Source organism: Butyrivibrio sp. ob235 (assembly GCF_900109475.1).
GTDB lineage: Bacteria > Bacillota > Clostridia > Lachnospirales > Lachnospiraceae > Butyrivibrio.
The window spans coordinates 57,672-115,342 of sequence record NZ_FOBE01000006.1; the positions used below are offsets into that span (position 1 = coordinate 57,672).

The following is a 57,671-nucleotide window of genomic DNA, read 5'->3' on the forward strand; positions in this document are numbered from 1 at the left end:
TTGGATCAAGATTGATTGTTACTCCGCCGCTTGAAATTTCATCAAGACTGCTGTTGACAAAGACCTTCATTCCGTTACCTATTGAAAGTATTGTTATAACAGAGGATATACCGATAAAGATACCAAGCATGGTAAGGAAGGTTCTTCCTTTATTCTGTTTTATACTGGAAAATGCGCTTTTTATGTATTCCAATTCTTACCCTCATCCGTCAGCTTCGCTGACACCTTCCCCCAAGGGAAGGCATCTATCAATTCCTTGCAAGTGCGTCTATCGGCTTAAGTTTTGCTGCTTTTCTTGCCGGATAGATGCCGAAAAAGATTCCTATCATCATAGAAAAGAGCGTTGCTCCTATTACAATTTTGAAGTCTATTACAGGTTCAAGATCAAGAAGTATGCATCCTACATAAGCACCCGCTATTCCAACGATGACGCCCACGATTCCGCCCATCAGGGAGATGATAGCGGATTCAGCCAGGAACTGGATCAGAATAGCCTTTGTTCTTGCACCGATTGATTTTCTTATACCTATCTCTCTTGTTCTCTCAGTCACAGTAACAAGCATGATATTCATAACACCTATACCGCCGACCAGAAGGGATATGGCCGCAACCAGTGAAATAAATGCTGTTATCGCTCCCATAATAGAGTCTACCTGGCCTGATACATCTGACATACTCATGTAATAAACCGCGTCCTGTCCGCGAAGTCCAAGTCTGTTCTCAACAAAGCGAACAATACTTTTAACAATAGTACCGGGCTGAGTATTATCCCAATATATCTCGACAGTATGGAATTCAGAGATGTCCTTACCAAAAGCTCTGGCATAGGTTGTTAGCGGCATCTCAATCATAGCTGTATAGGAGTCGGTTTCCATATCAATCATCTTGGAAATCATCTCACTCCAGTTTTCTCTTATCCCGATAACCTCCAGCTCGATAGAACTGCCACCAACGGTTAATTCAAAAGTTTTACCAAGTGCATCGGCTGTTCCGAAAAGATGCACCGCATCATTTTTCATCATGACGCAGACTCTTGCTCCCTGATCCACCTGATCATCGGTAAAGTAGGTTCCCGTCTCAAGCTTGGTCAGTGTGGATTTCTGATAATCAGATCCGGCAGCAGTGATAAGCGTATCATAAGCTCCTCTTGGTCCTGAAGAAACGCCGTATTCATTGTCATAAAATGTCGCACTGACCCCGGGGAAGTTGTCCTTGATTTCTCTTATATCGTCGTTATTAAATCCCCTGTCCGCAACCGACATATCAAGATATATATCCGCAACGTTTCCGCCTATAGCATCAACCTCGTTTCCTACATATCTTGCCATTCCGTTTCCTATGGTAAGCGCCGCGATGACCGAAGCAATTCCGATTATGATTCCCAGCATCGTAAGAGCTGTTCGCATCTTATTGCCAAGAATATTTTTTATGGCACTTTCTAAATATTCAAAAAATGTATCCATTACTCGCTCATCTCGATGACTTTGGTTCCTTCGACAAGGGTTGTGGGATCGGTGGTAACGATGGTATCACCCTCGCTGACACCTTCCTTTATCTCTGCATCTGTACTGGTGGTAAGTCCCAGAGTAACAGGCTGTCTCTTAAGAATTCCGTTATCAATAACAAATACGAAATCACCCTCAGAATCAGTTCCGATGTACTCATAAGGAAGGACAAGAACGCCCTCTGCCTTCTCGGTGTGAATCTTATTAGTTGCTTCTACTCCGAGAATAATGCTGTCATCGGGATTCTTTATCTTAATTTTGCCATCAACAACAGGAACTCCGCTTGCGTTATTCTTAGCTGTTCCGGAAATCTGTGTCACTTCGCCTTCGTACTCATTGCCGTTAATCGTGACATCCACCTTCTGTCCCTTCTTGATCTTACTAAGATCTGACTTTGAAATCTGGATATCAACTCTGACATCATCGGTACTTTCGATAGTCATGATTTTGGTTCCGGGAGCAACTGTTGAACCCTCGTTTGCACCAATCTCTGTTACTACTCCTGAAAAATCAGCTTTAATTCCGCCCTCTGCCTCTTCAATGTCAGTGATGGTATTTGTACTCTCTAGCTCCGCAAGCTCTCTCTGAGCTGCAAGTGAGCTCTTTTCACCTGAAGTAAGAGCACTCATCTCAGCGGATGACTGCTCGGAAAGATCCTGCTTTTCTTCATTCAGGGCAGTTATCTGTCTGTTCCACTCCTGAATCTCCGGATCGTTTGACAGCGCATACTGGACATCGGAAATGGCATCCTGAATCTCTAGTGCCATCTGGCTCTCGCCGTCCTCTGTTCTTCTCTCATTAGGTGCTTCGTTTTTCTGTGCAGCATCATAGCTGTCTGAAACCCTGTTCTGATCAACGTCCTGGCTTACCTTCTGAAGGTCTGTCAGAGTCTGATTCATTCTGGAAGTCTTCTCTGTAATCTTGTCATTGATTGCATCTATCTCATTTGTAATCTCGTCAAGACGATTGTTTATATCGTGAATGCTTCTTCCTTCAAGAACATCAGTCGCCTTATTGTTCTTTTCGATGCTTCCGCTGTAGCTGCCGTTTGCCTGCTGAAGATTGAGCTCAGCCTGCTTCTTTGTCTTTTCAAGATCAGCTTCATCATAGGTATAAATAACATCGCCCTTATTGACCCTGTCACCTTCCGACAAACTAAGTGTTCCGATCGGTGCCTGAAGCTTCGCGTAATAGCTCTTTGTCTCGTCAGATGCAACATTTCCGCTGATTGAAACGATGACTTCGATGTCTCCCTTTCCGACTGTAGCAGTTGTGACCGGCGTAGGAGCATTTTTTGCCTTTATATTATTGAAAACCACCCAGCCGACAATCAGCACTATAAGTCCCAGAACGATAAACTTCACAAAGCCCTTCCTCTTACCGGGAGTATAGCTTGGCGTGTCTTCTTTCACAGCATAAGTCTTGGTTTCCTGCGAAACTTCTGCCTTTACATCCTTTGCCGCATCTACCTTAGCTTCTCCATTTACTTCCTGTGTGTCCTTTGAATTCTTCTTTTTCCCCAAAACCAAATTCATAATTACTTGTCTCCTCGTAGTCTAAAAACAAAGCCTTTCATGTTACAAAGTAAAATTCTCGTTTATCTCATCCTTTGCGATTTTTCCGTCGCTTATGGTTATAATCCTCTTAGCCTGTGCCGCAATTCCCGGGTCATGGGTGATAAGTATCACCGTTCTGCCCTCGGCATACAGATTTTTAATAGTAGCAATAATCTCTCTGCTGGAACCACTGTCAAGGTTACCTGTAGGCTCATCCGCAAGAAGTATCGGCGGCGCCTGCGCTATCGCCCTTGCTATAGCAACTCTCTGCTGCTGACCTCCTGAAAGCTCCGCAGGTTTGTGCGTCATACGCTTCCCAAGGCCAACATGTTCCAAAGCTGCTACAGACAACTCGCGTCTTTTTCTCTTGGAAACACCTCTGTACATAAGCGGCAGCTCAACATTTTCAAGCGCAGTAAGTGACTGAATCAGATTAAATCCCTGGAAGATAAATCCTATCTCCCTGTTTCTGACATCTGACTGTTCATCGTCACTCATATGGGAAACATCCATTCCATGGAGCAGATATCTCCCACTTGTAGGTGTATCAAGACACCCAAGCATATTCATCAGTGTAGATTTTCCGGAACCGGATTGACCGATTATGGCCACGAATTCCCCTTCTTCTATTGTAAGGCTCACATGATCAAGAGCCCTGACTTCATTCTCCCCGGGATTATAAATCTTGCATATATCCCGTACCTCAACTAACGCAGGCATTACTCCTCCCCTTTGCTTAATTGGACTGTTCAAAAAACTTTTTACATAGCAAGGTTAAAATAAACCATCTACCATAGTATATAACGAAACAACTTCTATTGTATCTTCATTTATTAAAAAATAAATGATCTTTTTTCCTGATTTCAAGGGTAAATTTATCATATATATAAATACAGACCGAAATGTACACTTATTTCGGTCTGTTTTACACTTAAAAATATTTTCCCAAAATATGAGAAATAATTACTTAGCAAGAAGCATCATGATATCATTACTTCTCTGAACGAACTTAGTCATGGACTCAGCGTCGAGAGGTGCATTCTGGATGCGGGCAAGGTCATAGAGCTGCTCGCAGATTGTGCTTACGTTCTCACCGTCCTCGTTGTCCATAACATATTTAACAAGAGGATGGTTAGCATTGAGGATAAGAGTCTGGCCGCCCATACCAAAGTCGCCCATCATCATTCCGTTTGCTGCATACATCTTCATCATATCCTGCATACGGCGGGTATCCTCAGATACAGTGAGCATTGAAGAAATCTTCTTATCCTTGAGCTTTTCAACCTTAACAACAAGCTGTTCGTTCTTAAGAGCCTTCTTCATCTTCTCGCCGATGTTCTTCTCGATCTCCTCGAATTCTTTCTCAGCCTTCTTGGATGTTCTGCTCTTAAAGGTATCTGTAAGATCAGCATCGATTCTCTGGAATCTGATGTCCTGATTCTTGGACTCAAGCTGCTGAATAAAAGGCACATCTATGTTGTGATTTAAGATGAATGCATCCATCTTCTGAGCCTTGAACATGTTGATGTACTGGCTCTGCTGCTGTTCGTCTGTTACATAGTAAATGGTGCGGGGTTCCTTTTCCTCGTCTTTCTTGTCATCGGCCTTGTCAGCTCCGTCTCCGCTTACTGTATTGCCATTCTCATCTACTACTTCAGCTTCTACTGTATTACCGTTCTCATCCTTAGCTTCCTCAGCTGCGGCAGCCTCCTCAGCCTCCTTGTTGATCTGGAGTGCTTCGGGAAGTGTGAGATATTTTCCATCAAGGTTCTTGAAGAGGATGTAGTCATTCATCTTCTCGCAGAACTTGTCGTCCTTGAGGCAGCCATACTTGATGAAAGGAGAAATGTCCTCCCAGTACTTATCATAGTTTTCCTTATCTGTCTTGCAGAGACCTGCAAGCTTCTCAGCTACCTTCTTGGAGATGTAGTCTGAAATCTTCTTTACAAAACCGTCGTTCTGAAGTGCACTTCTTGAAACATTAAGAGGCAGATCAGGGCAATCGATAACACCCTTAAGGAGCATCAAGTACTCAGGGATTACTTCCTTGATATTGTCAGCGATGAATACCTGGTTATTGTAAAGCTTGATTACGCCCTCAGCTGACTCGAACTCCATGTTGATCTTAGGGAAGTAGAGGATACCCTTTAAGTTGAAAGGATAGTCCATGTTAAGGTGAATCCAGAAAAGAGGCTCCTTGTAATCGCGGAACACCTTTCTGTAGAATTCCTTGTACTCATCATCGGTGCAATCCTTGGGAGTCTTTCCCCAGAGAGGATGTGTATCATTAAGGAGCTGAGGTCTCCTCTTGATCTTGAGTTTCTTCTCCTCTTCCTTTTTCTCCTCTGAAGTCTCGCCATCTTTAGCTTCTTCCTTCTTCTCAGGCTCGATGACTTCGATTACAACATCATCATCGCGCTTCTCGGATTCCTTGATGGTCTCTGTGCCTTCCTCGTTCTCTCTTGAAAGGTAAATCTCATAAGGCATGAATGAGCAGTATTTCTCGATTACTTCTCGAGCCTTGTACTCATTGCAGAACTCAAGGCAGTCATCTGAAAGGTGAAGAGTAATAACTGTACCTACGTCCTCCTTATCTCCATCCTTCATCTCGAAGTCTGAACCGCCGTCGCAGGTCCAGTGTACTGAAGCCGCATCTTCCTTATATGAACGAGTATCGATCTCAACATAATCAGATACCATGAAGGTTGAGTAGAAACCAAGTCCAAAGTGTCCGATAATCTGGTCTGCATTTGCCTTATCCTTGTACTTGTTAAGGAAGTCTGTAGCACCTGAAAAAGCTACCTGGTTGATGTACTCTTCAACCTCTTCAGCTGTCATACCGATACCGTTATCAATAATCTTTATTGTCTTATCCTTATCGTTAAGAACAACGTCAACACGGGGTTTAAAGCCATCGGGAAGTGTATACTCTCCCATCATGTCCATCTTCTTGATCTTTGTGATCGCGTCACATGCGTTGGAAATAACCTCACGATAGAATATGTCGTGATCTGAATATAACCACTTCTTGATAATAGGGAACATATTCTCTGAGTTGATTGAAAGATTACCTTTTTTCTCCATTGTAGTGCCTCCATTACTATCGCGAAGCGGGATGAAAACCGGCCCCTCCGCGTTTTTTATTAAAATATTATTGCGGCGTGTTCTACTAAATATAGAATACCCACAAATATGAGTTTAAGACTGTGAGAGACAAAAGTCAATAAAAAATTAGCACTCAATTGAAGTGAGTGCTAATAAACGGTTAATTCACGAATTGAAGGTGTATATTGCATAATATACTGCTACGGAAGTATAATTATTATATACTTCTACAGAAGTACTTTTGTGGTTTTAGGAGATTATTTTTATGGAGATGACTATATATCACGGTTCTGTGCAAGTTGTAAATAAGCCTGTTTTCGGCTATGGGAGAGATGACAATGACTATGGCAGAGGCTTTTACTGTGCAGAAGATCCTGAGCTCGCCAGGGAATGGGCAGCAATAACTGATAAAGGAGGATTCTTAAACACATATCGTCTCAATACTGAAGGTCTTAAGATCCTGCGATTGCTGAGTCCTGATTTTCATATTTTAAACTGGCTCGCCATTTTGCTTGCCAATAGAAAAATAAGATATTCAAGTCCTATAGAAAAAAGAGGCGCGGAATATATACTTGATAATTATCTTCCCAATACAAAATCTGCTGATGTTATCATCGGCTATAGGGCTGATGACTCCTACTTTTCTTTCTCGAGAGCATTCCTCAGTAATACCATAACGCTAGAGCCGCTCTCATATGCCATGAAATATGGTGATCTTGGCAAGCAGGTTGTGCTAATGAGCAAAAGAGCATTCGACAGCATCACCTTTTGGGAAGCCGCACCTGTCAACGGACTTATATACGCGCCAAAGCGTATAAAGCGCGATGCTGACGCCAGAGAATCATATCAGAAATTGTTGGGAAAGGAACAAACTGAAGGTATCTATTTAAATGAAATTATACAGAAAGGAATAAGCGATGAACAGCTGCGCATACTCTGAGTTATATTTACATGATGCCATGAGTAATCTTGGCGAGCTTGTAGAATACTTGGTTGAAGCAACTCCCGATATCAAGCCTGACGATTTTTTTCAGATGATGATTATCAGCGGCTTTGCTGAACGTTTTGAAAAGGGCGATCCCATGGTTGTCAGCGGAATGTCCGGCACTGAGCTTCATCACAGAGTTTTGGAGACCTGCGGATTCTCTGACAGAACCTGGCCTGAGCCTCTTATTCGCTTCGATACCGGGGTGGATTACTGGTGCGGATACATTCTTGCCTACTATCAATGGAAGAAAAATATCAGTTTTGCCAGAATATTTGAATCCCTAAATTACGAGAAGCTGGCAAAACTATATAACACAGGCCATACCACCTCAGACGACCACGCATTGCTTTTGATAGAAAATGTCTCATTTTCCGTTGCAAGCAAAACAGTAACACGAATCCAGGCATACAGAAAACTCATAGGTTTGTCCCAAAAAGCTCTGGCGGATGCTTCCGGTGTGAACCTGCGAACCCTTCAGCAATACGAGATACGCGATAAGGATATAAATAAAGCCTCAGCAGAAAAGGTCCTCTCTATGGCAAGAGTATTGAAGTGTAGACCTGAGGACTTAATGGAAAAGTGAATTTCTACCAGGTTATCAACTGAATATTCATTTCTATCATTTAATTACTAAAAAAAGTTCCCGGATATAAGTTTTTAGGCTTACATCCGGGAACAACCTGTAATTTTAGTATTTATAGTATTTTTTTATCTTACACTTCTTCACTTTTGTTTTCATATTTTTATTATCATAAAAAGTTCCGGTAATCTTCGTATTTTTTAATGTGAATTTTTTACCTGAATAATTGCTTACATCTCCGCCAAAATTACATTTTATAATCTTTACATTTTTAGCACTCGCCATCTTGGGTTTAGATGGGTCTTTTATAGTTTGAAATGCAAAGTACCAATTAGATGTTCCCTGCTTTACACAAGTTACTTTGGTGTTTTTAATAGTAATATTCTTACATACTTCATCTGCTGGAATTTTTCCATTTACTGCATTGGGCTCTATATTTATGCCGCAACTTGGTTGAGCACCCTTGGCCTTCAAAATCTTGCAATTATCTATAGTTACATTATCTGCATCAACTATAGCTATATTGTTTCTTCTGTTATTTGAAATCGTACAATTGGTAATGGATACTCCATCACATCCATAAAGACTATCCTCAAGGTTCATGGATCCAAGATAAATACCATCTCCCCAGTTGTTACAAATTGTCATATCAGAGATGGTAACATTCTTACAATCTATTACTCCGATGCCATGTCCATCAGCTCCGGACTTTCCATTAGATGATCTATCTCCAGTGATCTTCCCGCCAGATATTTTGAATCCATCTGCTTTAACACTTATAACGCAGTATTCACCGATAGTAGTCGGTTTCACCTTTAGTTCCGTTCCTTGGGCAAGTTGGAATGATATGTTTGGCTTAGTAATATTAATTCCAACACCATAGCCGTCGAAATCCAAAATATTTATGTCATATGTTCCGGAGTCAAAAACAATAGTCCCACCACCGGATCCAATTGTTTCGGAGATAAAGTTATTAATATCAGCCGTATCAGACTTGTTATCATCAGGCTTGATTCCATAATCAGAAAGCTTATAAGTGTTTTCCGCCTTAACCTCTCCTGCAGGTATAGATACCGCAAGCATAGGAACCGCAACAACTGCCGCCATTACCAAAGATACAAATTTCGTTCTAACCCTCATAAGAAACCTCCTTAGGAAATAACGTTGTTATTATAATATTAACAGAGGCGCAAATAATGCGCCTCTTAAATAATTATGAAATTTAATATACGTTTCATTCAGAAAAATGTTTGCGATAGATATCGAAAAAATCGCTGCCACTGCCATCGGATGTTTCTGCTATATGAATTTTATCGTACAAGCCCTGGTTAAGTATCTTTGAAAGATCCGATGCAAAAGCATCATACTGCTGTCCAAATACTTCCCGCTTTCTCTCCTCAACAATCCTTACCTTGTTGGCCTCTGTTTCTTCCCTGTTGAAGGTACTTATACATTTCAATATAACGTATGAATCCTGAGCTTCAATTACCCCGCTTATCTCTCCGTTATCAAGGTTAAACGCTGCAGTCTCAATTTCGGAATCCACATCACCCTTACCTATGGAAACAGTTCCCTCCTCAGCCTCATTATATTTTTCCATGAGTACACTGAAGTCGGTTCCCTCTCCCAGTTCTCTTTGTATCTGAAGTGCGGTGTTTCTGACCGCTTCCTTCTCAGCGCCCTCGAGCGGAATTTTATCTCCCTTGGAATCATGCTTCCAGGTATTAAGCACTATCTGCTCAACCGTAATGGTTCTGGCTTCGTCGTCACTTATCTCGGGATTGATGTCTCTTATAATGTAGTTATAGAGCTTATCCGCGGTGGCATACTCTGTGTACATCGCCGTCAAAGTCGCTTCGTCTATATCTCCCATCATCTTCTTTTCATCATCGCTGAGTAAAGATAAATACTCGGAAGCGGCCACTGCTGCAGTACTGATTTCGGATTCCGTGAGTTCAATCCCTTTCTCCACAGCAAGAAGATTCATCGCTTTTACCTGGGATATTGCGACAAGGCACTTGTCCTTAACATAGCTCTCCATGCTGCCATCGCCTATGTTCACATTCCAGATTTCACTGCCAAAGCCTTTTTCATAAGTCTTCTGAGAATTATAAAGGTACACCAAAAACTCAGACTCCAGGCAGGATTTGTCCTCTATTCTGAAGAGCTCATTTTCCTTAAAACCTGTGGTAAATACAACTCTGGTATTATCAAGGGCAGCGCATCCTGTCAGTGAAAAGGTCATAGCCGCAGCCATCGCAATTGCCACAGCAGTTTTCCGGATTCTGTATATTCTGTTTTTCATAAAGTTTCTGTTATCTCCGGTCACGACTTTTCGCATCATTTAAGTTTATTAAGAATACTCCTTGCCACTTTAAGTCCGTTAGCACTAGCCTGCTGAAGGCCTCTGGTTATTCCTGCTCCGTCACCGATTGCACGAAGGTGACTGATGCTGGTCTCAAAGTCCTTGTTCACGATTACCTTGTTGGAGTAGAACTTAACCTCAACACCGTAAAGAAGTGTCTCTTCGGAGGCAATTCCGGGAGTAACCTTATCAAGCGCCTGAATCATCTCATCAAGGTCAACCATGATTCTATGCGGGAAAACAAGAGAAAGGTCTCCGGGAACCGCATCCTTAAGTGTGGGAATCAGGTTGTTTCTTGCAAGTCTCTCATCGGTTGTTCTTCTGCCTCTTCTGAAATCTCCGTAAGTCTGAACAAGAATTTTGCCGTCGCAAAGCATATTTGCAAGCTCCGCAATTTTCCTTCCGTATTCAATAGGAGTCTTGAAGGGCTTGGTGAAATTCTTGGAAACAAGCAGAGCAAAGTTGGTATTGTCTGTCTTGTAATCACTGCTCTTATAAGCATGTCCGTTTACTACCGCAAGTCCGCCCTCATAATACTCAGTCGCAACCTCTCCGGAAGGATTGGTACAGAAGGTTCTGACTTTGTCATCAAAGGTAGGTGTGTGAAAGATGAGCTTAGCCTCATACAGATTTTCATTCAAAAATTGCATAACCTCATCTCTGACTTCGACGCGGACGCCCACATCAACCGTTCCGGGCTTGGTCTCAATGCCGATCTTATCGCACACTGAATGAAACCAGTCAGCGCCCTCACGTCCAACTGCCGATACGATTTCCTTTGCATTTACAACTGTGCCGTCATGAGTCTTTACACCGGTAGCAATGCCGTCTTCCACAAGGATCTCTTCAACCATTGTATTGAACACAAGCTCCACGCCTTTTTCCTCAAGGTGCTCCTGGAGCTTCTTATAAATCTTATAGCCTTCCTCGGTGCCGAGATGTCTGATGGGACACTCTACGAGTTTAAGGTTGGCATTGATCGCCTTCCTTCTGATCTCGCGAATCTCCTCAGCCTTATCTATGCCGTATACACTCTTATCTGCACCGAATTTCAGATATATGTCATCAGATTCCTTGATGAGAGCCGTTGCCTCGTCATAACCAAGAATGTCGGGAAGCGTTCCACCTACATCAGGTGAAAGAGATAATTTTCCATCGGAAAAAGCACCTGCTCCGGCGAAGCCTGTGGTTATAGAGCAGGGTTTGCATCCCATACACTTTCCTGTTTTTCTTTTGGGGCACTCTCTTTTTTCAATGGATCTGCCCTTTTCAATAATCATTACTTTTAAATCCGGGCGCTTTTCAATGAGCTCGTAAGCGCAGAAAATTCCGCCGGGCCCCGCACCAATTATGAGTACGTCTACTTCTTTGTTTGTCATAAAAAACCTTTCTAAAATACATTCCCCTCATCCGTCAGCTAACGCTGACACCTTCCTCCAGTGGGGGAAGGCATAGGGATAAGAATGGCTGCCACAAAACTGTAGCAGCCATTAGTCCGTTTGATCACATGTTTTTTAAAAAGTTACCGTCTGAAAATTATTTGGTAGCTTTTTTAGCCGGAGCCTTTTTAGCTGTAGTTTTCTTTGCAGCAGGCTTCTTTGTTGCTGCTTTCTTTGCAGGAGCCTTCTTGGCAGGAGTCTTCTTTGCAGGAGCCTTCTTACCAAAGTCCTTTAAGAGCTCTGCCTTTCTGAGGTCGCCCTCAGCACTGATTTTTCCTGAAAGATGCGCATTAACAAAATCTGTCTTGCCGTCAAGAATGTCCATAAGATCAGCAGCTGATGTATACACAAGAATGTCACGATCAAAATACTCATAAGGCTCAACATTCAACTTACCGTTATCGATCTCAACATAGAAAGCGCCTTCGCCCTCACCGGAAATATTGAACTGGTAAGCAGCATGCTCGTTAACATTGCTGACATCAACATCCTTAAGTGCATCTTTTACCTTTGCTACTACTTCTTCGTAAGTCATTTTCTCCTCCACTTCATAAAAAACTTTTTCAAAACATTGTTATTATATCACAAAATTACCTACTGTTGCTACGATACTGCACAGGGGTCATTCCGTACTTTTTCTTGAAGAGCCTGTTAAAGTGCTCAACGTTCTGATAACCTGCCGCTTCAGCGACTCTCTCAACCTTCATGTTTCCGTTCTTTAAAAGAATGCTTGCCTTTTTAAGACGAATCTTTTTAACGTTCTCTCCGAAGGTCATGCCGGATTTTTCCTTGATATATTTTGAAAGATACGGCTTTGATAAATAAAACTCTTTTGAAAGATCATCAAGTGTCACTGTCAGGTAATTCTCCTGGATGTAATTGAGAATTGCACTGATTCTCTCATCCTTCGCATCTGTGCTTGCCTTTACTTCGTCAAGCTGGTTGACGGCAATTGTAAGAGCGCTCACGGATGATCTGATGATATCCTCGTCAATGCCAACTCCCCAGAATTTCTTTCCGTTGCTTGTGATACCGACATAGGTTACAGCCTTGGATGAAGAACCGCGGCTAAGCGCATGCTCCTCATAAACAGAAAGCTCATAGCTGATGTTGAAGTACTGTTTGAAAGCATTACTTACAGCATCAAGACGTCCGTTTCCGTTAGCCTCAACTATATGCTCTTTTCCTGCATGAGCAAGTGTAACCTCTGCAAGGATACCGTTTGTCTGCTTGAAGTGACAGTCTGCAACTCTGAATACAGAATCGTTGTGAACATATTTGTCTTCAAATATCTGATAGATTCTTCCGGGTGCAAGCTCAGCATGCTCTCTGTCGGAAACATCCTTTATTGTGTAGCTGATGTCTGCCTGCATCTCTCTCGGAACCATCATGCCGTAGTTGTTCTTTAATATGTAGCTTACGCCGCCCTTTCCGGACTGAGAGTTAATTCTGATAACATCGCCGTCATACTCTCTTCCAAGATCCTTGGGATCAATAGGAAGATAAGGAACGGTCCAGATTCCTTTGTCTTTTCCTGCTTCATGCCATGAAAAGCCCTTGCTGATAGCATCCTGATGAGATCCTGAAAATGCTGTAAATACTAGCTGTCCTGCATAAGGCTGTCTCTCGAAAATGCGCATTCTTGTAAGACGCTCATAAGTCTCGCCGATCTCATTTATGTTGCTGAAGTCAAGCTTCGGATCAACGCCGTGCGAATACATGTTAAGAGCAAGTGTAACGATATCAACATTACCTGTTCTCTCACCGTTTCCAAAAAGTGTTCCTTCTATTCTGTCAGCACCTGCAAGACATCCAAGCTCAGCATCACTGATTCCCGAACCTCTGTCATTGTGCGGGTGAAGAGAAAGCGTTACCGCATCGCGGTACTTAAGATTTCTGTGAATATACTCAACCTGAGTTGCAAATACGTGAGGCATAGCAATCTCTACGGTTGTAGGAATATTGATGATAACCTTATTTTCCTTCTTGGGCTTCCATACATCGAGCACTGCATTGCAGACTTCGACCGCATAGTCAACCTCTGTTCCGGGGAAACTCTCGGGTGAATACTCAAATGAGAAGTTACCCTTTGTCTCCTTTGCAAGCTTGTCAAGAAGCTTTGCACCATCTACAGCTATCTGCTTAACATCTTCTTTATTCTTTTTGAAAACCTGCTCTCTCTGAGCTACGGATGTGGAATTGTAAAGATGGATGATCGCTCTGGGCGCACCCTTTACAGCCTCAAAGGTTCTCTTGATGATGTGCTCTCTCGCCTGCGTAAGAACCTGAACGGTTACATCATCCGGAATCATGTTCTTTTCAATAAGAGTTCTCGCAAACTCAAACTCTGTCTCGGACGCTGCGGGAAATCCTATCTCAATCTCCTTAAAACCAAGATTTACAAGCATTGTGAAAAACTCAAGTTTCTCATCAAGGCTCATGGGCTCTATAAGTGCCTGGTTACCGTCGCGAAGGTCAACGCTGCACCAGACCGGCGGCTTGTCAACGTAATCTTTTTTCACCCAATCATAGGTAGCCTTGGGTGGCATGAAATACTGTCTCTGATACTTCTCGTAGTTCTTCATAATGCTCCTCCTGGTTATAAAATATTCAGTATTTTCAGTCGATTTATTACAATCACTCTACCTGTTTGTAGTGGAATTAATCGGATTCTATATTGTTATCGACACAAAAATAAAAATCATCAACTAATATTGATGATTTTTATTTTAGCACTTGTTTGAAATTTTAATAGTGACGGATTTAATCAGTTTTCTTGATTTATTTTAATGTAACACTCCGATTATTAAATATCTGCTTTCCAAAGACCATGGAGATTGCAGTACTCATAAGCAGCAACGGCCTTCTCGCCATCTGCAAGAACAAACTCAGCAACAGGCTTGTCGGAAGGAGTGAGGTTTTTCTGCATGTAGCCTTTATCGGTCTCAAGCCAGATGTACTGAATATAATGGGCGTCCATCATAGGATGCTCAACTTCTCCAACCTTAACGGTTACCTTATTTCCACCAACTTCGACTACCGGAACGTGCTTCTCATGAGCGCCGTCAGAAGTTCCGGGAACGAGAGCTGTCATAGGATCACCGCAGCAAACTGGCGTGCACGCAGCATCATTGATTTTAATCACCATACTACCGCATTTTTCGCACTTGAAAATGTTCATAAAAACCTCCTTTTATATCATGTATTTTTGAAACATTAATAATTCTCAGCTTTTATCTGGAAATAAGCCTGAGGATGGTTACATACAGGACATACCTCCGGAGCGGAAGGACCGATTACGATATGACCGCAGTTTCCGCACTGCCAAATACAATCGCCATCGCGAGAGAAAACAAGCTTGTCTTCAATATTCTTAAGAAGCTTCTTGTAACGCTCTTCGTGCTCTTTTTCTATTGCTGCTACGCCCTCGAAGAGTTCTGCTATCTCATCAAAGCCTTCTTCTCTGGCTGTCTTAGCGAAAGACGGATACATCTCCTGCCATTCATAGGCTTCGCCTTCTGCAGCTTCCCTCAGATTTTCAATAGTGCTCCCGATTCCTGTCAGTATCTTGTACCAGATTTCAGCATGCTCCTTTTCGTTTGCAGCTGTCTCCGCAAAGATATTGGAAATCTGAACAAAGCCATCCTTCTTAGCCTTCGAAGCAAAGAATGTATATTTGTTTCTTGCTTCAGATTCTCCTGCAAAAGCCGCCTGAAGATTTTTCTCTGTCTGAGTTCCCTTTAAATCATCAGCTCTGCATCTCCACTTGTTGTTTTCTGCCATTTTATCCATCTCCTTCCCAATATTATTTGATTCCTACATTTCTAATAATAGCATAATCTACCGCTATAATTTATTAGATTTTTATAAAAATATTTGTCGCAATATCGTAAAATAATCAAATCTAGATTATATGCGTCAAAATGTTTTCTTGACATGATTTTGTTATATCATTTCCCACTATACAGTATCTTCCACGCTCTGTATCTGGAGAAATTGAACTTCCTTATCTCCTTATAATCCTTCTCGTAGTAGCCGCGCTTATCACTAAGTCCGGTCTCGTACAGTTTCAGCAACTCTTCGTTTCCGACATAGGCCGGAACAGCATCCTCGGATATTTCTTCAGTAAGGTATCTTGTCATTGAGCTCTCGTATCTTCCCACTGAGTCTGTGCCGCCTGAGTTTTTCATGTATGCAAGGTCATACTTTGCAACATGGTAATCAGGGTTAGCAAAAACGAACACAATATACATCGCAGTCATCGCTATCATGCAGCACTTAAATACCGGGAAGTTGTCATTATACAGTCCGATAATCAAGAACAACAGGCAAATCGCAAGCACTGCAAGAAACCATAATACAAACACTCTGAGGAAAGTAAGGTGGTAAGCTTCTATATACATAAACATTCTGAATGCACTTGAAGCTATCATTATATAAGTACAAACACCAATCAGAGTCAGAATCGCCTTAAGGACATTATTTTCTGAAAAGAGCTTCTTACACACAGTGACAATTGCAAGGTTGAGCACACTTACTGCAAGCAGCTGATAGAAGCCCTCGTGTGCATATTCTGCAAAAGTATATTTTGCGGGAAGTGTCATATTTCCCATGAAGAGGAACACAATCTGTATCACACTGAAAAGCAGATATACAATCGCAAGAAGGCTTGAAAAGGTGATGGCCACGATTGCGTTATATCCGCAATTCTTATTCTCTACAGTAACGCCCTTCTTGATAAGCACCTTAGCAACTGTATAAAAGAGCCAGAGAGTCCAGGCAAGCATCCAGAGTATTCCGATCACATCCCAGAAATTATCAGGAAGCTTGAAAAGCCCAAACACTTTACCAAGAACATCAGAGAAAATTGCATCCGCGGAAGCAAGAAGTGCAAGCACAATTGAAAGAAGCGGAACTGCAACACAGATTCCGGCAAGTACTGCTATCAGGTTCTGCTTATTCTTTGAGCTAACCTTAGCTCCGCCCACCCTGAAACACTCAACGCAGTCCAACACCGGATCAGGCAGATTAGTTAAAGGTGACACAACCACTAACAATATTCCGATAAGATTACTGATAATATCCCACTGCTTAGTATCAGCGTACAAATGTGTCATAAAGCTGAACATCAAAAGGAATATGGCAAATCCATCAACAAATAAAAGGGACTCATTTGCAGTGGTGCACTTTGAAATTGATAAGAGCATTAACGAAATTATGTAAAATAAGTTAAGAGCGCTTTTCCCGTCTCTGTCTTTAAAAAGTGACAAACCGTCGCTTTTTCTGGCAAATGCAATAAGTATAAGTGTGCCTGCCATAAAAAACGGATATGTAATTCCTGAAGTATTTCCATAAAGGCAGAAGGTATGCAGAATTGAAAAAATTACAGCCAACGCTCCATACTTTTTAAAAGAAACTGCATCTCCCTTAGCCTTAGTCTGAACGGCATCCTGCACATAACATGCAGCTCCCACAGCGGTCTCGGCCAGGCATGCCTGCTCCACACCATTCTCCTGTGATAATCCCCCATTTATTGGTCTTTCCATGGTGATTCCTCCTTTTTGTGAAATGCCATAATAGCAAATCACATTTTATTTGCGGTCATTAAATTCAAGTATCTTCATCCGGGATGAATTCGAGAATATCTCCCGGCTGACAATCCAGCTCTCTGCATATCGCATCAAGCGTCTGAAGCCGCACTGCTTTTGCTTTGTTGTTTTTCAGTATTGATAGGTTAGCCAGAGTTATATCAACCTTCCCGGCCAGCTCTGTGAGGCCTATCTTCCGCTTCGCCATCATCACATCCAAATTTATAACGATTGCCATCTCTTCCTCCATCCTTAGATCGTCAGATCGTTCTCTTCCTTGTAGCTGACTGCCCTGTCAAAAACCTTTGCCAGAACCTTGCTGAGTATTCCCGCAAAAAGAAATACCGCTGCAGTCACTAAGGAAGCAGGTGTGAAGTAGATAAAATTCCTGAGGATTTTTACCAACGCAATCGCAAATGCATAATTCCCCATTCTCGACAGGCTTTCAACATTCTCCCTGATAAAACAATTGTCCTCGATAACCGTTTTCATCATCTTTCTGAGTTCAAAAAGAATGAGTAGTGCCAGCCCACCGGCAAGCATTATGGAAATTATTGCAAAGATGTAATGGTCCATAATTTCTGCATATTCAGTTGTATCTCCGAGAACCGTCATGGTGATCTCCACTGCCTTTTTTAGTCCGAACGGCACTGCAATCTCCATGATAATTCCAACAACAAGACTGATATCCAAAAACTTCTTAAAATAAACATTTAAGCGGTCGCTCATTATTACCGGTCTCACTCCTTTTCATGCGCATATAAATAATCTTAAGATATTTTCGTTATATCACAGTCGTTTTTGAGAGTCAATAATTTTTTATCGTTTTACGATAAATAGAATTTCACCACAGAAACAAACCAAGCCTATAAAAATGGATAAAAAAAACTGCGCATGACCCGCTAAAAGAGCCATGCGCAGCGTAACTGCCAAATATTTTATACAGCTTTTTGTCCTTTATTTGTTCCCTGTCTTTTTCTCATTCTTTGCAATAATGGGAAGCACAACTCCGAGTGCGGTAAGCACAAGAGGAGTGATTACATTAAGTGCAAAGGTAAAAGGATCTGTATCATACATACCGAGAATGCAGCTTGCTGCAGTCACGATAAAGCACCATGCTCCGAAGAAAAGTGCAACACCCTGGTTCTTGACGAATCTATACTCAGCGGGGAACTTATCACCTGCTTTTCTAAGTGCCATATACGCAAAGAACACCCAGAGATAACGAAGAGGCATACATACGGAATTGAGCTTTGTAAGCTGCTTAAGTACTGCTGCCGCACCGGGTACAAATGACTGAATAAGAATGATTGATCCTGAAAGAACTGCAACCATCTTGATTCCGTTTACATACGCACCGGCATCATTTTTCTTAAGAAGACCTGAAGGGATGAACTCTCTTGCGTCCTCGTTATCGAGAAGCATACGAAGAGGTGCATCAATACTGATAACAAGAGTTGAGAGCTGGCCTATCATGTTGCATACAGCATAGATGATAAGAAGAAGATCACCTACATGATAGTAATTGCCAAGCTTCTGGAATGCCCAGTAGCTTCCGTTTGAATTGTAAGCATTAAAACTCTCTGCAGATGCGTTGATCTCAGCAGGGTCGAACATCATACCCATTGAAATAGTTCCGAGAATAGCGCATACAACTACCATGATAGCAAGTGTGATCATGGATCTGGGGAACCCTTTGCTGGGATTCTCAACCTTGTTTACATAAGGAGAAATCTTCTCGCATCCGCCAACAGCAAATACAAGGATTGAAAGTGATGTGAAGTATTTAACATCAAACTGAGGGATAAGATTTTTCATCCCAAAGTCCATTGACACAAAGCCAGCATTCGGATTGATTGCCGGAGCTGCAAACATCATAAGGATATAAAGAATAGACATCACAAACATACTTGTTCCAGCAATTGTTGCAAGCTTCTTAAGAGGATTAAGACCTCTTGATGCAACAAAGCAGAAAAGAAGAAGAATTGCAAAGGTCACAAGCTGAACAGCAAGTGTCGGGAATGTGTCGTATGTCTCACCGTTTCGGAAAATAGCCCAGCTAAGAGCCTTAAGACCGCCGGATGACTTTGACGCAATATAAGTGATATGGCATGCCCAGTAGGTCCAACCCGCGTAATAAGCAACCTTGGGACCTGTTGTACTGAGTATCCATGAGCTTACTCCTCCGCCTGATGTTTTGAAAGCGGAGCCAAGCTCACCGACCATAAGTGCATAGGGAACAAAATAAAGTGCAAACATTAGTATCCAGCTGAAGATAACCTGAATACCATTGAAGTAAACGAAACCATTTAATACGTTACCAAAGCCCCACACCGTAGAGAAGGCCATGAACGCCAAAGTGGTCCATTTCATACGTTTTGAATCCATTTCTCTAACTACCTCCTAAAAATTCATAAATCTTTCGTTTGCAAAAACAGATTCGTTTTGAGTGCAACTTTTCAAGTTTACACCCGAATTATAAAAATGTCATCACTTAGTTTCAAAAATGGTTGATATTGAATAAAAACAGACGATTAATGCATTATCACAGGAAGCGTATGCTCCTTGGAAAAAGTTGTTTGAGCAGCTGAACTCTCAACCGGTACAAATTTGGTATCCTTTGACTCGGGATTGATTCTAATCATCGGTGTTCCGTCACCCGCCATAAAAGCCTTAACATATTCATCAATGTTATTTATTTTGTAAGGAAAACTCATCGCTCCCATGGAAAGCTGCGGGAAGGAATGAATGTCGGATCCTGCTGACATAAGGAAATTGTGCTCTTTTGCAAAGAGATAACCAAGAGCATTCTGCCAGTCAGGATTGTTGGAGTTATAAATCTCGGCCCCATCACAAACCGAAGGTGTCAGATGAATAGCCGATAAATAGCCCCTTTCTCTATAAGGATGCGCCTGTATCATTATTCCGCCGGCCTGATGGACGAGATCGTAGACCTCTTTTCTTGATTTCTCCATGATGTCTTCATTCTCAAGGAGCCAGTTTTTATCAACTCCGTAAAGAAGGTATTCGTCGCCCTCAAAGTTGAATTCAATGCCAAACATAACCGTGAAATCAAGCCCATCGGCAGCATCCAGCGCGTGCTCATAGCCGCTGCAATACTGCTCCACCCTGTTCTCCCAGGGCAGAACCCTTGGTATGCAGCTGTTTCCGTTAAAAAAGTGGTCGGTAACAATAAGACCGCTGTAGCCAAGGTCCATCATATATTCAATGTAGTCACCGGCCGGCGTAATTGAACAGGCACTTGCCTCCATCGTATGCAGGTGTGTTTCGTAAAGGTATTCCATATATTTTATCCTCTCGGAAAATCATCGTGAATCAGTCCCAAGTCATAGTCCTGATCGTCATCATAATCATATACATTATTATCTTCCGAACCTGCGCTATTGCCAAGTACTTTCGCATACTCAGGATTCATAAGAATCTCTCTGAAAAGTCCATGGCAGCCCTCTGAGCAGTCCCTCCAGGTATCATCAAAATTACCGGTATACCACGGATCAGACACATCTCCGCTCCTATCCGCAAAATCAAGCATCTTATATACTTTGCCCTCAGGATCATTATTGAAAAGCCGCTTCAAATCTCTGATATTGGCGCTGTCCATACCGATGATAAAGTCAAATTTGCCATAATCAGCCCTTGAAGTAAGTCTTGCTCTTTTCTCAGACACTCCCAGTTCATTATCCGGAGTTCCTATTCCGTGCTCACGAAGTTTCGCCTTAGCAGGCGGATAAACCGGGCTCCCCTGACCATTCCATATCTCATCTGTGTGAGTGGCCGATGATTCAATATGAAAGCAGTCACTTAAATGCTGCTTGCGAACAATATCCTTCATAATAAATTCTGCCATGGTGGAACGGCATATGTTGCCGTGGCAGACGAATAAAATCTTAATCATTGCTCTAAAGCCCTCTGTTTCTGCGGTTTCCCGCATTTTGTTATTTTTCTTTTTTGTGGTTTACACCGCATAAGATGGCATATCTTGGTGTATACTTCCCGGCAAGTGGGGTAAAAATTGGGGTAAAACTATTAAGTTTGCCCCTTAAGTATTTTCAAGGCTTTCAGACAATCTTCAATCCTCGAAGTTCCTTCTTTGCATCCTCAAATCCTATATGAGTATATGTGTTTAATGTAACACTGATATCCGAGTGTCCCATTAAATATTGAAGTGTCTTTGGATTCATCCCTGACTTTGCCATGTTCGTACAATAGGTATGCCTGCATATATGTGGTGTGACTTTTGGCATCTGTACTTTATAAATCTTATTGTATTTCTGGACAATATGCTTAAAGTAGTGATCCCAATGCAAAGAGTATACCACGCTTCCATCCTTATCAAAATAGAGGAAACCTGTTTTCCCATCTATCATGGGCTCTACATCAGGCGGTCTTCTTACAGATATGATTTTCCTAAAGCACGCCTCCACCTCCGCAGACATTGGCAATACCCTTCTGCCGCTTTCCGTTTTAGTTTCTTCAACGTAGTATCCGTACTTAGCTTTTTTCTGCAACTGATGATCTACATTTATAGAATGATCCTTGAAATCGATATCAGAAATTGTTAATCCACAAAACTCTGAAATTCTCATCCCTGTCTTAAAAAGGATGTAAATTCCTTCATAATATCTTGAGAAATGCTTATCTTCCTTTACAAATTTCAAGAACTTGCGCTCATCCTCTCTCGATAAAGCATCTCGCTGAACACTGTCATTGATAATCACATTAACAAGCTCAAAATCAAATGGATTCTTCCTTATTAAGTCATCATCCAATGCAAGTCTGAATGCCGGTCTTAAGACACCTCTAATATTATGGATCTGACTGTAGCTTTTTTCTTGTTCTTTTTGCAGCTTTATTAGCCAAAGTTTTGCATCGGACTTACGAACTGTATCTATCCTCTTTTTTCCGAATGGATCTTTTTTCAGAAAATTAAGAACTGTCCCGTAATTAAGCATCGTAGTATGCCTAACGCCCACCCTTGTATCGATATACTTTTTTGCTAGATCAAATACAGTAAGCTTTCCACCATCAGTTACTATTCTGTCAAACTCATCAGCCTGTATCTTCTTCTCAAGCTCTCTTAATGGTTCCGTGTCCTTCTTTCCCGGAGGTATTTTATCGTGAATATCAAGCCTCCAGCTATACACATCCTTTCTTTTACCATCCCAGGCAGTATATCTGAATCGATATCTGCCATCTGATCTCTGACTTTCTCCATCACGGAGAAGCCTTCCTTTATTATCTTTTCTCCTTTCAACCATGCTGTATCTCCTTTTCTGTGAAAAGGAATACTTCATCCACGTCTATAAATATCATATCCATGGTCATATGAAAAGCATGGCAAAATCTCTTAAATAACTTCCGCTTCATCCAAGTAATCCTCAAACATTTTTCTTTTAATTCTTGTATGGGTCCCAATCTCAATAAGGAAACTAGCTCCTGTGTTTTCTGCGACCATACTCCTAAGTCTCTTTTCCCCAATTCCAAAGTATGTAGCTGCTTCCTGTATACTCAGTGAGTATTTCCTCCAAACTGGAATCTTACTTTCTTCCATATCGTTTTCTCCTTGGCAACCCCAGCTGAATTAGTATTGCTTCATTTATATCTTTCTTCATTGCTTCCTCAGGGATTGTTCCTATATAAGTGAATATTTTTGTTTTATCTATAGTCGTAATCTGCTCTGCCATAATTGAAGACTTCTCAGCAAGGCCTCCCATATTGTCTATAAATATATGCGTAGGTAGCCCTCTGCTCTTATGAACCTTGGTTGTTATTGGTAAAACAGTAACAGTTGGTGAATACTTATTGCCTACATTATTTTGAACTACAAGAACCGGCCTAACCCCATGTTGTTCGGAGCCAATTCCATCACCTAAATCAGCAAGAAAAATGTCTCCTCTCCTAATCTCATCCAAACTTCATCACCCCTTCCTATGTAAAAAGAGCGCCTTCCCTACAATTAAGAAGAAAGCGCTCATGAAATCATCAAATATGTTCTTATCTATTTGTCCTCGACACCCCGATTCTGGGAAGTCATCAGGTGGCTGCAGCTGACAGCTCCATAGGCTACACCTCCCCGCGGATCTCGCCGGGCCGCTCCCATTACGATGAGTTGTGGCTGAGCGGAAGTATCATTATCCATGTTATTGTCATCGCCAGACCGGTGCTGCCGGTTTCCAGGGAGGCTATCTCGCACAAGGCGTACCTATGAAGCTCAATATAACAGGAACGTACCTGATGAATGATTATGAACTTTTCAATGTCCGACGAAAGGAGTTTTTATCCTCTCACTTATCCGAACAGAGAAAGCCATTTTGGTACCCCTATTTTTGAAAGTTTTTCATTTTTCTTATTGCCTCACTTAGAGATTTGAGCACATTCTTATGAGAAACTCCTTCCAATTTCGCAATTTCTCTAATAGTTAATCCGTTGAAAAAATAAAGTTTTAGTCTTCTGCGCTGCACCTGCGTAAGTGATACTATAGCCTTTCGTAGAAGCGTCATTTCTTCCAATTGAATTGCAATATCCTCCGGCTCATCCTTAGAAAAAATCGAATAAATATACTCGGTCTCGCCCTCAACATAACCGTCCAAAGAACAGCTCCGCATTCTTCTCATCCGATGCTTAGCTTCATTTCTGTCAAATTCCTTTAAGACCTCTCCCTGATCTTTTGACATAAACAAACATGTGCTAAGTGCTCCAAGTTCCCCATTGTACTTTTCTCTAAATTCTTCCGGACTCAAATCTGTAATTACCGCAAAGTGACATCCCCCAGTAAACCCTGGATACTCTCTATAAAGATCAATAATCTCATATTCTTTCTTATTCTCGTTATTATTCATTTTCCGTTTCCTCCGATTTTTGAAAATTGATAAGTTCCAAAAATCGGGGATCACGGATATCTGCCTATATAGGTTTCCCACCAAATATAAAATTTCAAATTCAAAACACAACTCAGAGAAAGCAGAGAAAATCTCCATTTCTGTTTCAAATTTGAAATCTAAAAATGCGCAAACAAAAAAGACGTAACAAAACAGAATACCCTTAATGGATATTTCCTCTGTTTTGCTCCGCCTTTCAACGATACTCTACGCAAACCGGTCGTCTAAGCAAACTCTTGCTGCATGCTGCGAACCTTCCTCAGTTACGGATCCAACGCTCATACACACAGCTCATACCATATTTAATTATGAATTATTTACCTTGACCTGAACCCTTGCTTTTTTCCTTCTGTCCTTAAAAACAAAAGGGCCTTCTCCCCAGTTCATGATAACGATTTTCCTGCCACACTCCCGGCAGGGAATAATAATCAGACCAAATTTCATGCTCGTGTCGCAAACCCATTTGCCACAAAATGGACAATGTACCGCATAGACATCTTTATGAGTAATCTTGAAAAAATCAACAACTGCCATTAAACAAATATCTCTCCCACAACAATAATAATGATTCATGACAGTTTTACGGGTCCCCCTCGGACAGCAATATATAATCGCTTGAACCCATTAGTATTACCTTCACCGAATCCCCCTCTTGTGATTCGATTTCCCAAAAGACTTTCTCCCTCCTTTCCACACCATCGCCCATTTTATCACTATCTTTGCTACAAACAAGCTTTTTAAGTAAGTTTATTAAACTCCAAAAGGACTTTATTAACGTTTTTTCCCATTTTAAAACCGTAATTATTCCGTAAAAAAAATGGAGCAGTACTTAAACCGCTCCAATACTGAATTTCATCCACCATTTTTCTTTTGTAGGTCGTGGTATTATGCCTGCATCCATATCCTCTATTTCTCTTCTTACAGAGTAAAGCCACATCAACATTCCAAATATTGCCATGCCGGCATCCTTTTTGTTTTCAAGAGTCGATACACTTATGCCAAATCGTTCAGCCAAAGCTTCATTAGTAAGTGATTTACTATCACCAGTTATAAAGCACTCCTCGATAATTTTCCTGATAAGTTTACCATCTTTTCGTCTGTCCTTATCAGGATCATAAGGTGTTCCTGACACTTTCCCATCCAGCATTCTCTCAATATAATCTAATACGTCTGTCGACTTTCCCATTATCCAGGGTGATCTGACAAGTTCCCATATAAAATTATCACGATTTCCATACTCAATCGGTATCGGTTCGATTGGATCTTCATTAAAAATATTTGGCAATTGCTCAACAAGTAGAATATACCAATGGCGCAGTCTCAGCTTACTTCTTTGAATTCCTTCCGGAGTCCTGTCAGATCCGCCAACTTCTCCTACAACCTGCCCAGCCACTAATAAAGTAAGCATCTCCTCCGCAAATTCCTTGCAGTCCTCTAATTTAAATCCTGCCCGTTCGCATAAGCTGGTAGCAAGCTTTTCAGCAGTCAATCTGTTATCTTTTGGCATGATCTCCTCTCCTCATATTTCATGAAACTTATATAAAAAAAAGGAAGCTTGCAAACTACACTTTCCAAACTTCCTGTCATATACCATTGCTTGCATCTTATATAATGTAGCTAAATTCAGGTCTTATTTCTTCTCTTCCAAATTTCTTCTGGCCAACTCTGCTGATAATAATCTTAAATAGAAAGAAATTCTATTAACACTAAGTTTCTTCAAATTATTCTCAAACAAATCCTCAAAGCCCTCTTTATTCCCTAACAGCAATTCATCAATGGAAAAGCTAAGCTCTTTGCTAAGTATAACCTTCATCTCATCAGGTATCCTTGTTCTTCCGGTCTCATACCCACTAATTGTATTCGCAGTCCTGCCTATACGCATCCCCAATGCCTTTTGAGTATATCCTTTCTCAAGCCTGAACCCCGCAAGTCTCTTCCCGACTTGATATAGAAAATCATCTCTTTTAGTTTTTCCTTTTTTAGTATTTTTGCTTTTCACTCGCTCTCTCCTATTCCCTACATCATATGATACAAGTAATGGTTAATCGCGACTCACAGTAGTATTGATATTTTTAAGCAATAACTATCAATACTATTGATAGTTATGTGATAGCGAGTGATATATACTTCTTTTTTAACTACATGGATGCATAAAAAAAACGATAACCAGCAAAACATTTGCCAATGTATCGAGTTTTCGAAATATTCATCATAATATATATAGTTCAAGCGCCTTTTTATCCAACCAGTTATGCTAAATCTCATGCATCATTAGCTCCCATTAGCTCCCATACTAATATTGCCATTTTGCATGTCCGATAAATATAACAGCACCATTTTTCCCATATTCCCATATTCCCCCATATTCCAAATTCAGTTTTCCATATAAAAACCGGGACAACTTGACCTTTAATTGGTCCAGTCTCCCGGTTAAATCACCTCATTTATCAAAACAAGCTGCTAGTTTTTTAATTGTAACAATATAATAATTATTTGTTGTAACTCATGAGTTTTTCTAATAATTCATCAGGCGTGTCTGCAGAAATGCGTTGGGATAACGGTCAAAGCTTTTTCATCATCCAACATGCATCCATGTAAGACCCGTCTGCATATTTCATGTTGTCAGGAAAAATCCCATATTTTTCAAATCCCATTTTTTCATATACAGCAATTGCATTTTTATTCTCGACCATTACTTCCAGTTCAGCCTGTTCATAGCCTACTTCCTTTGCCACATTCAAAACCGTTTGAAGCATCGCCGTTCCTATTCCGCAGCCACAGTATTCTTTATAAAGAGCTATTGCAACATCGCATCTATGCCTATATCTTTTGTATGGTGCAATGCTCATAAGAGAACAATTTCCTATATGCCTCCCATCGATTAAGGCAATAAGCATTAGTTCGCGTTCTGCATCTATTTTTGCTTGCAGGAACTTTTCTTCATTCTCTTTTGTTATCGTGATTTCTTCAGGTTCCCTGATTAGATAAGGAGTTTCTGCGCTTGTTACCTTCAAATACTTGACCAAATCATCGGCATCCTCTGGTCTAGCATTTCTTAGTATGATTGTTCTCCCAAGCTTGTCCTTAATAGATATTTCTCCAAATACCATTTTCTATATCTCCTCACAATTTATACTGCAATACAATTTCTATTATATGCAAATTCTATACCGTTCAAGATTTACATTATCGCACTCCAGGTATTTTGTCTCAATATATTCTCCACCATTAGCCAAAATAGTCTTCCTGCTTGCAATATTCGTTGGCACACAACTAACGTATACTTCCTTAAATCCAAAAGCCGTTAAAAAATCAAGAGACTTTGCAAGCATTCTTTTAGCATATCCTTTTTCCCTTTCTGATGGCCTAACAGAATAGCCAACATGACCTGTGAAGTCTTTCATACGCTGGGTTAAAACGTTGTGAACCTGCATACAACCTACCATTTTCATATCGGATTTCCTAAATACCATAAGGACATTGCCCCATGCACCATGTTCATCTGCAACTCTGCTCGGATTCGCCCAGCCTATACAATAGTCTACATATTCCTTTGGATCAGGCATTCTTTTCATAGAAAAGCATCCATCAAAACTTGAATCCACATCCAGCATTTCCTGCCTATAAGCTGTGATTTCGTCTGCAAAAATCATTGAAGGTTCTATAAAAAGAAGTTCGTCGTCAGCGGTAGTTTCTTTTCCAAAAGTATATTCAAGAGAAAACTTCTCGCATACAACTCTAGATTCTTCCGTAAATTCAATTCCGTCTTCCTTCGCTTCTTCAAAAAACTCCTTATGCACCTCTCTCCAGTATTTAAGGGATCTATCACCCTCTCCTTCAGAATATGCGTGATAAGGAGGCACTTCATTAAACTTTCTTATGTATACATCGTAGTTTTTTATAACGCATACAGCTTCATTCTTACTATTTAACAAAACGCTGTAATCACCTGCCTTAGGAAGCTCATCAAGAGCATCTTCTGCTTCGTATGCATCATAGAGACTAGCTGTGCCAAACTTCTTTCCCGCAAGGACTAGTCGGAGAAGGTCATCTCCTTCTTCATTTTCGCCAAAGCTCCACGCTTCATAAGGGGTATTTATATCTATTCCTTTTTTGGAGCAATATTCTGTCCATAACTGTTCTGCCGTCATTTTTCCTCCATAAAAAAGCTATCATTGTACATTATTCCGCAAGATAATGTCTGTTTGCATTATTAAGTATAACATACCCCTTCGTGGGGCTTAGCTGCAGATCGGTGGTGCTAAATTAAAAAACAATAGTGCTGAGCAAAGATTAGCACCGGTGCTATCAGACCGAAATAACCATAATGCAAAGATTACAGGTATAATACCATATAATTAAAAAATGGGCTCTGCGTTTCGCATTGCCCATTTTAACCCTGTTATATTCTTTTCATTCCGAAAAAAACATCGCAAATTTCGCCATGCCTTTTGCATCATCAGACTTTAGCAGGAATTCCGTTATCTTCTTCAGCGAATCTTTACCAAGGAAACATGCTATTCCTGTAAGTTCTGAAACATTACCTTTATCTATGGCCTTATCAACTATTCTGTCCAGTGTTTCTTTTGACAGGAAAGGTGCCAGTGAAGTTATGTTATCAAAATCGTCAGCATCCATTCTGGAAATCACATCATCAAGCGCCTCTTTGGGCATAAATGGGGCAAGCGAAACAAGGTCATTGATATTTGATGAGTCTATCTTTTTTGAAATGCCGATAAGTGTATCGCTTGATAAAAATGGCGCTAAGGCTACCAGATCCTTTATCTGAGCAGTGTCAATTCCTGCCGCAATTTCATCGAGATATTCATCGTCAAGAAATGGAGCAAATCCTACAAGAGCATGCAGGTTAAGAGCCCCTTCTTCTGAAATCTTCTTTACCTTTTTCTTAAGTTCCATGGGCTGAAGCATTGGTGCAACTTCTGTCAGCTCTTCTGTAGTAAGTGATTCCTCAGAATTCTCAATAACTTTTTTTATAATGGAAGTCTCCTTATCATCTCCGAGAAGCTCCGCAACATCCATATCAAGAGCCTTAGCTATATCAGAAATCTTTCCAATATCCGGCATGGAATTACCACGCTCCCAATTTGATACTGCCTGATAGCTTACTCCCACAATATCAGCAAGTTCAAGCTGGGTCATATTCTTCTTTGTCCTGGCATTCTTTATATTCCTTGCTACTTTATTCATATCTAACATTTTTTCTCTCCTTAAATTGTAGTTGGATACTGGCCAGTACCTTTTGTTTGATATAAGAATACCTTCCGGGTCAAGATCTGTATATCAATTTGTAATTGAGTCCAATCCCCAGCTTAAATGCTGGAACTCAAGTGGCTGTTGAGTCAGGATCACCCCACGATTTTATACTCAAACCATTCTTCATCCTTCTGCTCAAATCTCACTACCATGAAATGATAATAACAGAATACACGATAAAGTGGGAATGCCATTGCCGCAGCAGTGAACATTCCCACTTAATGGTTGATTTTTCTTGTTTTAATTCTTGATGAATTCTATTTTCCCAAGCTTTATCTTTCCGCGGATATCGATATCCATATGCTGCGGATAAGCTGTTTTGTATTTATATATGCACATTATTATGCCAAGAAAAGCATATGATACTATGAGGTTACTGCCTCCTGCTGATATAAACGGGAAGAATGAAGAAAAGAATGGTATTACTCCGAAGGCAGCTCCCATATTCAAAAGGGCACTTGCTAAAAGAGCCATCATACAGCCACTTCCCATCACCTGTCCAAGCTGGTTTTTCGACTTTGACGAAGTGATAAATCCTGCTATGATCAAGCCTCCCACAGCAGCGATAACCGCAATAACTGCGATCGTGCCCCAGGTAGATGTAATATAAGTCAGGACATAATCACTGTTAGGACTTGGTAACCTATCGAATATATCCTCGGATCCACCGCCTAGCAACCCTGATGATCTGGCAAATTCCCTCACGGTATTGATTTCATAATATGCTGGCGAATCAGCCTTAAACATATGCTCCAGCCTCATCATCTGATATTCTGCAAGAGTTCCTAAGGAATACAATCCCCATACTAAAATAACCGGAGATAAAATAAACACTGACCATATGCCTGCAATTACAGGAACTTTTGGCACTTTAATCCATCCCTTTAAAATCGCTATTGTGAGCTGTGCAAGCATACTGACTGCCATGATAAATGCCGTTGATTTTGATTCGATTAAAAATACAAAACCACAGGGAATTACGATCCATAGCAATGCCTTGATTAGTGATCCGCATTTTCCTCCTTTATACTTATAGATGATTCCGCCATAAAGAGGTATATATAACAGCATTACAGCTGTTGTCAGAATCGTTATAGGACCGACACTTAAAAACACATGAGTTCCGTTAATCTGTCTTCCCATCCTATCGGTTATAGGTATCAATATGAAAAGAGCGACCGCCAATATTCTAGAAAACCTTGCTATCGCTGTATAATCCATAAGATATACAAGAACCATTGCTATTATTCCCAAAACAGTATAAAGAATAAAGCTGCTGCTTCCGTTAACGACTCCGGTGTTACCACCTACTGCAGCACTTTTGGCTAATAGAATGTGAATTATAGAACCGATAATCCCGACAACTACAGCCCCAAGTACCATTTGCCATGCAATCTGCGGTCTGTGTACCCTGTCCATGGAAATTCCAACTTCTACCGGATCTCCCATATCCTCTATAGCCGCTTTTTCAGCAGCTTCTCTGTCCATGCCGGCAGCCATGTTATCTTCAATCTGGTCTTCTATATGTGCTCTTATTTCTTCTGCAATTCCCCTGTGAGCCTTCTTGAAGCGCACCTGTTCAAGAAGCTTTTTGATATACTCCTCCATTGTCACACCTCCAGCGCCAGCACATTCATTATTGCCCCTGAATATACATTCCACTCTTCTGTTTTACTTTTTAAAAGCTTTTTTCCCTCTTTGGTAATGCTGTAGTATTTTCTTGTCTTCCCCAAAAACTCCTGCTCGTATACAGTAAGCATCCCCTTATCTTCCAGTCCGTGAAGAAGCGGATACAAAGTACCGGCTTTAAGCTCAAAGACATTCTGGGACTTTTGCCTTAAAGTATCGATCATCTCATATCCGTACATATCTTTCTCTGACAAAAGCTTTAATATCAGCATTGTCATGCTTCCTGTTAGTAGAGATTTATCAACAGCCATTGTTGTCCTCCTTTTTATATAGATTATCTATATATTGTCTGTCTATATACTATATCGATATCCGATATGTGTCAACAAAAAAATGGAGTACTGCGCAGCTGCAATACTCCATATCCGAATCCGCAAAGTACGATAGTATACAAACCTGATCTACTACCTAAAACTTTCTTGCCAAGAAAGTTTTAATTATACTATCAATACCATCAGTGTATTATACTAAGTATATTCCGATTTATCTTCCTGTTATCAACGATAATATGAAATCATGTTTCCTTCACTTATCGGTTTCATTCCGGATGCCTTGTAAAACAGATTATCTCTCTCATCTTCAATATCTGTATTAACCTGAAACATCCTTACATGTATATATTTATCCCAAGCTTTCTTAAATAAGCTTGTTCCAATTTTCTTGCGCTGATAATCTGCTACAACAATGAGATCTTGAACCAGCACAATGTGTTCCCCGTCACCAACACACCTGACAAAGCCTATCAGCTGATTACCATCGTATGCACCTAAACAATATATTGAATTTTTAAAAGCTCGCTTCAGTGCTTCATCATCATGTAAATATGCTGCCCAGCCTTCCCCACGATATATTTCCTTGACCCGTTCAAATTCTTCGAGTCCAAATTCTTTATATTCGATCATCCTCTTCTCCCGTTTCATCTACTATTTCACCATGAATTGTGACTCTTCCCTCATATGGACACCTGACAATCCTATGACTCTAATATTTCTCTTGCAAGCGTATTGGCATGTTCCATATACCATCCGTTTTCATCTTCATCAGCTTCTATTTCAAACTGTCCGATTTCCATATTGTTCTCCGTTATTAAATTCATTTATGACCTGATTCCCACTAACAGCCTAAAATGTTCTATGATTTTTAATTGCCGTTTTAAGTATGCCTCTCAACAATCACCTATATAGCTCACCAAACTCTTTCTTATCCGTAAATATAAGAACAAACGAAGCAATCACAGCAATCATAGTCATTGCAACAGAAAAAATCCATGCCGGCGCAGAACCATAATAATCAAACAGCCATCCGCTGTTCCACTCAACTATTCCAGTCATAAAAGCAGCTGAAAAGCTCGTTATGCCATATATTCTGCCTCTATAATTTGCTGAAACTCTGTCCGCCAGAAATGCACCTGTAACTATTGTAGTCAGTATCTCTCCTAGCGTAAAAAGTGTTATGGAGACATAATAGCCTGCAATCACTCCATACGAAAGCGCAAATGCCCCAAAGCTCAGTGCCTGAAGGATGATTCCGAGCAGATACTTCTTGGTCATAGGCACTTTTTCCATGACCATTGTTATAACAGGTGTAAGCACCACTACAATAATACAGTTTAGGCTGGTCACCGTTCCATATATGATAGAACCATTCTCAGGATATGCTTTTGAAATATCAAGAGGCATCAGATAACTGAATTGGGAATAAGCGCCCTGATAAAAGCTCATGGCAATTAGAAAAAGTATCAGAGTAGCACTGCTTTTTATGACCACCAGAATATTACCATCCTGCTCCTTGCCTTCTTCCTTGGATTCTTTTCTTATAATTTCCTTTGAATCCTTTATAAAGACAGCTATCAGAACTGTTGATACCGATATAGACACTCCACTTATTACAAAACACAGCCAGAGGTAATTATTGAAAAGTATTCCTGCAATAGTTGGCGATAGTATCAGTCCAATGTTCCCACCCATGTAAAGTAATGAAAATGCCTGTTCTCTTTTATCTAATGGAGTGATCTCCGCCACCATAGCCTGATATGCCGGACCTTCCAAAGTCTGAAAAAAGGCTCCTACCAGTGTCACACATAGCGTATACAGCGTAAGTGGGAGAAAACCGCTTATTATAAACAATACAATCGAAACTATGTCACACAATATTATTATCTTTTTCTTGCTGAATCTGTCCGCAAGCTGCCCACCCCATATATTTGCAGGCAAAAACATAAACCCGGTTATTATAAAAAATAGTGCTGTCTGTGTTGCATCGAGTCCCAGCTTCCCATTTAATATCAATGTCATCATTGGCCATATCATTGCGCCAAGATTAGTTACTATCTTTCCAAAGAAAAGGATAAAGTTTCCTTTTCCCAAGCCTTTATACTGTGAAAGAATTTTCATACTACTCCATTTCTATCAAATCCCAAAAATCACAATCAGTATCCATTATATCTAAAATGCTTATCCTAAACAATTTCCCTTGCTGGATTTATCGTCATTTATCGCCACACAAGTTTAAAAGAGCAGCACTGCCCCTGCAATACTGCCCTTCAAATAAAACTCCGATATTCATTTTTTCATTGCTTCTGCACTTTTAGCCAATAGGTTGCACCAACGCTTTTGATAGTAAATCACAAATGATTGCAAAGAGGCACTCATGCGAATGCCTCCCTATTACTCATATCATATTAAAATGCTTTAAAGCCTCAGTGATAGCCTTCTCCTTTTCAGGAGTTGTTCCCGTCTGTCTGCTATCTTCAGACTTAGGCTTATTATAATTCTCTCTTTCAATAATTCCGTTCTTTCTCTTGATCTGGGCTATGTTCAGGTTAGTAACATGTATTCCATACTTTTCCTGTACCCAATCCCTTATCTCATCATAGGTAGCTCCATCCTTGAAACCATCAGTATCCATGCCCTCTAATGAGAATTCAACCTTGACTTTCTTACTGGGTATCTCACCCTTGGAAAGCAAGACAACAGTTTCAAATGTACTATTTCTGTCCTGAGGAACATCCACTTCAAATTCACCATATTTGCTGCGAACAGTCTTGGGCTTGGTACCATTTCGATAGTTGGGCTCAACATCACGAGCATACTTTTCATAACCTAAATGCTCATTCATTTCTGTTTCCAGCATGGTCTGAATAGTGCCTGAAAGCAGATCCTTGAGTGCATCCTGAATGTCTTCAGCTGACTGGATATCATACTCATCGAGTAATCCCTGAATTACTGCCTTCTTTCCTTCTGTCATCGGTTTGGGTCTGTAAACGTCTTTCTTTTTGTTTGCCATTATAAAAAGGCCTCCTTATGATAATAGATTTTATCATAGAAGACCTTTATAACTGTGGTGTTATCTAATTTACAGAGATTTTTTCAAACTCACAAGAAAACTAAAAAACTAAGTCCTAGAATCACTGATATACTCCTTTATTGTCTGCATAACAGAACTAAAATCACAAATTCCCAAAAGATTTACCTCACAAATATACTATCATTTTTACAAAGGCTTTTTGCAAACTCTGGCAGTTATTTTCTGATCATATTCGCATATGCCCCTTAAAATCTATATCCTTTGTAAGATAATACTCAACTTTATCAAGGTACTTCTTTATTGCCTCTCTGTCATCCCCTACATTCTTAAGTTCCTGCACCCTGATGAACCACAAGGGTTTAAGACAGCGATATAGTGGTAATGCGAGTTCCTTTTCTATTTCTGAAAAAGTATAGTACTTGCTGGAAACTTCTAATGCCTTGAAGATTTTTTCAAATTCCTTCTCAAAATCACCAAAGTTTTCCCTCATCAGATAGTTTAAGAAAACATCTTTGCCACATAGATTAAAATCATAGATTCCCTTAAAGTACCCATTTTCGTCAATGAGCAAATTTGTCGGATTGAGATCTGCCTGAAAAACAGAGGTAGGAAGCTTATCGTATTCAACCTTCAAAACTTCTCTATTTTTACACCAAATATCCCATATCCTCTGAACCTGCGCGGAGAATTCTTCAGGCAGAAAAGATGCACACTTTTTCCATTCCAGTGCGTTTTCCAAGACTTCATCAGTTTCATCAGAAGAACAAAAGGTTTCAAACAGGCAATATGCTGATGGATACTCTGTAAAATCCAGATTCTTGGCTGCAATTTTAGCTGTCATGCTCCAGATATCATCAAAATATCTACTGCTGTCTACTTCTTGGTCTTCATCGCAAGCAGCTCTGTCCTCAAGAGACTTATAAACCGAATACTTCTCAGCATAGACAACACAATCATGTCCCTGGTATCGGACAGTAGGGAAAGCGCCTTTCTTATCACTAAAAATCTGTGGACAGTAGTATCCTAAATCGCGGTACTCTTTGGCAGCCTTTTGCCATACCAGGATTTTATCCGAAAAAGTAAAGTCATTAGCTGTGATCTTGAGCACATACTGCTTATCTTCAATATCCCTGATGAGTACTGCTTGTCTAAAATCACCCTCTTCACGGCTTGTATCAATAATATCCGCAGTAATAGGATTTCCATCAAAGAAGAGTGCATATATTTCCTGTATCTCTTTATCGACTGGGCCAGTCGTATTATTGCTCATTTTTTATAATCAATATCCTTTCCGTTATTCCATAATCATGCGTATTTCCGTATCTTCAAGGCTCTTTAGGTATTTTTCAGTTCCATCTTCATGAAAACCATATTTCTTATAAAAGGCTATTGCACGAGGATTGTCCTTTAAAACCCATAGTTCTTTTCTGGAATACTTTTTTAATTCTTCCAAAGCGGTATCCATGAGCTTTTGTGCCACGCCTGTACCATAATACTCAGAAAGCACATATATTGCATTTATTTCACCTGCATCAGGCTCTTCTTCTCCATGCCCAAAGCAACACATGAAACCAATCACGTTCCCATTGTCTATAGCAACATACGTGTTTTCAGGCCACTCAAAAGCCCACTCCTCACACTTTTGGAGCGTGAGCTTATCAAGATATGACTTACTCACAAGTTTTTCATATGCTTCATGCCATGACTTCCAATGCACATAAGCTTTCCCCTTTTTCTCATTATCCGAAACCATTGGTTTTACTATGATATTCATATTTTCTTAGCTCCGTTTGCGCTCAACTATTGGCAACCATATATAAGGAGTAAAACTGCCCTCTTTTTTCCATGAGTTCCTTAAAAGTGCCTATTTCACAGGCTATTCCGTTTTTCAACATGACTATTCCATCATATTGTTTTAGAATGCTTTCATCAAGTCTGTGCGTTACAACTATACGAGTAAGCTCCTTAAGTGCAAGTATGGCAGATGAAACATACCTGGCGGTTTCATTATCAAGTGATGCCGTTGCTTCATCAACAAGTAGGACATTACTGCCTTTTAAAAGACTTCTTGCAATAGCGATTCTCTGACGTTCACCTCCGGACAGCGTGTTTCCGTTTTCTCCACATCTATAGTCCTCGCCTCTTTTCCTTATTACCTCATCCAGACCGGCAAGTTTAATTGCCCGGTTTACATCTTCATCAGAAAAGGGAGCAAACATAGTTATATTATTTCTGATAGTATCATCAAAAAGGAAAACTTTCTGATCTATCAGACTCATCAGATCATATATGCTGTCTGCTGAAAAGCTCTTAATATCATCGCCATCTATTGCCACAGTACCTCTATAATCACGATAATACCCCATTAGAAGGTTTAACAGGGTTGATTTACCTGCACCTGAAGCTCCAACTATAGCATAGCTCTTTCCACTCTCAAAATGACATGACACTCCTTTCAGTATAGGTGCTGCCGACTCATATCCAAATGAAAGATCCTTTACCAAGATGCTGTCATATACTTTTTCGGGAGCATGACACCCTTCCGTATTACCCACATCATCGAGCATCGCTCCAAGTTTTTCCGTCAGCACTTTGGCAGCCTTCAAATTCGCATAACAGGTAGGAATATTTTGCACAGGCTGGTTCACAAAATTACAGAGATTCACAAAAACAAGGATTGATCCAACTGTAATTTTACCACTCAATACAAAAATCGCTCCGATAAAAACAATACAGAACTGTACAGCGAGACCTGACTCCTCCGCAGCAGCAGTAAGAACTCCAACATACCTTCTTCGTTGTTCTTTGGATTTTTCAAGAGCATAATTTTGAGCACAAAAAATAGACTTAATGCGACTTTCAGCCTTAAAACACTTAATGACAGAAAAGCCACTAAGAATATCCTTGAGCTTGGCGGTAAAAATCTCATTTTCATCAGAAACATGTTTTTCCCGATTTGCCAGTTCTTTTCCCATTACAACAGATACTACTGTCGGCAAAAAACTAAGAATTACAACGAACAAAGTAAGTAACGGATTATACGCTATCATCATTACCAAGGTCATGACGAGCATAGAAACATAATAAATGAACAGCACTAAATTATTCAGGAAATTGTTTTCTACTGAAGCTGCATCATTGGTCAGCACAGATATATATGTAGCAGTATTCTCTCCGTTAATCGTTGATACGGATTTTTCAGTTAGAAGGTCAAAAGCCTTATCCTTGTACTGCCTTATTCCGCGATGAACAAATCTGGCTTTAACAATAGTAGCTGCTGTGTTAATTAAAAAGATCACAGGTATACTGATAGCCGCAAATATCCCAAGGCGATAGATATATACCTTATCTGAATTGCTTATAGCGTCAAGTGCTGCCCCCAGCTGCCATGATATAAGCAGATTGCACCCTGCTCCAAATATTTGCAGCAAAACAGCAACAACAAAAACCATTTTGTTATTTTCATAAAGTGCGGCATGTAACGCATTAGCTGATTTATTTCTTCTCATCTTTTCCAGACTCCTTTTTTTTCAATAACGGTTTTTTGCGATCATTCCAACTGCAAATAAAGTAATCACTATCCTCATACATCCATCGTGAAATCAACATAAATGGAACAAAAGCTATTTTTTCATTCAGTGAATATGTTTCTATTTTCTCATTCTCCAGTTCTACTTCAGTCATTCGAATGACATTACATTCAATTAGGGCTGAGAGTGCTTTTTGAGTTTCTTCAGGTTTAACTCCTGCAGCTTTAGCTATAACCTTTAATGATCTATAACTTTTCTTCATGGAGTAAAGAGCACGTAATACTTCAAGCGTTCCTGTTATAGCAAGTGTTGAAAACAGGGTTCGATATTCTTCATTGCTGCAAAAGTGCTCTTCATATCCGCATTCAGGCTCGGGCAAAATCATGAAAACAGGACAATCCTCAGATGGAATAGCCATCTGTAATCCAGTATTTGACGCCATTGCAGATTTCCCCCATAGAGGAACATTATCCTTTTCTATACCTGCAGAATAACAACTCTTTATTGGCAGTTTTATTATTTCCCCCAAGTCTGACATCCTCTCTCCATCTACATAATAAGGTCTGTTAAAAGTACAGCATAAAAGCGAAAAAAGTTCATACATACGCTTTTCCTGAGGAAACGATGCAAGCCAGTTAAGGAGCGTTATTCGCATGTCTTTCTTAGATTCATTAGCACGTCCATATAGGGTATCTATGGTGACTCCCAAGTTATCTGCTATTGCAGGCAGCATATCTACATCAGGTGATCCGCCATTTTCCCACTTGCTAACTGCCTGACTTGATATTCCAAGTGCTTTTCCTAATTGTTCCTGCGTTATACCTCGCTCACGTCTAAGCTTGGCGATTATTTTCCCGATTTCCATATGCACATCCCTCTTTATCAATTGATATTTGTATTATGCCAAAACTATTGGTTGATAACAATGTATTTGTTTTTGAGCAATATCAACCACTAGTTGTATTGCAAGCGGTACTATGAGCGCTCATAGTGACTTATCGGCTTTATTATTCCTTTTGCTAATTACATTTTAGAGAAACCTGAAGTTGCACAAAATGAAACTTTATAGTTATGGTATTGCATAATCCTGTCCTGTACAATGAAAATGTAATGATAAAACCTGTTGGAGGATACAAAAATGGGATTTGGAGATGCGTTACAGAAAGCAAGAAAGGATAAGAACATTTCACAGGAAGAGTTGGCTGAAATGATTCATGTAAGCAGACAGTCAGTTTCTAAGTGGGAAAGAGGTGAAGGTTATCCGGAAGTAGAGACTCTCATCGAAATTGCCAGGAACCTGCATTTATCTATTGATACACTTATGCATGAAGAATTATCACGAATCACTGATTTTGAATCCATTTCATCACTGGACACTGCGAAGTACGGTACAAAACTGAAAACAGTGCCTATCGAAACTATAGTTAAGGCTTACATGGGAACTTCACCGGTAAATGCGAAGTGGATCGAGTCCGTCTTTCATGATATAGATTTTGACAAGGAAGTATCCGCAATAGGTAGGATAAAAATCCAGGAAATAGAAGCCGCTCAGAACGAAATCCTGGCTACGATAAACAGCTGACAGCTCTTTCAAAACTTTTGCAACTTTCGCAAGTTTTGAAAGACAGGCATACCAACTGCCCTGCAGACCATGTGTCCGCAGGGTTATTTTTGTGATTTTTTGATCAGGCTGTATCTGCCGCAGGATCTTCGGAAGCTGCTTCTGCAGTCTTCCTCGGCGGCTTTGGAATAACAGGTGCCGGGAACATACCTGAATACATCTGGTTCCTGTTTTCAGCGCATCTCATCATAGGTAGCTCCATCCTTGAAGCCATCAGTATCCATGCCCTCTAATGAGAATTCAACCTTGACTTTCTTACTGGGTATCTCGCCCTTGGAAAGCAAGACAACAGTCTCATCTGTTATGCTTCTGTTTCCAGAATCCTTAGCTGTACATGCATAAATAAGTAATGGTATTCCTAAGCAAAAAATAAGAAAACTCTTTTCATATCATTAGCTCCCAGTTTATTTTTCATTTCTATAACAAAAGCAAATTCATTATAATAGAGCTTCAAGAGTGCAAAAATCCCTTTTGCAAGAGTTCATATATATCCTCTGCCACATCACAATACCCCTCATGTGTAAGTGTGTGACAGATTATTTCGCCATTTTTGATGAAAAGTGGATTTTCGAGTTTTATTCCCATAGACTCATCTTCCTCAAAATCAAAGATATTTTTCAGTCCCATGAAAAATTCATATAATGTATAATCATTTTTCATATAGATTCTGGAATAACTCCCAGAAGAATTGGAAACACCCTCCTAATTCGTCATCTCAACAACATTTTCACTGAGCATTCCCCATTTACTATGTCTTAGCTCATCCAGATCATCTAGCCAAGAATCTACCTTAAAGCATACTATTTCTGTATTTTTAAGAACCAGCTTTATAAACCTTTGATACTCATCATGGTCTAAAACGTTGTAAGCTTCATATGAATCCTTCAGTTTGGCATTACATATAAATCTTTCTATTCTCATAGTCTCTACAGAATTCATTTTCTTCCAAAAACGTTCTACTGCCTTTTGTTTTGCTTTTCCCATCCAAAATCCTTTTAGTAGTTTTCACTTAAATATATTGAAACCCTGCTCTGAATTATATTTGCCACATTAGAAATTGAAATATGGAACTCCCTTGTATTCATCCGGCAAATCTTCACCCAAATCTGTCCATCCAAGCTTCTTTACTAATTCAGATTTTTCCATAGGAAAAATATATTGATTCAAATAATAAATGAAATCTGCTTCGCTATAGCAAAAACCACCCTGAACCTTATACTTTTTCCTCGCGGATCGGCTATGATACATCCAGTTAGTAAACTCCAAACAATACTTTTCCAAGTTTTCAGCAACAATATCCGGGACAGAATATACTACACTGTCGCCATCGGCGCTTAATATGATGTTTTTCATATAGTATCTTCCTTAGCTTTCCCACCTCTCTTAATTGCAAAAACACCCAAGCTACTTAGAACAAGTGTTATCATCGTGCACACAACTATACTGATTGGCGTAATAATTCCAATAATAAAGATTAGAATGGATATGATAATAGCGATCACACCTGCACATCTGATTTTCTTAGTGAGAAGAGAAATAATCTCACCAAATATAAGTATCTGCAAAATCAAATTTATTACTTGCGTAAACAAAATATTACTCATGATCAACCTCAACTATGTCTTTTTTCATACCCTTGTAATCCCCGCTTATTATTTTCCCCTAATTAATCTTATCAGAACCCAAAAACATAAGCTAACCAGTAATTGCGACTATAGAGCAAACCGTCTCCTTCTCACGAAACTTCATAGATGCATTTAGCCTTTCTTCGGATGCCCATCGCAAGCATACTGCATCCTATCAGCCCTATGACAATTCTCCACACAATCCCCGAAATTCCTATCATTGACGGAAATGGACTTATTATAACTGCCACGATAAATAATAGTTCTACAATAATTAATACTATCCGTAAGATTGTTCTTTTCCTTTTCATACCTAAGCATCCTCTTTTATTTTTTTTGATCAGTACAAGAATAGGCTAAAAACCAAGTCTCGTAATACCAACCTCCGTGATTCTTTTTGTAATGCACCGATATCACTAATACTTCCCTGTCAGGTCCATGTTCCATCTTATTCTCCCACAGATACTTATAAAGCCGTAACCCATCCGGCTTCCGGAAATGTTATATTTTCCACATTTTCTATGTTCGTACTTGGTGCTGATACCGTCCTACCTTTACTACAGCCTCCGCAAAGAAGTATCATTCCCATCAGCAAAACTGTTATGTTTATTTTTCCCAATACTTTTTTCATACCCAAATTGCTCCATACCCCTGACTTAATCCATTCCTTCCGCCAGATATATAGAAACCCTGCTCTGGATTATATCTGCCACTTCCTCGGCTGATTTCTGTCCTTCATAATAAGCCCCGGTTTCCTCAAAAATGATATCTTCTACCTTTTTATCTTCATTTAACACATCCGTAACGGACTTCACAAAATCACTAAATTCCGTAGCTTCCTCCTTAGAAAGAGGCTCTAGTTCGATCTCGCTGCCGCAAATCCCATAGTCTGAAGGCTCCTCATGCTTCTTCCCTTTCTCATCTATGTAATATGGAATCTCCTGGGATTTCTCTGCCATTAAATCAAAAGCCTTCTTTTCTACAGGGAAGTAATTCCTGATATTTTTCTGATACTCATCTGTAAGGAAGTACCTAAGGAACTCCCAGCCGGCTTCCTTATCTTTACAACTCGTACTAAGAGCAAGCTGCATAAGCGGGACCAAATATGACTTTCCTTCGTTGATTCCCGGATATCCGTTAAATACTACATCTTCACCAAATGTACCTGACTTATCAATCTGATAAGCCTCAAAGCCACTCATCCACTCCGAATTCAAAATGGATTTTTTCTCACGGTAATAGTTGTCGGTATCCACGAAGTCCTCATCTTCATCTTCGTCCAACACCGGAAGCTTGCCAATATATTCAAGAAGATTTATAAACTCCGGGCTGTTAAAGCTGCAGGTTCCATTTTCATAATCAATAAAATCGCCATAGATGCGGTTATAAATGCTGTCCGCATCATCCCTGCCAATCCCCGCTATAAGATCTTCTTCCTTAACATTTTTCTCCCTGCATATTGCGTTTATGTTTGACAATGTCATGGTTTCATCAGTAAGCATGCTCTTTGCCGCAGTACATGTATCTATAAGAAAAGCCGGCATGATCAAATAAATTTTGCCATCACGCTTAGAGGCTGCCATAACATTTTCAAGGAAGTCTGTCTCTGTTATCTCCCCGTCCTTTTCAAAGAATTCATCAAGAGGCGTTATTAAGCCTTTCTTTATGTAGTTCTCATATGAAGAAAATAAATTAAAAACCATGATATCCGGAACATCCCCGGTGACCATTTCAAGATTCATTCTGTCGCAGACTTCTTCATAGGTCTGGCAATCCTGAAAATCATATTCCTTTATCTTTATGCGGTACTTACTATTTCTCTGGTTAAAATTGGATACCGCTCTCTGAATATCATAATTTGCAGAAGCTGTTCCGAGCACAAGCTCTTCCTTCTCCCTGACTTCCTCCGGCGGAACCTTAACAAGCTTGAAAAGCTCTCCGTCCCAGGTTCCGGAATAGTCAGCATGAATTAAGAGTGAGTTTTCATCAGATTCATCAAGAAATTCAATGTTTTCCAGCATAAGATCAGAAGCCGCAAGGTCGCATATCATCTTCTCTTCACTGTCTCCAAGATAGAATCCTCTTATTTTTCCGTCTTCTATATATAAAAAATCCACATTTTTACCGGGAAAGATGTTGAGACCAATAGAAACGCATGAAGGAAGAATATCCGTTATTTCCTCAAACTGCCCCTTCTTAACATTCATGCGATACATCTTATATGTCATATTTAGATCAGGCATCTTCATACAAAAGCTGCCATCGCGAAGTGTATAAAGGCTTTTCTCTCTATACTCATACTCTGAAGAATCCAGACCGGAAAAGGGAATCCTTTCTTCTTCGCCTGTGTCTTTGTTGTAAAGCGTAAAGCCTTCAGAGGATGCAGTAACAAGGCCGAGCCCTTTACAGTATTCAATGTCCTGGATATATGCTTTCTTATCCCATTCCGCAACGGGGATCTCCCAGACAATAGCCCCGGTATTAGATAACTTGACTATCTCCGGTGTTGCCAATGCAGTTATATTGCTCTCTTTATCAGCCTCATCAGCTGTCAGATCTTCCACTTGTTCTGCGTCTTCAGTCGATGACACATCTTCCTCGTCAGCGCAGGCATCAGTGGTATCTGTATCTTCTTCATAATCCCAGTATGTATAGGGATTTCTTACAGTATAAAAGCTCCCATCTTCATCGATGGAAAGCCAATAATAGCAATCATCTTCACTTTCAATGGTTATCTCCTCCAAGCTGTCCAAATTATCAAACAAACTCATGATGCTATAATCACCTGCATCGTTGTCAGAAGTGCAAAGAAGTCCGTATAGTTTATCCCCACTTTCACAGAATGATACTATTCTCCCCTGATCGGGCATTTCGAGATCAATATCCTCTATGCGATAAATATGATCCTTTTCAGCCTCGCTATTTTCTTCCTCGTTTTCCTGATTATATCCATCAGTTTTATCTTTAAGTGATGCATCTCCGCAGGCTAACATTAAAGTCATGCCCCCAAACAGCAAACATGCTGTTAGCTTCTTTTTTTTCCCCTTTTTCATACCTGTTTACCCTCTACATTTCATAGCCTGCATTTTATATCACCGCCCAGGTATATCTTAACAGTGGATTCACCTTAACAAATCTTATTAATTCTTAAATTTGCTTAAGATACCCTCCATTCATTACAAATAACCTCAGATATTTCCTTCCCAGATCAACTCTATAATGAACCTAAAGCCATGCTTCATAATAATACCAGCCATCTGTGATCTTTTTTGTAATGCCACCATTATCGCTACCACTTTCATGCCATGTCCAAGTTCCGCCTTTATCCTCTAATTTCATATCAACATTCTGAAATGCGGCAGGCGTATCGGATGGTGAATAATAAAATCCATAGTATTTCGAAGCAGAAACAAATCCTCTTCCGGAGCACATGAATTGAACTATTTCTTCGCCGTCCGAATTTCTGAAAACACCCTCCACCTTTACAGATCCGATTGATGTTGTAGAGCAATCTCCACTAAGCTGCCTATCTGCGATATCTTCAAGCTGTGATCTGTTATCATTCAAAAACGCTGCAACGGATTCTTCTTTGGTTGGTTTATTGACAGTAATGATAATTATAGCCAAGACACATATAAATAGCGCCAATAGCCACAATCCTATACGCTTTGTTTTCACCATTTTGCTAAATACCATATTATTTCTCCCAATTATACCTTTAAAACAGTAACCCATCCGGCTTCCGGAAATGTTATATTTTCCACATTTTCTATGTTCGTACTTGGTGCTGATACCGTCCTACCTTTACTACAGCCTCCGCAAAGAAGTATCATTCCTAGTAACATTGTTATTCTTATTAATTCCAATACTTTTTTCATCCCCCAATAACCTCCATAGCTTTTGGTATTATCATGCTGTTACATATTAATAACGCACCACTCATCAGTTTCGGGACAAATAGATCCTAATTAATTAAGCCAATTTTATTCCACCCATCATCAGCTAAACCTCAATTGTTATAATTAACACTCAAATTGTAATAAATAACAAAATGCTGCAAATTCTCTTTTTCTTTAATATCGTAATGTTAACACCATTTTCACCATGAAAAATCTTATTAATTCTTAATAATTCTTAACTCCTGTTAAGCCAATTCTCATATGTGATATAGTAAGGAAAAAATGATTATAGGAAATGATGATGGACAGAAGAAAAATACTGGTTATTGAAGATGATGAAAGCATCCGGGATGGCATAAGATTATTACTTGAAAGCGAAGGTTATTCAGTAAAGGAAGCCGAGACCGGAGAACAGGGGCTTATCATGTTAGATAATGATACGAGCCTAATAATTCTTGATGTTATGCTTCCCGGAATATCCGGATATAAAGTATGTGAAGAGATTAGGAAGATCTCCGTCGTTCCTATTCTTTTTTTGACTGCCAAATCAACTGATAATGACAAGGTTCTTGGTCTTAGTGCTGGCGGAGATGATTACCTTATCAAGCCATTTTCCTATGTTGAATTAGTTGCAAGAATAAAGGCACTGCTTAGAAGGCATACGGAATATAACACTTCTTCAAGTATTCATAATGACTCAGATGAATGGCTTGAGCATAATGGAATTCGTATCAGTCTGACCAAAAATGTCGCATATCTTGATGGAAAAGAAGTGACTCTCACAGAAACAGAATACCAGATCCTATTATTATTCTTAAAGAATCCCGAAGCAGTCTTTTCGGTTCCGGAGTTATATGAAGCCGCATGGAAACAGGCATACCACAGTGATTCATCAAATACCGTTATGGTACACATAAGAAAACTCCGAACAAAGATAGAAAAAGATCCACAACATCCACAGATAATATTAAATGTATGGGGAAAGGGCTATAGAATTGGCTAAACTACAGATCAAGAGCATAACTCAAAAAATAATGATACTATTTGCGATCAGCATAGCTGTATCCCTGACATTATTTTTATTATTATTTTCCCTGACCAATCTTTTCCTGGATGATATTTTTCAGAATTCATCCTTTAGAAAAAATGTATCAAAGTCCTTGGTAAGCCAGTTTCAGACTTATGTTACACAGTATGATGTAAAGGCAACAGATACAGATGAAATCCGGGAGTGGGCAAGAGAAAACAATATAGAATACTTTACCATTTCAAGAGACAGTCTTCTGCTTTACGATAATTTATACTTAGGGAAATCCGCCATAAATAATACATCATCAGAACAGCTGAATTATACATGGTTGTACGCAAGTAATGTGACATTCTCTGACGGATATGCGGATGTATTTATATTCAAAAATACTGAACGTATATATTACTTCATAGCCTATGCTCTGGCAGCACTATTATGCGTGTCAGTCGGTTTTTTAATAGTTTTTGTAGGAGTACGAAAGGAAATCCGGTATATAGTTGAGCTTGGAAATGAAGTAAATAAAATGCATTCCGGATTGGAGAATGCATCTTTTCGTGTGGAAGGGAATGATGAGATTTCAAGCCTGGCTGATGCTATAGAAAGTATGCGCACTGACCTGATTGCCAAAAGTCAAAAAGAAATCGAGATGAAAAAGGCACAGGATAATCTTGTTCTTGGTATGGCTCACGATCTCAGGACTCCCCTGACCAGCCTTATGGCTTATATTGAAGTTGTAAAGAAACAGCATGATTTTGACGATGTTGCGAAGTATTCTGATAAAGCATTACAAAAGGCTGGCGAGATAAAAAGCCTTTCTGATCAGCTATTTGATTTTTTTCTTATAGACTCCGGTCAAAAAGAGCAGTTTGAAGTTGTTACTGTTGAGTATGCATTTAATGATTATTTATCTGAAATGTGCAATAGTCTCAGTGCTCAGGGAGCTTCTGTAGAAGTTCGGGAACTTAGCTGGCCGGATCAAAACGTTTCAATATCCTTCGATTATATTGGCAGAATAATAAACAACATACAGTCAAATATAATAAAATATGCCGATATTACCAAACCAGTCTATCTAAGCACCAAGAGCGATGGAAAGAACTTTTATATAACTATCGAAAATACCATTTCAGACCATGCACATAAAAACGCAAGTAACGGAATCGGCTTGAAAAATACAAATTCTATGATGAAAAAAATGAATGGTGACTGTATTGTTCATTCGGATAAGTCAACGTTTAAAATTGACTTGGTTATAGCAATGATTTGATAAAATAGATCTTTTAAAAAGGCGAGAGTTTGAAAAAATCTCTCAGAATTACGCACCCTCTTTACTAAAAATCATCCGAATATGACCTACAGCATAGCGTCCTCTGGCAGAAAGAAGAATCCTACCCCTTTCGACGTAGGACTCTTTTTACAAAGGTATTTTTGCTTACAATAACATAATCAAAACTGGACTCTGTTTGAAAAATGGTCTTCCATAGGTTCTTCTGGGTCATTACCATCAGTTTGATATAATACCACAGCCGTTAATTCATGATTAACACTATCATCCGGAGAATAATCGAAAGGTATCGTTGCTTTCTTTTTAGCCCCCAGCTCCATAGTGTAGTTTTCTATTTCTTCATAATTATCGAAAACAATGACTGAAATGTACTTATCATTATCATAAACACCTGAAACAGATAGCTCATATGATTCATCATCTTTTTTTTCAATACTTATTCCGGAATATATAGTATCACTAGTACCGGTCTGATAAGTTATAGGGTTATTCAATTCTGTATCATCATCGACAATAAAGGTACTCCTCATAGAGCCATCCATATATCCATCAGTTACAGTTATAGAATCAGACTCGCTTACTTTCATTCCTGCATTAATTATTGTTAAAAAAACAAGATCATGTCTGCCAGATACAAACTCACCCAAATCAATAGGAATATCTGTTTCTGAAGAATTTGGAATCTCTATAGTATAGTTTAAGCATTCCTCCCCATTTACCATGAAAGGTATTTGATGATAATTATCAAGCGCAACTACAGTAAAAGTATATGTATCGCCTAAATCATTGCTTATGTGACAATATACCGATAAATCATCTGTGCTTTTTACATAATTGATCATGTCATGTAAGCACTCGCCTTGGCGAGTATATATACCATGCCCATATCCTTCGGCATCCTCAAGCCCTTCAATTTTTTTTGTTTCAATACTAGGCAATTCAGATTTATGAACTTGCAAGCCAATAATGTTTGACGTGCTATTATCCATTTTGGAGCCACATCCAGATATAATTAAAATGGATAATGATAGCACTATAGTATTAAATATTTTTCTCTTTTTCATTTTTTTCATACCGTTGTTATCCCCGCTTATTATTTTCCCCAATTAATCTTATCAGAACCCCAAAAAAACATATAAAAGTATCTCTCCCCCAAACGTGCATATGGCTTTCATTTGGCTTTTTCAGTAATTTATATTATTAATTTCTGGCTATTTCCCAAAATACTGTATCATTTTGCTCTTATCAACAAGACCGAGCAAAAAACTAAAAATGCAGCAATAAATAGAAAAGCAATTGCTATATTCCTCCACGCACTTGCAAAACAAAGGTAGACTCCTGAAAAGAGAAAAATCAACGACATAATAATGATAATTGCAGCTATTACTCCCTTATTATGTTTCCTGAAAAATACAAGTATTAATACGGAAAGCACTAACAAAACAACAAAGAAAATATTGGCCAGATTCATACATTCTCCTTTACATTCAAATTATCAATCGGTTTTACTTGTATTTCTTTTTTTCCAAGACCATTAGAACCACCACTATTGATATACCCCCACAATATAGCAACGCTGTATACTTGACAAAAACATAAATAAATACGTCCCCAGTAGTCAGCTCACTAAGCAGCGCCTCATATACCAGCTCCAGGTTAAGTACTACGAGTGAGGCATATGCAGTAACCGGAAAGCTCACGTCATCCTTTATGCTCCTGAAAATCTCAATTGAAATGATCAGAAGATTCAATAGAAAAACTACAAGAAACTGTTTTTCAATAAATGGCCCAACCTGCACAGGCTCCATACCAAAAGGCATCACACCATGCATGATCTTTAAGATGCACCAGCCAAACATAAGAGAGCTATATACTCCACTTATTAGGGAAGCTGCAAATCTTGCAAGATCTGGCCTGGATAGAATCCTCATTGAGGGCTTCCCTCTCGAAGAAATCATCATAAATATGACCATAGCAGCCATGATAGCAAGGATTAATGGATAAAAATCTGCATAAAGTGGGAAAATCGACGGTCCATGGAATATGCCATATCCTGCCACGATGATAATAACTCCATAAATGGTACAAACAAGTGCCCTAAGAAGTCTTTTTCTAACACTCAAAAACATAAAAATACCAATAAGTATCAAAGCAATACCTGGTAAAAGTTCCAAGAATATATATGAATAGCTTATTTTGCTTGCAATAAAGTATGCTGTTGGTCCATCAGGACTACTCTCCGCCAAAACTGTTTGCATAGGCTGTACTGTTTGTGGCCAATAAAATACGTCATACACTATTCCAATCATCTTAAATGCAAAAAGTATTATTCCTATTATGATTAACAAGGTTGGTATGGCTTTCTTCATACAGTATCTTCCTCAACGTTCCTATCTTTCTTAATTGCAAAAACACCCAAGCTGCTCAAAACAAGTGCAATCATCATGCAAATCAAGAATGCACTTGTATTTCATTTATCATAAGTAATGTTTACTTCATCTCCACAATATACTTTTACATTATTCAGCCTGATATGTATTCTCAATATCAAGCAGCCACGGAAGTATAAAAATCATTCCTACCTGTACTATAGGATCAGGGAACCCATCTTCAACAAGATCAACTTCCCCTTCCACATATACATTAAAGTCCGGGGACAGTTCTATTCCTTTCTGCTCCTTATCCCTCTCAATTATTTCCCCACATACATGGAAAAAGCCTCCACCAAAAATACCTTTTCCTCCATTCTTTTGGCAAAACCAATATGTTTCGCATACTTTCTTAGGAACTACCCCTATCTTCTCGAAAAATGCAGCGACTTCTTGTGGCATTACATCACAAAATTTTATAAAGTTTCTGCATCCATCACACTTACAGTCTATCTCCACGGAATTGTCTGAATAGTAAAAATTCCTGGTTCTTTTTACATCAATATCTACAACTGTCCCATTGAAATCTATAATCATTTTTCTGTCTCTTTAATCTTTTCAAATTAAGCCAAACGAAATTTAATAGGAAGCAAAATCGCAGTAATAATAAATCCATAAAACGGTGGCAATAAAATACAGATTATTCTTCCATCATCAAGTAAGTCTGAGCCAATTCCATACACCAAGAAACAAAGTGCATAAACTATTCCTCCTATTAAACCAGAAATGATCACTCCGGTGATTGCACAATTAACAGCAGACAGGCACTCCTGCTTAGATGAATCACTTCCATCCTTTTTTAAAGCCTTAAAAAATGGACCGACTTTTCCGCTTGCTGCAAGAATCATAAGCGGTATCCCCAACACACATAAAAGAGATGGCAAATCCAAGCTGTGAACAAGTGCTATTAACAACATTTCATCCCAGTAACCATTCACAAAAATTACAAAAATTGCGAACATACATAACCCTACTACAAAAGCTACTACATTTGATTTTTTCATGTGTTCCCTCCCGTATTAAAATTGTAATCAGTGCTTACGCCGTTATGATGTTTTGAGAAACCCATTTAAGAATCAGCCTTACAGCCAAACAGGCAATAACAAGCAATATGTATTCTACTACCGATGGCAGTATCCCGTATGTATACCACGGGGCAGATAAGACTTCATAATACTCAGGATGCCTATTATACATAAGGATGTTCATGTATATATTCTCAACAAGCATCCCCAACCCAAATACCAATATCACAGTCAAAGCGTAATTAATCTTCTTCATTTCATCTCGCCCTTTCGATGACAAAAGATGCCGGATTATCTATGCTGAGTTTATCTGTAATATCTATCATTTTTCCATCAGCAAACTTATAAACAAGATAAAAACCAGCTTCAGGAATCTCATATCCATCTGAATCTTCTGGCAAAGAGACATACTCCTGATGATGAGTGTCCACGTTATAAATTACTATGGATTGTGCATTAGGTTCTCCACAACATATGTAGCAGCCAGATTCTAAATAGATTGATCCTATAACATATGAATTATCAGAACTTGGAGTTTCATTATCATTAACAGGTTCTGCCTCCTGTGAAAGCTCTACTGTATTCTGTTTTAGAATAACATCATCCTTCCTTGCACATGCACCACATAAAAGCACCAGCCCCAGGAAAAATAATGAAATATTTACTGTTCCAAATACTCTTTTCACCTTCAAATGACCTCCATAAGTTAAGGCTTAATACATGTTACATATTAATAACGCTGACCCCTCCCTTTTCGTGACATATTTTTTCTATTTTTTTACAACATTCTCAGCAATTTTTATAAAGTCATCCCTGTTGGCTTTTCCAGTCACATAAAGTGCATAACCATCAATGCTTGTGGCAAGGCTTCCATGTACTCCGTCATGATATAAAAATGCCTGCTGACCATTTATTGTAATGACTTCTTTCTTCATTCCTTCAGTATTCAGGTATGCATTAGCTTCTGGCATGCATATGCTTACATCGAGTAAATCTCCATTTACATCCACATATGTATATGTTGCGAATCCGGTTACTACATCTCTACTATACAAATGATATCTTTCCGGTATATACGAAGGAATAAACTTTTTTAGTTCAGAGGAATCAAGTTCATTTTCATTTTCTAAACGGAAAAGGGTATACTGTTTTGTTGCTTCCATGAACCATCTGATAACACTATCCCTAAACTCAGCATTTACAGCCAAAGCAGTCCCAAAAGATATAATTCCCACAATAAGAATTGCAGCAACAACTTTTCCAAAAGAACGCGCAACTCGCTCAGGAAAAGAAATCATTTCCGGCGCATCTGCAATTCTGCTAAGTGCTTTTTTGCAAGCCTTTTCCATAGAGATGTCACTTATTCTCTCACCTTCTTGAATCCCCATGATCTCAGAAAGAAGATGCTCAAAAAAGACCAGGTGCATATCCGGATCATTGATTTCATATAAGATCTCCATACTTTCAGAATTAAGATCAAATACATAATTTCCAAAAAGAAGTGATTGCCCCTCTATAGGAAGCGCCTCTATTTTCTTTGACAAAAGCTCCACTTTTGTGGATGGCAGTCTCTTTTCTTTAGCATCTTTGTGCCATTTCATAAGCTTCGGTGCCATCAGATTCAGAATTTCGATACCTGTCTCTTTACCTATAATCTCATCAAATTCCATATCCAACCTCTTTCTCAGAATAACTGGCCCTAAGTCTCTCAATGATGCGCTGTCCCCGTTTACGTGCTGCATCTTCGGAAATATCCATCACCCTCGCAATCTCCCCATAGCTCATTTCATAGGTATACCGCATAACAACCAGCTCTTTATCATCATCAGAAAGAGTTTCCAAAAGTGCCCGGATTAAATCATTCCGCTCATTTTTAAGCACAGTCCTCTCAGGATCATCCGTATCTGCCACTTGATCTCTGGACATTTCTTCAGTTCCATACACATATCTTTTGTTTTTTCTCAGAATACTGATTGAACAGTTCTTCACTATAACAACGCAGAACCCCCTCATTTCGTGACAGGATAATTCAGAAATTTTTTTAATATTCAGGGAAATCTTTAAGAATGCATCACTGACGGCCTCCTCAGCAAGAGATTCTGACCCAGTTATCCCTGCTGCAAGCCTCAGAAAAAAAGATTTATTTTCATTATATATTCTCTGTACCAGGTCCCTTTGCTCATCCTCAAGTACAGACAATAAAATCATTAACATTTTGATGCCCCCCAAAACTTTTCTCAATACATATATGGTAACACAGGATACATGGCAGTAATGATTTTATCTTTATGCTAATCAAAAAAAGAGCTGATGAATTCAAACAGAAGAATCACACTACTAATACCAGAAACTATCATAATCTTACTCCTGTTCCTTTTTGAGTCCACCGTTTTCCGCTGACCTCTCCAGCATAAACTCATACATAGCCTTGTATTTCAAGTGAACAATCATATATGCCGGGTTATTTGTTATATCCACGCAATCTTTCATCCGCTCGGTAAAGTTATGTTTTTCTAGTGCTTCATCCAATGAATAAAACTTTGGTTCTTCATCTACCCCAACCATCGCCATCATCACATTAGATACAGCATCCTCTGGATATCCCCTGTCAGCACAATATGAGCCAAACGCAAGCAACTCTAATACAGATGCATTACTTGGATCCACTTTTGAACCATCGATTTCTTCTTCCTTATAGTTACCATTTCCATCCCAGTATTTAACTGTATAAATCGGATTATCCTGTGAATAAGAATCTGCGCGGAAAGTAGACATCCTGCTTCCATCTTTATACGCTATCGGAATCACAGCTTCCTTTTGTGTTGCAGGATCTGTGGATACCAACGCAGGCATGTTGGCTCTTGTTGTCAGATTCTGTGGGATAGAAGTATTCTTGCCGCAATAACTCATTATAGGAATTGTATGATAATTATTCGAAATGTGCATTATATCCCCTTTCATTGCCCTTTGTATTAATAACGCGCGACATTGCTCATTTGTGACGCATTTTATCCAAGTTTATTTTCTTTTTATAAATAAAGTTACCAAATCAACAAAAAAGCCAAACACCAATGAACAGAATCCATTCATTGATATCTGGCAATCCTTGCTGTTTTGTATATCGGATACAAATTCTTCATTGTTTACATAATAACAATGAAAAACTTCGCAAAGCTTACCTTTTTGCGGAGGTTTAGTCTTACAAATATTATCTATATCACTTTTTCTGCATTTTATCCCAATACCTGGATTTCAGATATACAGAATATCTTATTTCCTCCGTAACGGTAACGCTATTACAGTGTTTGTATCTTGAAATTACGACCATTCATCACGCAGGATTCGCATCATAACAAAATCGCTGTACTCTCCGTTGTAGTAATAACCTTGTTCTTGGACGCCCTCCTGCTTGAAACCGATTTTTTTGTAGAATTTCAAAGCATCTGTATTGAGTCCCACTACTCCGATAGATACACGGTTCATTTCAAATTCATTAAAAGCCATATCCAACATGAGACGTATTGCCTCTGTACCATATCCTTTATGCTGCATTTCAGGATTTGGAATTATTATTGTCAAGTCGGTACAATGCCATGCAGGAAACATTCTGAGTAGCCCAGTTTCTCCTATAATTGCCCCGTTCATATCCGTGATAGTAAACCATACAGAATCTTCGGATTTATGGCATTTGTTGATATATTTTATTTCTTCTTCCTCATTCGTAGTATCCGTAAATCCGCATTGAAACATAATTTCTGGCTGGTTGAACCATTCTGCAAAGAATTTTGCGTCCTCTTCTTTTTGTTCCCGTAGAATTATATATTTCCCTTTAATCTCAGCATGTATCATTTTTATAAACCTTCCAATTTACTGAATACAAAATCATTATCTCTGCTCTATCGCTAAAGCTCACATTCTGCATTTCTTAGTTAAATGGCTATGTTCAGTCTAGCCATAATAGTTGGGGCTTCCCATACCTATTGTAGCCCAATGTCTGGCGAGTTCGAGCTCTGAATCAACATAGTCCTGATCATATTCTCCGTCTGCCTTCATTTCTTCAATATCTCTCTGAACTCCCTCAGGAGTCGACTCTCTGGAAATACCAATGCTTATTTCATTAATGTTATATGCATATCCACTTTCATCATAATCAATTCTGTCATTGTTATGAGATTTCAAAACCTCAACTAAGTCATCAGCGTTGCTGTCAAAAGCAGCCATGCCATAAATATAAGGTTCTATGCATCCATTTTTTCCACCCAGAAAATCTATGAACTGAACTTTGTCACTTTCATCAAAATCGATAGCAAGATCACTATCAAAATAATAATAGCAGTTCTCCCATATATCTGCATTTCCAAGAAGGCTGATGACTTCGCTTTTACTCATCCCCAGCAAAATCTTCTTATCATCCAAAATGATTCCCTCAAGCGGATTTATTATTGCCTTAATTTTGTGTTTTCTCATACCCAATCATCTCCAATATATTTAACGTATATCTCATATAAATATTACTTACTCTCACTAAGGTAGAGACTCACTCTGCTCTGTATGATATTAGCAACTTCATCAGCACTTTTCTGTCCTGCATAAAACGCCCCCACTTCTTCGCTGATAATATCAAGGATCTTATTGTCCACAGGGGAGATTTCTTTCACAGACATTATAAAATCGCTAAAATACTCTGCCTCCTCCTTGCTAAGTGCTTTTCTTTCCACGTTAACACCTGCAATATTGAATTCTTTATGAGCTATTAGTGAATCTCCATATATATCTTCCAGTTCGACCTGTGATTTTTTTACAAGCTCATTAAATGCCTTTTTAGACACCGGAAATCCATCTTCTATTTTTTCCTGATATTCATCTGATAGGAAAGATTTAAGAAAGCGCCATGCAGATTCCTTATCTGTACATGAACTGCTTATTGCAATTTGTAGTGGTAGGCTTATATATGATTTCCCGCATTTTTCAGATGGATAACCATTAAATACGATATCTCTTCCAAAATATCCGTCTCTTATCACCTGGTAAAAATCAAAGTCAAAAAAGGTATATGGCAAGAGAAGAGCTTTGTTTTCTCTATAATAGCCTTCTCTTTCACTGCTGTATTCCACGCCATCGTCTGCTCCCGGAAATGATGAAATAAGATCAAGTAATGCTTTAAAGCCTTCGGAATCATATCCGCTTATACCTTTTTCATAATCAATAAATGAAGAACCACAGAGTGAGTAATAAATGTCCGAGTAATCTCGTATATGAAAGCCCATTCCATCAGCAGGATCCATGCCCTGCCTACTGCAAATATCTTTATAATTCTCCAGTGTTACTATTTCATCCCCTACTATATCCTTGGCTGCAACACATGTATTAATCTGGAATTTGGGAACTAAAAAGTAATGATTTCCCTTTATAGATGTAGCCTCTACAACATTATCAAGGATTTTTTCCAGTGGTAATTCCTGATCATGTTCTACATATTTATCGAGAGATTCCAGTGCACCTTTATCAATGTAGCTTCTCCAGGGCATATCATCATCAAGTATGAGAATATCCGGCGTATTTCCCTGAACCATATCCAGATTAAGTCTTTCGTATGATGCTGACAAATTGCCATCTTCTGCACCTGTGTCATTTTCTGTATAATCCAGAATCTTTAGCCTTACTTTATCGTTATCCTGATTAAACCGAATCATCTGATTTCTGACGTCCTCATCAATACCCATCATCCCTATTGTCAGAGTAGTTTTTGATGTAACGTCTTCCGGTTTAACTTCTGTGACACCGCATAAACTATACTCATCATTTCCAAGTGATCCATATATAACCATGTTATCAGGAGATGGTTCCGCTATAATTGCAATATACCCCACCTGAATATCTGACAGTACATAATCATATATCAAAGTCGCTTCCATATCCCCAGTATTAAAGCCGTAAATGCCATCCTTTTCAGCCACATATAAATCAAAGGTACTTCCCGGAAAAAGATTTTGACAGTTCACATGTAATGATTGTGGAGTCTCAACTACTTTCCCAAATGTTTTTGAATCACAATTAAACTCATAAAGCTTGTAATCCAAATTGCTATCTTCTTCGCAGATATAAACCTTGCCATTCCTTGTCTTAAGAAGTTTTGCGTCATAGTAATTGGGAATATCCGTATCTCTCTTTACTTTTTCTGTGAATTGTCCATCATTTTCATCATATATTGATAATTCACCTTCTCCGACAATTACTACCCCTACACCATTTACATAAGCTACATCACGGATATCATTCTCACAATCAGCTTCAGTTAATGGTGCAGACCACATCATATTTCCCTGTGCAGATAACTTAACAAGACACTTTTCTGATGGTGAAGAATCATCGCTATAGGCCGTCTTTATAATGAAAATATTCCCACTATCGTCAACTGTAAATTTCTCATAATAATAATCTGATTCTTCCGGCAAGAGTATTTCCTCAAAATCTCTCTCCACAGTTAGCTTCAAGATAGATTCAGCCGTCAGGATTTCTCCATGATAGGCATGAAAATAGCAGCAGCCATTAACGACAGAAAAGCTATCCGAATAAAGACTCATATCCGCATTGGGAAGTTTTTTGTCTTCCAATTTAAAAACATGACTTCTTTCTCGAACCGCTTCATCCCGAGCAACTGCTACCGGTGCTTCATTTTCTCTTATATTCTCTGTTTTTCCACATGCTCCAAGAAAAAACGCCGACATGAAGATCACAGCCAGCATTCCCCCAATATTGACTTTTTTCATATTCCACCAAACAAATTATTTTTCCTTGATTCCAAAAAACTTAATAGTAAAACACAATAGTTCCTGATTCATAACTCTCATTATTTCCGAAAGCAGCTTCTCCTTTGCACCATCCACTCAAGAAAAATAAAACATTTTCAAATTCAAACGTACTGTCCGCAAG

The 57,671-nt window shown here is 39.3% G+C and carries 65 protein-coding genes (2 of these 65 cut by a window edge); 5 read left to right on the forward strand and 60 right to left on the reverse strand.

From position 1 onward, the window contains the following. The 5 genes from BMW61_RS06790 to htpG form a co-directional block, all read right to left on the reverse strand. Positions 1-193: the start of an ABC transporter permease gene (locus BMW61_RS06790; RefSeq protein WP_091820516.1), read on the reverse strand. It extends 1,025 nt beyond the left edge of the window; 193 of the gene's 1,218 nt are visible here — the first part of the coding sequence; the start codon lies at positions 191-193; its stop codon lies beyond the left edge, outside the window. 55 nt (positions 194-248) lie between these two features. Continuing rightward, the gene (locus BMW61_RS06795; RefSeq protein WP_026498480.1) at positions 249-1,463 is read right to left on the reverse strand and encodes an ABC transporter permease; all 1,215 of its coding nucleotides are present in this window, start codon (positions 1,461-1,463) and stop codon (positions 249-251) included. Beyond that, on the reverse strand, positions 1,463-3,040 hold the full coding sequence (locus BMW61_RS06800) for an efflux RND transporter periplasmic adaptor subunit (protein WP_026498479.1): 1,578 nt from the start codon (positions 3,038-3,040) through the stop codon (positions 1,463-1,465). The genes BMW61_RS06795 and BMW61_RS06800 overlap by 1 nt, the downstream gene beginning before the upstream one ends. Positions 3,041-3,082: 42 nt before the next feature. Then, on the reverse strand, positions 3,083-3,781 hold the full coding sequence (locus tag BMW61_RS06805; protein WP_091820518.1) for an ABC transporter ATP-binding protein: 699 nt from the start codon (positions 3,779-3,781) through the stop codon (positions 3,083-3,085). A gap of 243 nt (positions 3,782-4,024) precedes the next feature. Beyond that, the gene (gene htpG, locus BMW61_RS06810) at positions 4,025-6,145 is read right to left on the reverse strand and encodes a molecular chaperone HtpG (protein WP_022760490.1); all 2,121 of its coding nucleotides are present in this window, start codon (positions 6,143-6,145) and stop codon (positions 4,025-4,027) included. 286 nt (positions 6,146-6,431) lie between these two features. Here htpG and BMW61_RS06815 point away from each other — a divergent pair, with 286 nt between their 5' ends. Further along, complete coding sequence (locus BMW61_RS06815) at positions 6,432-7,106, forward strand: DUF3990 domain-containing protein (RefSeq protein WP_091820521.1); 675 nt, start codon at positions 6,432-6,434, stop codon at positions 7,104-7,106. Then, positions 7,084-7,737, forward strand: a complete 654-nt coding sequence (locus BMW61_RS06820; RefSeq protein WP_022760488.1) for a helix-turn-helix domain-containing protein — start codon at positions 7,084-7,086, stop codon at positions 7,735-7,737. The genes BMW61_RS06815 and BMW61_RS06820 overlap by 23 nt, the downstream gene beginning before the upstream one ends. A gap of 105 nt (positions 7,738-7,842) precedes the next feature. Here the strand turns inward: BMW61_RS06820 and BMW61_RS06825 are convergent, their stop codons facing one another. From BMW61_RS06825 to BMW61_RS06980, 32 genes are all read right to left on the reverse strand, one after another. Continuing rightward, complete coding sequence (locus BMW61_RS06825) at positions 7,843-8,874, reverse strand: right-handed parallel beta-helix repeat-containing protein (RefSeq protein ID WP_091820523.1); 1,032 nt, start codon at positions 8,872-8,874, stop codon at positions 7,843-7,845. Between the two features lie 94 nt (positions 8,875-8,968). Next, the gene (locus tag BMW61_RS06830; RefSeq protein WP_175475118.1) at positions 8,969-10,039 is read right to left on the reverse strand and encodes a peptidylprolyl isomerase; all 1,071 of its coding nucleotides are present in this window, start codon (positions 10,037-10,039) and stop codon (positions 8,969-8,971) included. Positions 10,040-10,074: 35 nt separating this feature from the next. Continuing rightward, positions 10,075-11,478 carry an NAD(P)/FAD-dependent oxidoreductase gene (locus tag BMW61_RS06835; protein WP_091820526.1) on the reverse strand — a complete coding sequence of 468 codons (1,404 nt, stop codon included), beginning with the start codon at positions 11,476-11,478 and terminating at the stop codon, positions 10,075-10,077. 157 nt (positions 11,479-11,635) lie between these two features. Then, positions 11,636-12,073 (reverse strand): SCP2 sterol-binding domain-containing protein, encoded by a 438-nt coding sequence (locus BMW61_RS06840; RefSeq protein ID WP_091820527.1) that lies wholly within the window; start codon positions 12,071-12,073, stop codon positions 11,636-11,638. A 55-nt stretch (positions 12,074-12,128) separates the two neighbouring features. After that, on the reverse strand, positions 12,129-14,123 hold the full coding sequence (locus tag BMW61_RS06845; protein WP_022760483.1) for a 2-isopropylmalate synthase: 1,995 nt from the start codon (positions 14,121-14,123) through the stop codon (positions 12,129-12,131). A gap of 221 nt (positions 14,124-14,344) precedes the next feature. Continuing rightward, positions 14,345-14,719, reverse strand: coding sequence for a desulfoferrodoxin family protein (locus tag BMW61_RS06850; protein WP_026498472.1), 375 nt, complete (start codon positions 14,717-14,719; stop codon positions 14,345-14,347). Positions 14,720-14,754: 35 nt separating this feature from the next. Then, positions 14,755-15,321: a rubrerythrin gene (rbr, locus tag BMW61_RS06855; RefSeq protein WP_022760481.1), complete on the reverse strand. Its 567-nt coding sequence runs from the start codon at positions 15,319-15,321 to the stop codon at positions 14,755-14,757. A gap of 167 nt (positions 15,322-15,488) precedes the next feature. Beyond that, positions 15,489-17,084: a DUF4153 domain-containing protein gene (locus BMW61_RS06860; protein WP_091820529.1), complete on the reverse strand. Its 1,596-nt coding sequence runs from the start codon at positions 17,082-17,084 to the stop codon at positions 15,489-15,491. 64 nt (positions 17,085-17,148) lie between these two features. Continuing rightward, on the reverse strand, positions 17,149-17,364 hold the full coding sequence (locus BMW61_RS06865) for a helix-turn-helix domain-containing protein (protein WP_026498471.1): 216 nt from the start codon (positions 17,362-17,364) through the stop codon (positions 17,149-17,151). Between the two features lie 14 nt (positions 17,365-17,378). After that, on the reverse strand, positions 17,379-17,855 hold the full coding sequence (locus BMW61_RS06870; RefSeq protein ID WP_091820530.1) for a DUF2975 domain-containing protein: 477 nt from the start codon (positions 17,853-17,855) through the stop codon (positions 17,379-17,381). 228 nt (positions 17,856-18,083) lie between these two features. Further along, positions 18,084-19,514, reverse strand: a complete 1,431-nt coding sequence (locus BMW61_RS06875) for an APC family permease (RefSeq protein WP_091820531.1) — start codon at positions 19,512-19,514, stop codon at positions 18,084-18,086. 146 nt (positions 19,515-19,660) lie between these two features. Next, entirely contained in the window at positions 19,661-20,431 is a 771-nt protein-coding gene (locus tag BMW61_RS06880; protein ID WP_022760476.1) for a PHP domain-containing protein, read from the reverse strand. A 5-nt stretch (positions 20,432-20,436) separates the two neighbouring features. Further along, positions 20,437-21,042, reverse strand: coding sequence for a low molecular weight protein-tyrosine-phosphatase (locus BMW61_RS06885; RefSeq protein WP_091820666.1), 606 nt, complete (start codon positions 21,040-21,042; stop codon positions 20,437-20,439). A 163-nt stretch (positions 21,043-21,205) separates the two neighbouring features. Continuing rightward, a complete protein-coding gene (locus BMW61_RS06890) occupies positions 21,206-22,405 on the reverse strand; it encodes a tyrosine-type recombinase/integrase (RefSeq protein ID WP_091820533.1) in 1,200 nt (399 codons plus the stop codon). Positions 22,406-22,494: 89 nt separating this feature from the next. Then, the gene (locus BMW61_RS06895) at positions 22,495-22,698 is read right to left on the reverse strand and encodes an excisionase (RefSeq protein WP_091820534.1); all 204 of its coding nucleotides are present in this window, start codon (positions 22,696-22,698) and stop codon (positions 22,495-22,497) included. Next, on the reverse strand, positions 22,685-23,059 hold the full coding sequence (locus tag BMW61_RS06900) for a type II toxin-antitoxin system PemK/MazF family toxin (protein ID WP_091820536.1): 375 nt from the start codon (positions 23,057-23,059) through the stop codon (positions 22,685-22,687). The genes BMW61_RS06895 and BMW61_RS06900 overlap by 14 nt, the downstream gene beginning before the upstream one ends. Positions 23,060-23,467: 408 nt before the next feature. After that, positions 23,468-23,986: a sigma-70 family RNA polymerase sigma factor gene (locus BMW61_RS06905; protein ID WP_175475119.1), complete on the reverse strand. Its 519-nt coding sequence runs from the start codon at positions 23,984-23,986 to the stop codon at positions 23,468-23,470. Positions 23,987-24,331: 345 nt separating this feature from the next. Then, on the reverse strand, positions 24,332-24,559 hold the full coding sequence (locus BMW61_RS06910) for a hypothetical protein (RefSeq protein ID WP_091820539.1): 228 nt from the start codon (positions 24,557-24,559) through the stop codon (positions 24,332-24,334). 295 nt (positions 24,560-24,854) lie between these two features. Continuing rightward, complete coding sequence (locus BMW61_RS06915) at positions 24,855-25,532, reverse strand: hypothetical protein (RefSeq protein ID WP_091820540.1); 678 nt, start codon at positions 25,530-25,532, stop codon at positions 24,855-24,857. 123 nt (positions 25,533-25,655) lie between these two features. Continuing rightward, the gene (locus BMW61_RS06920; protein ID WP_091820543.1) at positions 25,656-26,024 is read right to left on the reverse strand and encodes a helix-turn-helix domain-containing protein; all 369 of its coding nucleotides are present in this window, start codon (positions 26,022-26,024) and stop codon (positions 25,656-25,658) included. Positions 26,025-26,586: 562 nt separating this feature from the next. Continuing rightward, positions 26,587-27,135 carry a GNAT family N-acetyltransferase gene (locus tag BMW61_RS06925; RefSeq protein ID WP_091820545.1) on the reverse strand — a complete coding sequence of 183 codons (549 nt, stop codon included), beginning with the start codon at positions 27,133-27,135 and terminating at the stop codon, positions 26,587-26,589. Between the two features lie 42 nt (positions 27,136-27,177). Next, positions 27,178-28,176, reverse strand: a complete 999-nt coding sequence (locus BMW61_RS06930) for a GNAT family N-acetyltransferase (protein WP_091820546.1) — start codon at positions 28,174-28,176, stop codon at positions 27,178-27,180. 262 nt (positions 28,177-28,438) lie between these two features. Next, positions 28,439-29,242: a helix-turn-helix domain-containing protein gene (locus BMW61_RS06935; protein WP_091820548.1), complete on the reverse strand. Its 804-nt coding sequence runs from the start codon at positions 29,240-29,242 to the stop codon at positions 28,439-28,441. Between the two features lie 297 nt (positions 29,243-29,539). Continuing rightward, a complete protein-coding gene (locus BMW61_RS06940; RefSeq protein WP_091820549.1) occupies positions 29,540-30,907 on the reverse strand; it encodes an FtsW/RodA/SpoVE family cell cycle protein in 1,368 nt (455 codons plus the stop codon). 2 nt (positions 30,908-30,909) lie between these two features. Beyond that, positions 30,910-31,239, reverse strand: coding sequence for a PadR family transcriptional regulator (locus tag BMW61_RS06945; protein ID WP_026492124.1), 330 nt, complete (start codon positions 31,237-31,239; stop codon positions 30,910-30,912). A 246-nt stretch (positions 31,240-31,485) separates the two neighbouring features. Next, positions 31,486-31,890, reverse strand: coding sequence for a GNAT family N-acetyltransferase (locus BMW61_RS06950; RefSeq protein WP_207650178.1), 405 nt, complete (start codon positions 31,888-31,890; stop codon positions 31,486-31,488). Between the two features lie 270 nt (positions 31,891-32,160). Next, entirely contained in the window at positions 32,161-33,381 is a 1,221-nt protein-coding gene (locus BMW61_RS06955; RefSeq protein WP_091820551.1) for an MFS transporter, read from the reverse strand. 277 nt (positions 33,382-33,658) lie between these two features. After that, a complete protein-coding gene (locus BMW61_RS22410; protein ID WP_091820553.1) occupies positions 33,659-34,273 on the reverse strand; it encodes a transposase in 615 nt (204 codons plus the stop codon). A gap of 247 nt (positions 34,274-34,520) precedes the next feature. Next, on the reverse strand, positions 34,521-35,564 hold the full coding sequence (locus BMW61_RS06965; protein WP_091820556.1) for a phosphotransferase: 1,044 nt from the start codon (positions 35,562-35,564) through the stop codon (positions 34,521-34,523). A 24-nt stretch (positions 35,565-35,588) separates the two neighbouring features. After that, positions 35,589-36,068 (reverse strand): GNAT family N-acetyltransferase, encoded by a 480-nt coding sequence (locus BMW61_RS06970; protein ID WP_091820558.1) that lies wholly within the window; start codon positions 36,066-36,068, stop codon positions 35,589-35,591. A 22-nt stretch (positions 36,069-36,090) separates the two neighbouring features. Next, complete coding sequence (locus tag BMW61_RS06975) at positions 36,091-37,803, reverse strand: ABC transporter ATP-binding protein (protein ID WP_091820559.1); 1,713 nt, start codon at positions 37,801-37,803, stop codon at positions 36,091-36,093. Beyond that, positions 37,790-38,689, reverse strand: a complete 900-nt coding sequence (locus tag BMW61_RS06980) for a helix-turn-helix domain-containing protein (protein WP_091820561.1) — start codon at positions 38,687-38,689, stop codon at positions 37,790-37,792. Before BMW61_RS06980 ends, BMW61_RS06975 begins: the two co-directional genes overlap by 14 nt. 273 nt (positions 38,690-38,962) lie before the next feature. Here BMW61_RS06980 and BMW61_RS06985 point away from each other — a divergent pair, with 273 nt between their 5' ends. Continuing rightward, a complete protein-coding gene (locus BMW61_RS06985) occupies positions 38,963-39,406 on the forward strand; it encodes a helix-turn-helix domain-containing protein (protein WP_091820562.1) in 444 nt (147 codons plus the stop codon). A 103-nt stretch (positions 39,407-39,509) separates the two neighbouring features. On the opposite strand, the gene BMW61_RS22705 is transcribed toward BMW61_RS06985, so the two are convergent. The 10 genes from BMW61_RS22705 to BMW61_RS21830 form a co-directional block, all read right to left on the reverse strand. Next, positions 39,510-39,635, reverse strand: coding sequence for a hypothetical protein (locus BMW61_RS22705; protein WP_278295820.1), 126 nt, complete (start codon positions 39,633-39,635; stop codon positions 39,510-39,512). A 260-nt stretch (positions 39,636-39,895) separates the two neighbouring features. After that, positions 39,896-40,105 (reverse strand): hypothetical protein, encoded by a 210-nt coding sequence (locus BMW61_RS06995; RefSeq protein WP_091820564.1) that lies wholly within the window; start codon positions 40,103-40,105, stop codon positions 39,896-39,898. 42 nt (positions 40,106-40,147) lie between these two features. Then, complete coding sequence (locus tag BMW61_RS07000) at positions 40,148-40,429, reverse strand: hypothetical protein (protein ID WP_091820565.1); 282 nt, start codon at positions 40,427-40,429, stop codon at positions 40,148-40,150. Positions 40,430-40,495: 66 nt separating this feature from the next. Continuing rightward, on the reverse strand, positions 40,496-40,798 hold the full coding sequence (locus BMW61_RS07005) for a hypothetical protein (protein ID WP_026528034.1): 303 nt from the start codon (positions 40,796-40,798) through the stop codon (positions 40,496-40,498). Beyond that, positions 40,795-41,049, reverse strand: coding sequence for a hypothetical protein (locus BMW61_RS07010; protein ID WP_091820567.1), 255 nt, complete (start codon positions 41,047-41,049; stop codon positions 40,795-40,797). The genes BMW61_RS07005 and BMW61_RS07010 overlap by 4 nt, the downstream gene beginning before the upstream one ends. Before the next feature lie 131 nt (positions 41,050-41,180). Next, a complete protein-coding gene (locus BMW61_RS07015) occupies positions 41,181-41,381 on the reverse strand; it encodes a hypothetical protein (protein ID WP_091820569.1) in 201 nt (66 codons plus the stop codon). Between the two features lie 155 nt (positions 41,382-41,536). Beyond that, the gene (locus BMW61_RS21825; RefSeq protein ID WP_175475120.1) at positions 41,537-41,701 is read right to left on the reverse strand and encodes a hypothetical protein; all 165 of its coding nucleotides are present in this window, start codon (positions 41,699-41,701) and stop codon (positions 41,537-41,539) included. A gap of 25 nt (positions 41,702-41,726) precedes the next feature. Then, positions 41,727-44,123, reverse strand: a complete 2,397-nt coding sequence (locus BMW61_RS07020) for an ABC transporter substrate-binding protein (protein ID WP_091820571.1) — start codon at positions 44,121-44,123, stop codon at positions 41,727-41,729. Positions 44,124-44,295: 172 nt separating this feature from the next. Then, entirely contained in the window at positions 44,296-44,766 is a 471-nt protein-coding gene (locus BMW61_RS07025; protein WP_091820573.1) for a hypothetical protein, read from the reverse strand. A 14-nt stretch (positions 44,767-44,780) separates the two neighbouring features. Then, the gene (locus BMW61_RS21830; protein WP_175475121.1) at positions 44,781-44,948 is read right to left on the reverse strand and encodes a hypothetical protein; all 168 of its coding nucleotides are present in this window, start codon (positions 44,946-44,948) and stop codon (positions 44,781-44,783) included. 322 nt (positions 44,949-45,270) lie between these two features. On the opposite strand from BMW61_RS21830, the gene BMW61_RS07030 reads away from it, so the two are divergent. Continuing rightward, complete coding sequence (locus BMW61_RS07030) at positions 45,271-45,972, forward strand: response regulator transcription factor (RefSeq protein ID WP_091820575.1); 702 nt, start codon at positions 45,271-45,273, stop codon at positions 45,970-45,972. After that, positions 45,965-47,266 carry a HAMP domain-containing sensor histidine kinase gene (locus BMW61_RS07035; RefSeq protein WP_175475122.1) on the forward strand — a complete coding sequence of 434 codons (1,302 nt, stop codon included), beginning with the start codon at positions 45,965-45,967 and terminating at the stop codon, positions 47,264-47,266. Before BMW61_RS07030 ends, BMW61_RS07035 begins: the two co-directional genes overlap by 8 nt. Positions 47,267-47,445: 179 nt before the next feature. On the opposite strand, the gene BMW61_RS07040 is transcribed toward BMW61_RS07035, so the two are convergent. From BMW61_RS07040 to BMW61_RS07105, 13 genes are all read right to left on the reverse strand, one after another. Further along, on the reverse strand, positions 47,446-48,357 hold the full coding sequence (locus BMW61_RS07040) for a hypothetical protein (protein ID WP_091820578.1): 912 nt from the start codon (positions 48,355-48,357) through the stop codon (positions 47,446-47,448). A 432-nt stretch (positions 48,358-48,789) separates the two neighbouring features. After that, positions 48,790-49,653, reverse strand: a complete 864-nt coding sequence (locus BMW61_RS07050) for a hypothetical protein (protein ID WP_091820581.1) — start codon at positions 49,651-49,653, stop codon at positions 48,790-48,792. Between the two features lie 150 nt (positions 49,654-49,803). Continuing rightward, positions 49,804-50,250 carry a hypothetical protein gene (locus BMW61_RS07055; protein WP_091820583.1) on the reverse strand — a complete coding sequence of 149 codons (447 nt, stop codon included), beginning with the start codon at positions 50,248-50,250 and terminating at the stop codon, positions 49,804-49,806. 26 nt (positions 50,251-50,276) lie between these two features. Then, a complete protein-coding gene (locus tag BMW61_RS07060; RefSeq protein WP_091820585.1) occupies positions 50,277-50,717 on the reverse strand; it encodes a hypothetical protein in 441 nt (146 codons plus the stop codon). 34 nt (positions 50,718-50,751) lie between these two features. After that, positions 50,752-50,994, reverse strand: coding sequence for a hypothetical protein (locus BMW61_RS07065; protein WP_091820587.1), 243 nt, complete (start codon positions 50,992-50,994; stop codon positions 50,752-50,754). A 1-nt stretch (position 50,995) separates the two neighbouring features. Further along, positions 50,996-51,424: a hypothetical protein gene (locus BMW61_RS07070; protein ID WP_139176239.1), complete on the reverse strand. Its 429-nt coding sequence runs from the start codon at positions 51,422-51,424 to the stop codon at positions 50,996-50,998. Between the two features lie 84 nt (positions 51,425-51,508). Continuing rightward, a complete protein-coding gene (locus tag BMW61_RS07075; RefSeq protein WP_175475123.1) occupies positions 51,509-52,408 on the reverse strand; it encodes a DUF4367 domain-containing protein in 900 nt (299 codons plus the stop codon). Beyond that, complete coding sequence (locus tag BMW61_RS07080; protein ID WP_091820593.1) at positions 52,398-52,952, reverse strand: RNA polymerase sigma factor; 555 nt, start codon at positions 52,950-52,952, stop codon at positions 52,398-52,400. Before BMW61_RS07080 ends, BMW61_RS07075 begins: the two co-directional genes overlap by 11 nt. Before the next feature lie 147 nt (positions 52,953-53,099). After that, complete coding sequence (locus BMW61_RS07085) at positions 53,100-53,684, reverse strand: hypothetical protein (RefSeq protein ID WP_091820594.1); 585 nt, start codon at positions 53,682-53,684, stop codon at positions 53,100-53,102. A 372-nt stretch (positions 53,685-54,056) separates the two neighbouring features. Beyond that, complete coding sequence (locus BMW61_RS07090; RefSeq protein ID WP_091820596.1) at positions 54,057-54,587, reverse strand: GNAT family N-acetyltransferase; 531 nt, start codon at positions 54,585-54,587, stop codon at positions 54,057-54,059. A 99-nt stretch (positions 54,588-54,686) separates the two neighbouring features. Further along, the gene (locus BMW61_RS07095) at positions 54,687-55,205 is read right to left on the reverse strand and encodes a hypothetical protein (protein ID WP_091820598.1); all 519 of its coding nucleotides are present in this window, start codon (positions 55,203-55,205) and stop codon (positions 54,687-54,689) included. Positions 55,206-55,249: 44 nt separating this feature from the next. Beyond that, the gene (locus BMW61_RS07100; protein ID WP_091820600.1) at positions 55,250-57,508 is read right to left on the reverse strand and encodes an ABC transporter substrate-binding protein; all 2,259 of its coding nucleotides are present in this window, start codon (positions 57,506-57,508) and stop codon (positions 55,250-55,252) included. 40 nt (positions 57,509-57,548) lie between these two features. Next, on the reverse strand, positions 57,549-57,671 hold the 3' portion of the coding sequence (locus BMW61_RS07105) for a hypothetical protein (RefSeq protein WP_139176241.1). Its footprint extends 294 nt past the window's final position; the window shows 123 of its 417 coding nt (coding positions 295-417); its start codon lies beyond the right edge, outside the window; the stop codon is at positions 57,549-57,551.

Excerpts from the sequence above, each read along its gene's own strand:
- BMW61_RS06795 (WP_026498480.1), bottom strand. The coding sequence starts at position 1,463 with ATGGATACATTTTTTGAATATTTAGAAAGTGCCATAAAAAATATTCTT.
- BMW61_RS06800 (WP_026498479.1), bottom strand. The coding sequence starts at position 3,040 with ATGAATTTGGTTTTGGGGAAAAAGAAGAATTCAAAGGACACACAGGAA.
- BMW61_RS06805 (WP_091820518.1), bottom strand. The coding sequence starts at position 3,781 with ATGCCTGCGTTAGTTGAGGTACGGGATATATGCAAGATTTATAATCCC.
- htpG (WP_022760490.1), bottom strand. The coding sequence starts at position 6,145 with ATGGAGAAAAAAGGTAATCTTTCAATCAACTCAGAGAATATGTTCCCT.
- BMW61_RS06815 (WP_091820521.1), top strand. The coding sequence starts at position 6,432 with ATGGAGATGACTATATATCACGGTTCTGTGCAAGTTGTAAATAAGCCT.
- BMW61_RS06820 (WP_022760488.1), top strand. The coding sequence starts at position 7,084 with ATGAACAGCTGCGCATACTCTGAGTTATATTTACATGATGCCATGAGT.
- BMW61_RS06825 (WP_091820523.1), bottom strand. The coding sequence starts at position 8,874 with ATGAGGGTTAGAACGAAATTTGTATCTTTGGTAATGGCGGCAGTTGTT.
- BMW61_RS06830 (WP_175475118.1), bottom strand. The coding sequence starts at position 10,039 with ATGAAAAACAGAATATACAGAATCCGGAAAACTGCTGTGGCAATTGCG.
- BMW61_RS06835 (WP_091820526.1), bottom strand. The coding sequence starts at position 11,478 with ATGACAAACAAAGAAGTAGACGTACTCATAATTGGTGCGGGGCCCGGC.
- BMW61_RS06840 (WP_091820527.1), bottom strand. The coding sequence starts at position 12,073 with ATGACTTACGAAGAAGTAGTAGCAAAGGTAAAAGATGCACTTAAGGAT.
- BMW61_RS06845 (WP_022760483.1), bottom strand. The coding sequence starts at position 14,123 with ATGAAGAACTACGAGAAGTATCAGAGACAGTATTTCATGCCACCCAAG.
- BMW61_RS06850 (WP_026498472.1), bottom strand. The coding sequence starts at position 14,719 with ATGAACATTTTCAAGTGCGAAAAATGCGGTAGTATGGTGATTAAAATC.
- rbr (WP_022760481.1), bottom strand. The coding sequence starts at position 15,321 with ATGGCAGAAAACAACAAGTGGAGATGCAGAGCTGATGATTTAAAGGGA.
- BMW61_RS06860 (WP_091820529.1), bottom strand. The coding sequence starts at position 17,084 with ATGGAAAGACCAATAAATGGGGGATTATCACAGGAGAATGGTGTGGAG.
- BMW61_RS06865 (WP_026498471.1), bottom strand. The coding sequence starts at position 17,364 with ATGGCAATCGTTATAAATTTGGATGTGATGATGGCGAAGCGGAAGATA.
- BMW61_RS06870 (WP_091820530.1), bottom strand. The coding sequence starts at position 17,855 with ATGAGCGACCGCTTAAATGTTTATTTTAAGAAGTTTTTGGATATCAGT.
- BMW61_RS06875 (WP_091820531.1), bottom strand. The coding sequence starts at position 19,514 with ATGGATTCAAAACGTATGAAATGGACCACTTTGGCGTTCATGGCCTTC.
- BMW61_RS06880 (WP_022760476.1), bottom strand. The coding sequence starts at position 20,431 with ATGGAATACCTTTACGAAACACACCTGCATACGATGGAGGCAAGTGCC.
- BMW61_RS06885 (WP_091820666.1), bottom strand. The coding sequence starts at position 21,042 with ATGATTAAGATTTTATTCGTCTGCCACGGCAACATATGCCGTTCCACC.
- BMW61_RS06890 (WP_091820533.1), bottom strand. The coding sequence starts at position 22,405 with ATGGTTGAAAGGAGAAAAGATAATAAAGGAAGGCTTCTCCGTGATGGA.
- BMW61_RS06895 (WP_091820534.1), bottom strand. The coding sequence starts at position 22,698 with ATGGAAGAAAGTAAGATTCCAGTTTGGAGGAAATACTCACTGAGTATA.
- BMW61_RS06905 (WP_175475119.1), bottom strand. The coding sequence starts at position 23,986 with ATGAATAATAACGAGAATAAGAAAGAATATGAGATTATTGATCTTTAT.
- BMW61_RS06910 (WP_091820539.1), bottom strand. The coding sequence starts at position 24,559 with ATGGCAGTTGTTGATTTTTTCAAGATTACTCATAAAGATGTCTATGCG.
- BMW61_RS06915 (WP_091820540.1), bottom strand. The coding sequence starts at position 25,532 with ATGCCAAAAGATAACAGATTGACTGCTGAAAAGCTTGCTACCAGCTTA.
- BMW61_RS06925 (WP_091820545.1), bottom strand. The coding sequence starts at position 27,135 with ATGGTATTTGGAGAAATATCTATTAAGGACAAGCTTGGGAGAACAATC.
- BMW61_RS06930 (WP_091820546.1), bottom strand. The coding sequence starts at position 28,176 with ATGACGGCAGAACAGTTATGGACAGAATATTGCTCCAAAAAAGGAATA.
- BMW61_RS06935 (WP_091820548.1), bottom strand. The coding sequence starts at position 29,242 with ATGTTAGATATGAATAAAGTAGCAAGGAATATAAAGAATGCCAGGACA.
- BMW61_RS06940 (WP_091820549.1), bottom strand. The coding sequence starts at position 30,907 with ATGGAGGAGTATATCAAAAAGCTTCTTGAACAGGTGCGCTTCAAGAAG.
- BMW61_RS06945 (WP_026492124.1), bottom strand. The coding sequence starts at position 31,239 with ATGGCTGTTGATAAATCTCTACTAACAGGAAGCATGACAATGCTGATA.
- BMW61_RS06950 (WP_207650178.1), bottom strand. The coding sequence starts at position 31,890 with ATGATCGAATATAAAGAATTTGGACTCGAAGAATTTGAACGGGTCAAG.
- BMW61_RS06955 (WP_091820551.1), bottom strand. The coding sequence starts at position 33,381 with ATGAAAATTCTTTCACAGTATAAAGGCTTGGGAAAAGGAAACTTTATC.
- BMW61_RS22410 (WP_091820553.1), bottom strand. The coding sequence starts at position 34,273 with ATGGCAAACAAAAAGAAAGACGTTTACAGACCCAAACCGATGACAGAA.
- BMW61_RS06965 (WP_091820556.1), bottom strand. The coding sequence starts at position 35,564 with ATGAGCAATAATACGACTGGCCCAGTCGATAAAGAGATACAGGAAATA.
- BMW61_RS06970 (WP_091820558.1), bottom strand. The coding sequence starts at position 36,068 with ATGAATATCATAGTAAAACCAATGGTTTCGGATAATGAGAAAAAGGGG.
- BMW61_RS06975 (WP_091820559.1), bottom strand. The coding sequence starts at position 37,803 with ATGAGAAGAAATAAATCAGCTAATGCGTTACATGCCGCACTTTATGAA.
- BMW61_RS06980 (WP_091820561.1), bottom strand. The coding sequence starts at position 38,689 with ATGGAAATCGGGAAAATAATCGCCAAGCTTAGACGTGAGCGAGGTATA.
- BMW61_RS06985 (WP_091820562.1), top strand. The coding sequence starts at position 38,963 with ATGGGATTTGGAGATGCGTTACAGAAAGCAAGAAAGGATAAGAACATT.
- BMW61_RS22705 (WP_278295820.1), bottom strand. The coding sequence starts at position 39,635 with ATGATGAGATGCGCTGAAAACAGGAACCAGATGTATTCAGGTATGTTC.
- BMW61_RS06995 (WP_091820564.1), bottom strand. The coding sequence starts at position 40,105 with ATGAAAAATGATTATACATTATATGAATTTTTCATGGGACTGAAAAAT.
- BMW61_RS07000 (WP_091820565.1), bottom strand. The coding sequence starts at position 40,429 with ATGGGAAAAGCAAAACAAAAGGCAGTAGAACGTTTTTGGAAGAAAATG.
- BMW61_RS07005 (WP_026528034.1), bottom strand. The coding sequence starts at position 40,798 with ATGAAAAACATCATATTAAGCGCCGATGGCGACAGTGTAGTATATTCT.
- BMW61_RS07010 (WP_091820567.1), bottom strand. The coding sequence starts at position 41,049 with ATGAGTAATATTTTGTTTACGCAAGTAATAAATTTGATTTTGCAGATA.
- BMW61_RS07015 (WP_091820569.1), bottom strand. The coding sequence starts at position 41,381 with ATGAAAAGGAAAAGAACAATCTTACGGATAGTATTAATTATTGTAGAA.
- BMW61_RS21825 (WP_175475120.1), bottom strand. The coding sequence starts at position 41,701 with ATGAAAAAAGTATTGGGAAAAATAAACATAACAGTTTTGCTGATGGGA.
- BMW61_RS07020 (WP_091820571.1), bottom strand. The coding sequence starts at position 44,123 with ATGAAAAAGGGGAAAAAAAAGAAGCTAACAGCATGTTTGCTGTTTGGG.
- BMW61_RS07025 (WP_091820573.1), bottom strand. The coding sequence starts at position 44,766 with ATGGTATTTAGCAAAATGGTGAAAACAAAGCGTATAGGATTGTGGCTA.
- BMW61_RS21830 (WP_175475121.1), bottom strand. The coding sequence starts at position 44,948 with ATGAAAAAAGTATTGGAATTAATAAGAATAACAATGTTACTAGGAATG.
- BMW61_RS07030 (WP_091820575.1), top strand. The coding sequence starts at position 45,271 with ATGGACAGAAGAAAAATACTGGTTATTGAAGATGATGAAAGCATCCGG.
- BMW61_RS07040 (WP_091820578.1), bottom strand. The coding sequence starts at position 48,357 with ATGAAAAAAATGAAAAAGAGAAAAATATTTAATACTATAGTGCTATCA.
- BMW61_RS07050 (WP_091820581.1), bottom strand. The coding sequence starts at position 49,653 with ATGAAGAAAGCCATACCAACCTTGTTAATCATAATAGGAATAATACTT.
- BMW61_RS07055 (WP_091820583.1), bottom strand. The coding sequence starts at position 50,250 with ATGATTATAGATTTCAATGGGACAGTTGTAGATATTGATGTAAAAAGA.
- BMW61_RS07060 (WP_091820585.1), bottom strand. The coding sequence starts at position 50,717 with ATGAAAAAATCAAATGTAGTAGCTTTTGTAGTAGGGTTATGTATGTTC.
- BMW61_RS07065 (WP_091820587.1), bottom strand. The coding sequence starts at position 50,994 with ATGAAGAAGATTAATTACGCTTTGACTGTGATATTGGTATTTGGGTTG.
- BMW61_RS07075 (WP_175475123.1), bottom strand. The coding sequence starts at position 52,408 with ATGGAATTTGATGAGATTATAGGTAAAGAGACAGGTATCGAAATTCTG.
- BMW61_RS07080 (WP_091820593.1), bottom strand. The coding sequence starts at position 52,952 with ATGTTAATGATTTTATTGTCTGTACTTGAGGATGAGCAAAGGGACCTG.
- BMW61_RS07085 (WP_091820594.1), bottom strand. The coding sequence starts at position 53,684 with ATGCACATTTCGAATAATTATCATACAATTCCTATAATGAGTTATTGC.
- BMW61_RS07090 (WP_091820596.1), bottom strand. The coding sequence starts at position 54,587 with ATGATACATGCTGAGATTAAAGGGAAATATATAATTCTACGGGAACAA.
- BMW61_RS07095 (WP_091820598.1), bottom strand. The coding sequence starts at position 55,205 with ATGAGAAAACACAAAATTAAGGCAATAATAAATCCGCTTGAGGGAATC.
- BMW61_RS07100 (WP_091820600.1), bottom strand. The coding sequence starts at position 57,508 with ATGAAAAAAGTCAATATTGGGGGAATGCTGGCTGTGATCTTCATGTCG.